The 54,839-nt window shown below is 63.5% G+C and carries 56 protein-coding genes (2 of these 56 running past the window's edge); 28 read left to right on the top strand and 28 right to left on the bottom strand.

Translation table 11 applies throughout. From position 1 onward, the window contains the following. From AC2VNO_RS13255 to AC2VNO_RS13265, 3 genes are all read left to right on the top strand, one after another. A protein-coding gene (locus tag AC2VNO_RS13255) for a DMT family transporter (RefSeq protein ID WP_486934558.1) crosses the window boundary here: on the top strand, window positions 1-46 show its end. It extends 914 nt beyond the left edge of the window; only the last 46 of its 960 coding nucleotides appear in the window; its start codon lies beyond the left edge, outside the window; it ends in the stop codon at window positions 44-46. Continuing rightward, the gene (locus AC2VNO_RS13260; RefSeq protein ID WP_486934559.1) at window positions 43-786 is read left to right on the top strand and encodes a carbon-nitrogen hydrolase family protein; all 744 of its coding nucleotides are present in this window, start codon (window positions 43-45) and stop codon (window positions 784-786) included. The genes AC2VNO_RS13255 and AC2VNO_RS13260 overlap by 4 nt, the downstream gene beginning before the upstream one ends. A gap of 70 nt (window positions 787-856) precedes the next feature. Continuing rightward, window positions 857-1,921 (top strand): calcium/sodium antiporter, encoded by a 1,065-nt coding sequence (locus AC2VNO_RS13265; protein WP_486934560.1) that lies wholly within the window; start codon window positions 857-859, stop codon window positions 1,919-1,921. 10 nt (window positions 1,922-1,931) lie between these two features. Here AC2VNO_RS13265 and AC2VNO_RS13270 read toward each other — a convergent pair whose 3' ends face one another. Continuing rightward, on the bottom strand, window positions 1,932-2,600 hold the full coding sequence (locus AC2VNO_RS13270) for a glutathione S-transferase family protein (protein ID WP_486934561.1): 669 nt from the start codon (window positions 2,598-2,600) through the stop codon (window positions 1,932-1,934). A 234-nt stretch (window positions 2,601-2,834) separates the two neighbouring features. On the opposite strand from AC2VNO_RS13270, the gene AC2VNO_RS13275 reads away from it, so the two are divergent. The 5 genes from AC2VNO_RS13275 (at window position 2,835) to AC2VNO_RS13295 (ending at window position 5,924) form a co-directional block, all read left to right on the top strand. Next, entirely contained in the window at window positions 2,835-3,041 is a 207-nt protein-coding gene (locus AC2VNO_RS13275) for a ParD-like family protein (RefSeq protein ID WP_486934562.1), read from the top strand. Then, complete coding sequence (gene map, locus AC2VNO_RS13280; RefSeq protein ID WP_486934563.1) at window positions 3,034-3,816, top strand: type I methionyl aminopeptidase; 783 nt, start codon at window positions 3,034-3,036, stop codon at window positions 3,814-3,816. The genes AC2VNO_RS13275 and map overlap by 8 nt, the downstream gene beginning before the upstream one ends. Window positions 3,817-3,828: 12 nt before the next feature. Continuing rightward, complete coding sequence (locus AC2VNO_RS13285) at window positions 3,829-4,791, top strand: arsenic resistance protein (RefSeq protein ID WP_486934564.1); 963 nt, start codon at window positions 3,829-3,831, stop codon at window positions 4,789-4,791. A 106-nt stretch (window positions 4,792-4,897) separates the two neighbouring features. After that, a complete protein-coding gene (locus tag AC2VNO_RS13290; RefSeq protein ID WP_486934565.1) occupies window positions 4,898-5,497 on the top strand; it encodes a cell wall hydrolase in 600 nt (199 codons plus the stop codon). Between the two features lie 229 nt (window positions 5,498-5,726). After that, window positions 5,727-5,924, top strand: coding sequence for a hypothetical protein (locus AC2VNO_RS13295; RefSeq protein ID WP_486934566.1), 198 nt, complete (start codon window positions 5,727-5,729; stop codon window positions 5,922-5,924). A gap of 18 nt (window positions 5,925-5,942) precedes the next feature. Here AC2VNO_RS13295 and AC2VNO_RS13300 read toward each other — a convergent pair whose 3' ends face one another. Then, window positions 5,943-6,821, bottom strand: coding sequence for a LysR substrate-binding domain-containing protein (locus tag AC2VNO_RS13300; protein ID WP_486934567.1), 879 nt, complete (start codon window positions 6,819-6,821; stop codon window positions 5,943-5,945). Window positions 6,822-6,979: 158 nt separating this feature from the next. Between AC2VNO_RS13300 and AC2VNO_RS13305 the strand changes: the two genes are divergently transcribed. Together AC2VNO_RS13305 and AC2VNO_RS13310 are read left to right on the top strand one after the other, a co-directional pair. Continuing rightward, on the top strand, window positions 6,980-7,312 hold the full coding sequence (locus AC2VNO_RS13305) for a hypothetical protein (RefSeq protein ID WP_486934568.1): 333 nt from the start codon (window positions 6,980-6,982) through the stop codon (window positions 7,310-7,312). 59 nt (window positions 7,313-7,371) lie between these two features. Beyond that, entirely contained in the window at window positions 7,372-8,091 is a 720-nt protein-coding gene (locus AC2VNO_RS13310) for an SDR family NAD(P)-dependent oxidoreductase (protein WP_486934569.1), read from the top strand. A gap of 22 nt (window positions 8,092-8,113) precedes the next feature. Here the strand turns inward: AC2VNO_RS13310 and AC2VNO_RS13315 are convergent, their stop codons facing one another. Next, the gene (locus tag AC2VNO_RS13315) at window positions 8,114-9,013 is read right to left on the bottom strand and encodes an arylamine N-acetyltransferase family protein (protein WP_486934570.1); all 900 of its coding nucleotides are present in this window, start codon (window positions 9,011-9,013) and stop codon (window positions 8,114-8,116) included. A gap of 194 nt (window positions 9,014-9,207) precedes the next feature. On the opposite strand from AC2VNO_RS13315, the gene AC2VNO_RS13320 reads away from it, so the two are divergent. Genes AC2VNO_RS13320 through AC2VNO_RS13340 form a run of 5 tightly spaced genes read left to right on the top strand, consistent with a single transcriptional unit; the run spans window position 9,208 to window position 11,969 of the window. Beyond that, a complete protein-coding gene (locus tag AC2VNO_RS13320) occupies window positions 9,208-9,567 on the top strand; it encodes an ArsR/SmtB family transcription factor (protein ID WP_486934571.1) in 360 nt (119 codons plus the stop codon). Further along, window positions 9,560-10,111 carry an SRPBCC family protein gene (locus AC2VNO_RS13325; RefSeq protein WP_486934572.1) on the top strand — a complete coding sequence of 184 codons (552 nt, stop codon included), beginning with the start codon at window positions 9,560-9,562 and terminating at the stop codon, window positions 10,109-10,111. Before AC2VNO_RS13320 ends, AC2VNO_RS13325 begins: the two co-directional genes overlap by 8 nt. Beyond that, a complete protein-coding gene (locus AC2VNO_RS13330; RefSeq protein WP_486934573.1) occupies window positions 10,084-10,512 on the top strand; it encodes a VOC family protein in 429 nt (142 codons plus the stop codon). Before AC2VNO_RS13325 ends, AC2VNO_RS13330 begins: the two co-directional genes overlap by 28 nt. Beyond that, window positions 10,509-11,216, top strand: coding sequence for a DUF899 domain-containing protein (locus tag AC2VNO_RS13335; RefSeq protein ID WP_486934574.1), 708 nt, complete (start codon window positions 10,509-10,511; stop codon window positions 11,214-11,216). Before AC2VNO_RS13330 ends, AC2VNO_RS13335 begins: the two co-directional genes overlap by 4 nt. A 51-nt stretch (window positions 11,217-11,267) precedes the next feature. Then, window positions 11,268-11,969 carry an aspartate/glutamate racemase family protein gene (locus AC2VNO_RS13340; protein ID WP_486934629.1) on the top strand — a complete coding sequence of 234 codons (702 nt, stop codon included), beginning with the start codon at window positions 11,268-11,270 and terminating at the stop codon, window positions 11,967-11,969. Between the two features lie 23 nt (window positions 11,970-11,992). Here the strand turns inward: AC2VNO_RS13340 and AC2VNO_RS13345 are convergent, their stop codons facing one another. Both AC2VNO_RS13345 and AC2VNO_RS13350 read right to left on the bottom strand, forming a co-directional pair. Continuing rightward, window positions 11,993-12,196, bottom strand: coding sequence for a putative motility protein (locus AC2VNO_RS13345; RefSeq protein WP_228578970.1), 204 nt, complete (start codon window positions 12,194-12,196; stop codon window positions 11,993-11,995). Window positions 12,197-12,326: 130 nt separating this feature from the next. Next, window positions 12,327-13,505: an MFS transporter gene (locus AC2VNO_RS13350; RefSeq protein WP_486934575.1), complete on the bottom strand. Its 1,179-nt coding sequence runs from the start codon at window positions 13,503-13,505 to the stop codon at window positions 12,327-12,329. Window positions 13,506-13,652: 147 nt separating this feature from the next. Here AC2VNO_RS13350 and AC2VNO_RS13355 point away from each other — a divergent pair, with 147 nt between their 5' ends. Then, window positions 13,653-14,681 (top strand): cupin domain-containing protein, encoded by a 1,029-nt coding sequence (locus AC2VNO_RS13355; protein WP_486934576.1) that lies wholly within the window; start codon window positions 13,653-13,655, stop codon window positions 14,679-14,681. 33 nt (window positions 14,682-14,714) lie between these two features. After that, complete coding sequence (locus tag AC2VNO_RS13360) at window positions 14,715-14,828, top strand: GrpB family protein (protein ID WP_486934630.1); 114 nt, start codon at window positions 14,715-14,717, stop codon at window positions 14,826-14,828. Here AC2VNO_RS13360 and AC2VNO_RS13365 read toward each other — a convergent pair. Together AC2VNO_RS13365 and AC2VNO_RS13370 are read right to left on the bottom strand one after the other, a co-directional pair. After that, window positions 14,822-15,259 carry an META domain-containing protein gene (locus tag AC2VNO_RS13365; RefSeq protein WP_486934577.1) on the bottom strand — a complete coding sequence of 146 codons (438 nt, stop codon included), beginning with the start codon at window positions 15,257-15,259 and terminating at the stop codon, window positions 14,822-14,824. The genes AC2VNO_RS13360 and AC2VNO_RS13365 overlap by 7 nt on opposite strands. 162 nt (window positions 15,260-15,421) lie before the next feature. Beyond that, on the bottom strand, window positions 15,422-15,742 hold the full coding sequence (locus tag AC2VNO_RS13370) for a DUF1330 domain-containing protein (RefSeq protein ID WP_486934578.1): 321 nt from the start codon (window positions 15,740-15,742) through the stop codon (window positions 15,422-15,424). A 110-nt stretch (window positions 15,743-15,852) separates the two neighbouring features. Here AC2VNO_RS13370 and AC2VNO_RS13375 point away from each other — a divergent pair, with 110 nt between their 5' ends. Next, window positions 15,853-16,668 (top strand): helix-turn-helix domain-containing protein, encoded by an 816-nt coding sequence (locus AC2VNO_RS13375; RefSeq protein ID WP_486934579.1) that lies wholly within the window; start codon window positions 15,853-15,855, stop codon window positions 16,666-16,668. A gap of 90 nt (window positions 16,669-16,758) precedes the next feature. Here the strand turns inward: AC2VNO_RS13375 and AC2VNO_RS13380 are convergent, their stop codons facing one another. Then, window positions 16,759-17,766, bottom strand: a complete 1,008-nt coding sequence (locus AC2VNO_RS13380; RefSeq protein ID WP_486934580.1) for a zinc-dependent alcohol dehydrogenase family protein — start codon at window positions 17,764-17,766, stop codon at window positions 16,759-16,761. 292 nt (window positions 17,767-18,058) lie between these two features. Here AC2VNO_RS13380 and AC2VNO_RS13385 point away from each other — a divergent pair, with 292 nt between their 5' ends. Continuing rightward, entirely contained in the window at window positions 18,059-20,494 is a 2,436-nt protein-coding gene (locus AC2VNO_RS13385; protein ID WP_486934581.1) for a membrane-bound PQQ-dependent dehydrogenase, glucose/quinate/shikimate family, read from the top strand. On the opposite strand, the gene AC2VNO_RS13390 is transcribed toward AC2VNO_RS13385, so the two are convergent. Further along, a complete protein-coding gene (locus AC2VNO_RS13390; protein WP_486934582.1) occupies window positions 20,476-21,369 on the bottom strand; it encodes a LysR family transcriptional regulator in 894 nt (297 codons plus the stop codon). The genes AC2VNO_RS13385 and AC2VNO_RS13390 overlap by 19 nt on opposite strands. Before the next feature lie 95 nt (window positions 21,370-21,464). On the opposite strand from AC2VNO_RS13390, the gene AC2VNO_RS13395 reads away from it, so the two are divergent. Beyond that, window positions 21,465-22,229 (top strand): NAD(P)H-dependent oxidoreductase, encoded by a 765-nt coding sequence (locus AC2VNO_RS13395; protein ID WP_486934583.1) that lies wholly within the window; start codon window positions 21,465-21,467, stop codon window positions 22,227-22,229. Between the two features lie 13 nt (window positions 22,230-22,242). Here the strand turns inward: AC2VNO_RS13395 and aroQ are convergent, their stop codons facing one another. Continuing rightward, complete coding sequence (gene aroQ, locus AC2VNO_RS13400) at window positions 22,243-22,851, bottom strand: gamma subclass chorismate mutase AroQ (RefSeq protein WP_486934584.1); 609 nt, start codon at window positions 22,849-22,851, stop codon at window positions 22,243-22,245. Window positions 22,852-23,058: 207 nt separating this feature from the next. On the opposite strand from aroQ, the gene AC2VNO_RS13405 reads away from it, so the two are divergent. Further along, window positions 23,059-24,552: a methyl-accepting chemotaxis protein gene (locus tag AC2VNO_RS13405; RefSeq protein ID WP_486934585.1), complete on the top strand. Its 1,494-nt coding sequence runs from the start codon at window positions 23,059-23,061 to the stop codon at window positions 24,550-24,552. Between the two features lie 42 nt (window positions 24,553-24,594). On the opposite strand, the gene AC2VNO_RS13410 is transcribed toward AC2VNO_RS13405, so the two are convergent. The 6 genes from AC2VNO_RS13410 to AC2VNO_RS13435 all read right to left on the bottom strand — a co-directional run bounded on the left by AC2VNO_RS13410 (window position 24,595) and on the right by AC2VNO_RS13435 (window position 34,961). Further along, a complete protein-coding gene (locus AC2VNO_RS13410) occupies window positions 24,595-26,358 on the bottom strand; it encodes a sensor domain-containing phosphodiesterase (protein ID WP_486934586.1) in 1,764 nt (587 codons plus the stop codon). Window positions 26,359-26,456: 98 nt separating this feature from the next. Continuing rightward, entirely contained in the window at window positions 26,457-27,317 is an 861-nt protein-coding gene (locus AC2VNO_RS13415) for a PA4780 family RIO1-like protein kinase (protein ID WP_486934587.1), read from the bottom strand. Window positions 27,318-27,367: 50 nt separating this feature from the next. Further along, window positions 27,368-28,768 (bottom strand): ATP-dependent RNA helicase DbpA, encoded by a 1,401-nt coding sequence (gene dbpA / locus AC2VNO_RS13420; protein ID WP_486934588.1) that lies wholly within the window; start codon window positions 28,766-28,768, stop codon window positions 27,368-27,370. 249 nt (window positions 28,769-29,017) lie between these two features. After that, the gene (locus AC2VNO_RS13425; protein ID WP_486934589.1) at window positions 29,018-30,466 is read right to left on the bottom strand and encodes an efflux transporter outer membrane subunit; all 1,449 of its coding nucleotides are present in this window, start codon (window positions 30,464-30,466) and stop codon (window positions 29,018-29,020) included. Between the two features lie 22 nt (window positions 30,467-30,488). After that, window positions 30,489-33,662, bottom strand: a complete 3,174-nt coding sequence (locus tag AC2VNO_RS13430) for an efflux RND transporter permease subunit (RefSeq protein ID WP_486934590.1) — start codon at window positions 33,660-33,662, stop codon at window positions 30,489-30,491. Between the two features lie 87 nt (window positions 33,663-33,749). Continuing rightward, on the bottom strand, window positions 33,750-34,961 hold the full coding sequence (locus AC2VNO_RS13435; protein WP_486934591.1) for an efflux RND transporter periplasmic adaptor subunit: 1,212 nt from the start codon (window positions 34,959-34,961) through the stop codon (window positions 33,750-33,752). Between the two features lie 282 nt (window positions 34,962-35,243). Between AC2VNO_RS13435 and AC2VNO_RS13440 the strand changes: the two genes are divergently transcribed. Further along, a complete protein-coding gene (locus AC2VNO_RS13440) occupies window positions 35,244-36,218 on the top strand; it encodes a LysR family transcriptional regulator (RefSeq protein ID WP_486934592.1) in 975 nt (324 codons plus the stop codon). A gap of 2 nt (window positions 36,219-36,220) precedes the next feature. On the opposite strand, the gene AC2VNO_RS13445 is transcribed toward AC2VNO_RS13440, so the two are convergent. Further along, window positions 36,221-36,631 carry a RidA family protein gene (locus AC2VNO_RS13445; RefSeq protein WP_486934593.1) on the bottom strand — a complete coding sequence of 137 codons (411 nt, stop codon included), beginning with the start codon at window positions 36,629-36,631 and terminating at the stop codon, window positions 36,221-36,223. A gap of 33 nt (window positions 36,632-36,664) precedes the next feature. After that, entirely contained in the window at window positions 36,665-38,557 is a 1,893-nt protein-coding gene (locus AC2VNO_RS13450; protein ID WP_486934594.1) for an ABC transporter ATP-binding protein, read from the bottom strand. A gap of 248 nt (window positions 38,558-38,805) precedes the next feature. Between AC2VNO_RS13450 and soxR the strand changes: the two genes are divergently transcribed. After that, window positions 38,806-39,312, top strand: coding sequence for a redox-sensitive transcriptional activator SoxR (gene soxR, locus AC2VNO_RS13455; protein WP_486934595.1), 507 nt, complete (start codon window positions 38,806-38,808; stop codon window positions 39,310-39,312). 76 nt (window positions 39,313-39,388) lie between these two features. Further along, window positions 39,389-40,018, top strand: coding sequence for a glutathione S-transferase family protein (locus AC2VNO_RS13460; RefSeq protein ID WP_486934596.1), 630 nt, complete (start codon window positions 39,389-39,391; stop codon window positions 40,016-40,018). 12 nt (window positions 40,019-40,030) lie between these two features. On the opposite strand, the gene AC2VNO_RS13465 is transcribed toward AC2VNO_RS13460, so the two are convergent. Next, the gene (locus AC2VNO_RS13465; RefSeq protein ID WP_486934597.1) at window positions 40,031-41,224 is read right to left on the bottom strand and encodes a M24 family metallopeptidase; all 1,194 of its coding nucleotides are present in this window, start codon (window positions 41,222-41,224) and stop codon (window positions 40,031-40,033) included. A gap of 149 nt (window positions 41,225-41,373) precedes the next feature. Between AC2VNO_RS13465 and AC2VNO_RS13470 the strand changes: the two genes are divergently transcribed. Next, on the top strand, window positions 41,374-42,096 hold the full coding sequence (locus AC2VNO_RS13470; protein WP_486934598.1) for a YebC/PmpR family DNA-binding transcriptional regulator: 723 nt from the start codon (window positions 41,374-41,376) through the stop codon (window positions 42,094-42,096). A 60-nt stretch (window positions 42,097-42,156) separates the two neighbouring features. Here the strand turns inward: AC2VNO_RS13470 and AC2VNO_RS13475 are convergent, their stop codons facing one another. The 7 genes from AC2VNO_RS13475 to AC2VNO_RS13505 all read right to left on the bottom strand — a co-directional run bounded on the left by AC2VNO_RS13475 (window position 42,157) and on the right by AC2VNO_RS13505 (window position 47,705). Continuing rightward, window positions 42,157-43,269: a DUF3618 domain-containing protein gene (locus AC2VNO_RS13475; protein ID WP_486934599.1), complete on the bottom strand. Its 1,113-nt coding sequence runs from the start codon at window positions 43,267-43,269 to the stop codon at window positions 42,157-42,159. Continuing rightward, window positions 43,266-43,703: a phage holin family protein gene (locus tag AC2VNO_RS13480; RefSeq protein WP_486934600.1), complete on the bottom strand. Its 438-nt coding sequence runs from the start codon at window positions 43,701-43,703 to the stop codon at window positions 43,266-43,268. Before AC2VNO_RS13480 ends, AC2VNO_RS13475 begins: the two co-directional genes overlap by 4 nt. A 74-nt stretch (window positions 43,704-43,777) precedes the next feature. Next, on the bottom strand, window positions 43,778-44,233 hold the full coding sequence (locus AC2VNO_RS13485) for a hypothetical protein (protein WP_486934601.1): 456 nt from the start codon (window positions 44,231-44,233) through the stop codon (window positions 43,778-43,780). A 232-nt stretch (window positions 44,234-44,465) separates the two neighbouring features. After that, window positions 44,466-45,302: an alpha/beta hydrolase gene (locus AC2VNO_RS13490; protein ID WP_486934631.1), complete on the bottom strand. Its 837-nt coding sequence runs from the start codon at window positions 45,300-45,302 to the stop codon at window positions 44,466-44,468. Between the two features lie 23 nt (window positions 45,303-45,325). Continuing rightward, window positions 45,326-46,078, bottom strand: a complete 753-nt coding sequence (locus AC2VNO_RS13495; protein WP_486934602.1) for a creatininase family protein — start codon at window positions 46,076-46,078, stop codon at window positions 45,326-45,328. Window positions 46,079-46,090: 12 nt separating this feature from the next. Further along, complete coding sequence (locus tag AC2VNO_RS13500; protein ID WP_486934603.1) at window positions 46,091-46,288, bottom strand: tautomerase family protein; 198 nt, start codon at window positions 46,286-46,288, stop codon at window positions 46,091-46,093. A gap of 100 nt (window positions 46,289-46,388) precedes the next feature. Beyond that, window positions 46,389-47,705, bottom strand: coding sequence for a putative bifunctional diguanylate cyclase/phosphodiesterase (locus tag AC2VNO_RS13505; RefSeq protein ID WP_486934604.1), 1,317 nt, complete (start codon window positions 47,703-47,705; stop codon window positions 46,389-46,391). A 397-nt stretch (window positions 47,706-48,102) separates the two neighbouring features. On the opposite strand from AC2VNO_RS13505, the gene AC2VNO_RS13510 reads away from it, so the two are divergent. Both AC2VNO_RS13510 and AC2VNO_RS13515 read left to right on the top strand, forming a co-directional pair. Continuing rightward, window positions 48,103-48,291 carry a DUF3008 family protein gene (locus tag AC2VNO_RS13510; RefSeq protein ID WP_228578937.1) on the top strand — a complete coding sequence of 63 codons (189 nt, stop codon included), beginning with the start codon at window positions 48,103-48,105 and terminating at the stop codon, window positions 48,289-48,291. Window positions 48,292-48,386: 95 nt separating this feature from the next. Beyond that, window positions 48,387-49,847 (top strand): dihydrolipoyl dehydrogenase, encoded by a 1,461-nt coding sequence (locus tag AC2VNO_RS13515; protein ID WP_486934605.1) that lies wholly within the window; start codon window positions 48,387-48,389, stop codon window positions 49,845-49,847. A 9-nt stretch (window positions 49,848-49,856) separates the two neighbouring features. On the opposite strand, the gene AC2VNO_RS13520 is transcribed toward AC2VNO_RS13515, so the two are convergent. Further along, window positions 49,857-51,044, bottom strand: a complete 1,188-nt coding sequence (locus tag AC2VNO_RS13520) for a GGDEF domain-containing protein (protein ID WP_486934606.1) — start codon at window positions 51,042-51,044, stop codon at window positions 49,857-49,859. 224 nt (window positions 51,045-51,268) lie between these two features. On the opposite strand from AC2VNO_RS13520, the gene AC2VNO_RS13525 reads away from it, so the two are divergent. Next, window positions 51,269-51,613 (top strand): hypothetical protein, encoded by a 345-nt coding sequence (locus tag AC2VNO_RS13525; protein ID WP_486934607.1) that lies wholly within the window; start codon window positions 51,269-51,271, stop codon window positions 51,611-51,613. A gap of 33 nt (window positions 51,614-51,646) precedes the next feature. Here AC2VNO_RS13525 and AC2VNO_RS13530 read toward each other — a convergent pair whose 3' ends face one another. Further along, window positions 51,647-54,839 carry the 3' portion of an AsmA family protein gene (locus tag AC2VNO_RS13530; protein WP_486934608.1) on the bottom strand. The gene runs 92 nt beyond the window's last position, so the window shows 3,193 of its 3,285 coding nt (coding positions 93-3,285); the start codon falls outside the window, past its right edge — the gene reads right to left on this strand; it ends in the stop codon at window positions 51,647-51,649.

Genomic DNA, 54,839 nt, shown 5'->3' on the forward strand with positions numbered 1-54,839 from the left:
AGCGTACGCTTATCTGAGAGCCAGGCGAGAGGGAGCGGGCCGATGAAGCTGTGCGCGGTGCAGTACGCCTCGATAACGGGCGATATCGAAGGGAACGTGGCACGCCATGTCGAGTTCGTCGAGCTGGCAGCTTCGCAGGATGCCGAACTGATCTTCTTCCCCGAGCTCTCGCTGACCGGCTACGAGCCGACGCTGGCCAAGGGACTGGCCACCCACGAGGAGGACCCGCGTCTGGACGTGTTCCAGCGCTTGAGCGATGCCCACGGTATCGTGATCGGTGTAGGCCTGCCGCTGGTTACCTCGCAAAAGCCGCGGATAGGCATGGTGACGTTCCAGCCCCACACGGGTCGCCACGCCTATGCCAAACAGCGGCTCCACGATGATGAACTGCCCTACTTCTCGTCCGGCGAGAAGCCGATGGTGATCGAAACCCGCGAGCACCGTATCGCGCTGGCGATCTGCTACGAATCGCTGCTGCCCGACCATGTCGCCATGGCGGCAAGCCTGGGAGCGGACGTCTACTTGGCCAGCGTGGCCAAATTCGCCCCGGGAATGGACGAAGCCTATGCCTACTACGCCACCTTCGCCCGCGAACACGCCATGACGATCCTGATGGCCAACTGCGTGGGGCCCTGCGATGGAGCGACTGGCGGTGGCCGCTCGGCAGCGTGGATCGACCGCGGCAAGCGTGTCGCCACCCTGGATGGCGAACAGGAAACCATGCTGATGCTCGACACGGCCACGCTCACCTCACGGGTGATGAGCCTGGCGGCGCCGGCGGCCTGAGTTTCCCTCATACCATTGCCAGCTTGCACGAACTACATCCCTCCCTACCCTAACGGCATGGAACTTCTGAATGGTGACGCTACTGCTGTTGGCCCTCGGTCTGGTGCTGCTGATTATGGGCGCAGAGGGCCTGGTGAAAGGTGCATCGCGCCTGGCGGCGCGATTGGGAATTCCGCCACTCGTGATCGGGCTCACGGTGGTGGCTTTCGGCACCAGCGCACCGGAGCTCGTGGTCAGTCTCAAGGCCGCTCTGGATGGCCAGACGGGCATCGCCATGGGCAACGTGGTGGGCAGCAACATCTTCAACGTATTGTTCATCTTGGGAGTCTCGGCACTGATCGTGCCGCTGGCGGTGGCCCAGCAGCTGATCCGTCTGGATATCCCCCTGATGATCGTGCTTTCCGTAGTAGTGCTGGTGCTGGCACTGGATGGCAGCGTCGGGCGACTCGACGGTGGGCTATTGGTCCTTGGCCTGGTGGTCTACACCGTCTTCTTGCTGTGGCAAGGTAAACGCCAGACGGCCAGCGACGAGTCGGCGGCCAACAGCGAGGCACTGGCCCGCCCCGGATGGCATGACGCGCTCTACGTCATCGGCGGGCTTGCCATGCTGGTGGCCGGCTCACGTCTGTTCGTCGACTCGGCCGTGGTCATGGCCGGCTGGTTCGGGGTCAGCGATCAAGTGATCGGGCTGACCCTGGTGGCGGCAGGCACCTCGCTGCCCGAGGTTGTGACTTCGATCATTGCTGCCCTGCGCGGCCAGCGGGAGATTGCCGTGGGTAACGTGGTAGGCAGCAACATCTTCAATTTGCTCGGCGTGCTGGGCCTCACCGCCCTGATCGCTCCCGCCGGCATCGCCGTAACCCAGGCCATGCTCAGCCTCGACCTGCCGGTGATGATAGCGGTGGCCGCCGCCTGCCTGCCGATCTGCTTCACCGCCAGCGCCATCAATCGCTGGGAAGGGGCCGTGCTGCTGGGTTACTACGTGGCCTATACCGCCTATCTGGTGCTGGCTGCCACCCACCACGACGCACTGGCCGGTTTCAGTGCCCTGATGCTCTATTTCGTGCTGCCGATCACCGCCCTGACCCTGGCTATGCTGGTCGTGCCCGAGCTGCGTCGAAGAGCGAATGAGTAGCGCCTGACGCTCAGCCCAGCATGTCCATGGCCGCCTTGTGGGAAACGCCCTGAGCCAAGGCCGCCTCGCGCTCGGCGGTTTTGGCACGCTGGAAAGCTTCGCGCTCCTGCAGGCGTTGCCAGTAGGCCGCCACGGCGGGCTTGAAACGCTCATCCAGGCCGATGTGGCTGGCCAGCAGTAGCGCATAGCCCACCGACACGTCGGCCGCGGTGAAACGCCCGGCACAAACGAACGGCTCGCGCTCCAGGCGCGGCTCCAGGGTGCGCAGACGGGAGAGGAACCAGCGCGAATAATCCTCAACCACTTGGGGCGATCGACGCTCCTCGGGCTCGAAGCGGCCATAGCGCAGCACCAGGGTCTGGGGAAACGTCAGCGTCGCTTCGCCGAAGTGCAGAAAGTTGAGATAGTCGCCGTAGGCAGGGTCGTTCGGCGCTACCTCAAGGCCCGCCTCGGGATGACGCCCGGCGAGATACTGACAGATGGCCGCCGATTCGGTCATCGCTACCATGTCGTCGAACAGCGCCGGAACCGTACCCAGCGGATTGATCTCGAGAAAGGCTTCGTCGCGTACCCGTGGCGGAAAATCGTGCATCACCAGTTCATAGGGCACCCCGATCTCCTCGAGCAACCAAAGGGGACGAAACGAGCGGGCACTGACACAGTGATGCAGGGTGATCATGGCTAGGCTCCTGAAGGTCGTGCTGAAAAGCGGCAAGCGCTATCTTGCCACGCGCCGTCATCACATCTCACGCTTCTAGCCCAGAGACAATACGAAAGCACTGTCGACATGACGTTTCCAGTCGTCACGATGCCAACATGTCCTGCAGGTCAATTTCACTGGTCTGAAGCTGCTGCTTGAATGCCACCACCCCTCAATATACGATTCATATATTAAACGTATATAGGTGACTCCATGGGAATCGTAAAGATCAGCGATGAGCTGCATGATGAGATCCGCAAGGCCAGCGGGCCCATGCTCCGCTCCATCAACGCTCAGGCCGAGTATTGGATAAAGATTGGCATGCTCGCCGAGACCCACCCCGAGATGACGTTCCAGGACATCATGCGGGAGCAGTTGAAAGCTGCCTCGGTGAATGTACAGCAGGTCATTCATGGATGAGGTAGTCATCAAGGAGCCCGAGGAGCTCGAACTGATGCGCCAGTCGGGGCGATTGCTCGCCTCGGTATTCACCTACCTCGATGCCCATATCGAGGCTGGCGTGTCGACCATGCAGATCAATGATTGGGCGGAGGAGCACATTACCCATACCCTGCAGGCCCGCCCCTCCAGCAAGGGGCAATACGGTTTCCCCTTCGTTCTCAATACCTCCTTGAATCACGTTGTCTGCCATGGCATGCCATCGCCAACGAAGCTTCTCAAGTCCGGCGATATCGTCAATGTCGACATCACCCTCGAGAAGAATGGCTTCATCGCCGACTCCAGCAAGATGTACATGATCGGTGCCGTTTCACTGGCCGCGAAGCGCCTGGTGGATGCCACGTACGAGGCCATGTGGCAGGGCATCAGAGCCGTGAAACCTGGTGCGACTCTCGGCGATGTCGGCTTTGCGATCCAGCAGCATGCCACTACCTATGGCTACTCAGTGGTCCAGGACTACTGCGGACACGGCATCGGCAGAGAGATGCACGAGGAACCCCAGGTACTGCATTACGGGCAGCCTGGGCAAGGCCTGGTGCTGCAAGAAGGCATGACCTTCACCATCGAGCCGATGATCAATCAAGGCAAGGCCAAGGTTAAAACGAAGCGCGACGGCTGGACCGTGGTGACCAGCGACAAGATGCTCTCGGCCCAGTGGGAACATACGATCGCAGTGACGGCGGATGGCTATGAGGTCTTGACTCTGCGTGAAGATGAACGTGTCCCCAGCCCCTGAGAGTTCTCTGCTTTGACACGTCAAGCGCTCGAGAAATACCAGGTGCTGGCCTATCTGGCAGCCATCGCCATAGGCCTGGCCCTGGGCACGGTGCTGCCTGGCCAGATTGGCGTGCTGGAAGCGCTGCTGTGGCCGCTAGTGGGAACGCTACTCTTCGTCACCTTCACCCAGGTACCGCTGACGCAGCTGGGAACTGCATGGCGCGATACGCGCTTCATGGCCGCCGCGGTGATGGGCAACTTCCTGCTGTTGCCGCTCATCGCCTGGGGGTTAGCCAGCCTGTTCGCCGCCGAGCCGGCGGTGCGCCTGGGCGTACTGCTGGTACTGCTGGTGCCGTGCACGGATTGGTTCATCACTTTCTCCCACCTGGGCGGGGGCAAGGCGCAGCATGCCGTCGCCTTCTCGCCGATCAGCCTGCTGCTTCAGCTCGTGCTGCTGCCCTTGTACCTGTGGCTGTTCATGGATCAGAGCGTTCTGACAGCCATCGTACAGCGTGAGCTATTACTGGCCTTTGCCGGGCTGATCGTACTGCCACTGCTGCTGGCCTTCACTACCGAGAAGTGGGCCCAGGGCAGCCCACGCCGTACCGCCGGCGTCGAGCGGCTGGGGTGGCTGCCGGTGCCGCTATTGGCCTTGGTGGTGTTCTCGATAGCCTGTACCCAGGTGGGTGTCGTCACCGCTTCGCTGCCAATCCTCGGCGGGTTGCTGCTGGCCTTTTCCGCTTTTCTGATCGCCGCTGCGCTGCTGGCTCGCCTACTCGCCCGCGCCTTCAAGCTACCCATTGCCCAGGGTCGCGTGCTCGCATTCAGCCTGGGCACACGCAACTCTTTCGTCGTGCTGCCCCTGGCTCTTGCCCTTCCTGCTTCCTATGAGCTGGCTGTGGTCGCCATCGTGTTCCAGTCATTGGTGGAACTCGTTGGTATGGCGTTTTTCCTGTGGTGGGTACCAAAGCGGTTGTTCCCTTCCGTAGCATGAAAACCATGCCGAGACCCCGACAGCCGGGGCTTTCGGGCGACTATACTCGTCACATTGCCTTTACAAGCTATAGAACCGAACCATAACGACATAAAAAGGTTCTTCGATGCCCATTCTTTCGCTCGCCGCTTGGCTTCTCCTGTCACTAACCCTCGCTTCAGCAGCCTTGGCCGAGACCGAGCTGCAAGTCGAGGTGGTGGTTCGCAAGGCCGCCGTGCTGGAGCAGGTCGCGGCCCCCGACGTGCAGGTGAACGGGCCAGTCGAACCGATCGGCGAACGTGAAGTGCAGTTGGTGGATCCGGCAGGCAGCGACCCGCTGGAGGAACCGCTCACCTGTCTGGCACGTACGATCTACTGGGAAGCCAAGGGAGTGCCCGGCCTCGACATGGAGTCGGTTGCCAATGTGGTGATCAACCGTGTCGCCAGCCAGCGCTACCCCAATACTGTCTGCGAGGTGGTGACCCAGGGATCGGAGCATGGCCCCTGCCAGTTCTCCTGGTGGTGCAATGGCCGCCCCAATGAGGTGGTAGAGGACGATGCTTACCAAGTGGCTAAAGAGGTGGCACGCCAGGCGTTGAATCAGGAACTATTCGACCATACCGAAGGTGCCCTCTACTTCCATGACCGTACCGTTCACCCCCACTGGGCAAACGTGTTCCTGCTCACGGCGGAGACTGATGCATTCTTGTTCTACCGGCCCAAATAGTCCACGGCAGAGTGAGCGTGGGGTGACAACAGACACGTTAGGCTAGTTGGCGATTTTTTGATCACAATGCGTGAAACGGCATGGTTCTAGCGCTTGCGAATTTGACTCGGCCCGCAGCGCAGTTCCACCATGCAATGACAACGAGTTCGAGAAAGCCCTGACAACTACAAAGAAAGCCCTGACAACTACAAACCGTCATACCCAGGGTAGTTAGTGGAGGTACGCGCCCATGTTCGTTTCCCTGATCCCCAGCACCGTTGCCGTTCCCAAAACCCAACAAGAAACCGATATCGAGACCCTGCTCGACGGCCTGATGAGCGATGAAGGGCTGAGCCGTAACCAGCGAGACGAGCTTCTGGATCTCTTGATCCTGGAGCGCGCGGAAATCAAACGCCAGCTCAACCGAATCCGTGCCGAGCGAGGCTGAACCGTCACGAGGGGCATGTCATAGCTCCCGGAACACCGCCATGACATGCCCTGCCAGCGCTTCACAGGCCTGATCGGCTCCTGGCCGCCTGACAAGCGCCAGCTGATATTCCCCTAACGGCGGCAACAGATTCGAAGCGATGCGCCGCAGCGGTGGGCGCACCAGGCTCAACGGAAAGGGCGCCACCGCCAGGTCGGCAAGCATGGCCGCCTCCTGGCCTGCACAGTGCTCGCATGAATAGGCGATACGGTAGCTAATGCCGGCACGGTCCAGCGCTTCCAGCGCCATGCCTCGCCAAGCGCAGCCGTGCTGTGCAAGCGCTACCGGCAGCGGCGATCGCTGGGCGGCAATTCCCCCCTCACGCCCCGCCCACACCAGCGGCTCGTGGTGTACGATCTCGCCGTGTATCTGCTGACCCGGATTTCCGGCGGTCATCAGTATCAAATCGAGTTCACCCGCTTCCAACCGGCCCAGCATGTCACGGCTGCTGCCCACCACTACATCGACCTGAACCGCTGGATGCGAGCGAGCGAACTGTGACAGCACACCGGGCAGGATGCGAGTGCCCACATCGTCGGTGGTGCCGAAGCCCAGCCGACCCGCCACGCTGGGCGCCAGGAACTGAGTGACTGCCTCCTCGTTGAGCTTGAGCAAGCGCCGCCCATAGCCCAACAGCAGCTCGCCTTCCGAGGTCAGGCGCACCTGTCTCGCCTCGCGGACGAACAGTGCATGGCCCAGCGTTTCTTCCAGCCGCTTGATCTGCATGCTGAGCGCTGAGGGTGTACGAAAAACCTGGCGCGCGGCGCGGGTGAAACTGCCGCACTCGGCAATGGCCACGAACGTACGCAGCACATCGGTATCGAGCAGTGGCATGGTCGTACTGGGCATCTGATTCATGGCGCACCTTTCAATTTATCTTAACCATGACTGTAGTCTTATTCGCTGGATTGATCCATTGGCGTGCCTGAAACTCACTGACACGAGGTCGCGACCCTCCTTTCATCCGAGAAGACGCGGCAGCCGCAACCATGCAGCTGCCGGCAAGGAGGTGCATCATGAGCCGGTACGAACCGATTTACAGGCCCAGCCAAAAGGAGGAGCAGCGGCCGACATCACCGCCCCAGCCGGACTTCTACATGCCGGCCATGCCTCCGCTGGGGCTGATTCATGCCATAGAGACCCTGCTGAACCGTTACCTGCAACGGCGGAGATTTCGTCAGCGTTACCTGCCCCTGCTGTCCCACGACGACCACATGCTCGACGACATGAATCATCGGCGCGACGACATTCTGTGGGCCTCGCACCTGCCGCTGAAAGCGGACGCCGAGCAGGCGCTGGAGCAACGCCGGGAGCAGCGCAAGGCAGCACGTGACGGGGCGACGTCTTGACCTCAGCCACGCTTGAGGTCGTAGGGTGCATGCAACGCCACCACAGCGAGGAAAAAAGCATGCGTATCATGGTCGTGGGAGCAAGTCAGGGGCTGGGACGGGCTTTCATCGAGGGGCTGGGCGAGAAAGGCGACCGTCTGATCGGCGTTTCGCGCCGCAGCCCTTCACCTCTGCCCGTGCGCACCGGTCTTGAGATCGACTGGATCGAAGCCGATCTGGCATCACCCGAACGAGCGGCCGCCAGTGTGGCCGAGGCCGTGGCGGAAAGTGGGCTGGACTTGCTGATCTATAATCTGGGGCTGTGGGAAACTCGAGCCTTCGAAGCGGACTATCGCTTCCTGAATGACAGCCCGGCGGAGATCCAGCGCATCGTCACGGTCAACGTCAGCGCTGCCATTCTGCTGATCCAGGCGCTGCTCCCTGCGCTGCTGCGCTCCTCCTCGCCACGCATCGTACTGACCGGCTCGACATCCGCCCTACCCGGCCACGGCCGGCCGGAGGTCGCCTTCGGCGCCACCAAGCACGCCCTGCGCGGCATCGCCGAGGCGCTGCGCGAGGGCTTTCGCGAACAGCGCCTGGCGGTGACCTGCCTGCAGCTAGGTTACCTCAACACCGAGGACGACCTGGCCGTGCCTGTCGAACGCGCGGCCCGGCGCGGTAATGGTGAACTCATTCCCATGCACGACGTGGTACAGCTGATGCGTACCCTGGTGACGCTGTCGCCCAGTGCCTATGTGAAAGAGGTGGTGATGCCGGCAATTGGCGATGCGCGCTTCTAGAGACTCATCTCTAGCCACTTCCTCAGGTTCCGAGCTGCTCGCCCTCGGAGGAGGTCTCGGCGAGCGCCCCGGCTCGCCGCAGCAGTGCGCGCTCCTGCTCCGGGGTCAGCGCCAGGCCGAAGCGCTCGCGCAGCACGAGGGGCAGCTCACCGGCCGCGATCCGCTGCAGCTCCGGCTCCCGGCCTGGGCGGAAGATCTTGAGCTCGAGATCGGTGAGCGCAAGCCGTACCTCTGCGCCGTTGTGCTGAGCCACGATTCGCCGCACGAATGGCGATGCGGGATGATGTGACGCTAGGTAGTTGTATTCGCCGGAATCGGCACGGTAGCAGGGTTCGTCACTGAACTGATAGATGTTGAACCACTCACCGTTGCGCTTGTGGCGCAGCAGCCACAATCCCAGCGGCGTGCGCTCCAGGCGATACTCCCAATGGCCATGGCTCACCTCACGGCCCGCCTCGAGCAGGATCGGCTCACGCGGCCCGACATTGCCGACGCCGACATCGACCAGCCAGTCATCGCCCGCCACCTTCACTACCAGCATCGTGTGGCCGAGAGGAGTGAGAATGTTCTCGTCGTCACCCATCAGCATTCTCGCGTTGCGCCCGGCGACCTCGAAGCCAAGCCGGTCCAGCACCGAGGCAAACAGGGTGTTCTGCTCATGGCAATAGCCGCCGCGCCAGCGCCGTACCAGCTTGTCCTGAAGGCTTTCCAGGTCGATGCGGATCTCGCCGCCGGTGACGATCTCGAGATTCTCGAACGGCACCGCGGCAAGGTGCGCCTTCTGGAGAGCCTTCAATGTCTCCAAGCTGGCCGTCACGGGCCCCCGGTAATCGATACGAGCCAGGTAGGCATCGAGATCGAGTGCCCGCGTTTCCCAGCGAGCCGATTCGTGAAGTGGTCGAGCGGTCGTGACAGCCTGCATGGCGTTCTCCTTTTTTCTCAAGGTAACTTCTATCAAGGGCAACCCTGTAGCGCAGGCTAAGACCTCAAGCTAACTTCAGGTAAAGCTTGGAATATTCAATCGCATTCATAGTCCTCGGCAATGGTGTAGCTGCTCACATCCAATATTCAACCGCATGGTTGACAATGCATGACTGCGAGCCTATATAAAACCCTATGGTTGAATATGACGAAACGCATCTGGACCGGGTCTTCCACGCCCTGGCCGATCCCACCCGCCGCCTGCTGCTCGAGCGCTTGGCAGCCGGTGAGCGCAAGGTCGGCGAGCTGGCCGAGCCGTTCCCCATCTCGCTGGCAGCAGTTTCCAAGCACGTGCGCGTGCTGGAGCAAGCCGGGCTGGTGGAGCGGCGCATTGAAGGGCGCGCCCACTACTGTCGGCTGCAACCGGGGCCGCTGGCGGTAGCGGAACAGTGGCTGAGCTTCTACGAAGGCTTCTGGAACCAGCGGCTGAACACACTGGAAGCAGCGCTGAAGGCTGACGCCGAATCGACGAAGGAGGAGAGGCGAGATGGATGACACCGGCTATGGCGCGAAGATCGCCGAAGAGAGCATCCGCTTCGAACGTCTGCTGCCTGGTCCCATCGAGCGGGTCTGGGCCTACCTCACCGAATCCGACAAGCGTGGCCAGTGGCTCGCCCCCGGCGCCATGGAACCGCGTGCAGGCAGCGCCTTCGCGCTGCACTTCCACAATAGCGAACTGACGCCCGACAACACGCCGCCCACGGAGCGCTTTCGCCAGTACGACGGCCGCTTCACGACGCAGCACCAGGTGCTGCGCTGCGAACCGCCCCACCTGATTGCCTGGACCTGGGGCGGGGGCAACGAAGCCCCGTCGGAGGTCACCTTCGAACTCAGCGAGGCCGGCGATCAGGTACGTCTGGTCGTGACGCATCGCCGCCTTGCCGATGACGGCACCATGGTCAACGTCGCCGGTGGCTGGCACACCCATCTCACCGTGCTGGAAGGCGTGCTGCAGGGCCATACCCCTGCCCCTTTCTGGCCTACCTTCGAACGCCTCGAGGAGGAGTACCGATGCCGCATCATGTCGCCCCGCAGCTGATGTTCGAAGGCAATGCCGAGCAGGCCATGCGCTTCTACGTCGCGCTGTTCGACGATTCCGACATCGTCCGGCTCGAGCGCTACGGCCCCGAGGAAACTGGCAGGGAGGGCAGCGTCAAGCAGGCCGAATTCACCCTGGCCGGCCGACACTACACCTGCATCGATAGCCACATAACGCACCCCTTCAGCTTTACGCCTTCGATATCGCTATTCGTCGAGTGCGAAAGCCGCGATGAGTTCGAACGGCTTCTCGAGCAGCTGTCGGAACAGGGCCAGATGCTGATGCCAGCGGACGACTACGGTTTCAGCACGCGTTTCGCCTGGCTCAACGACCGCTTCGGCGTCTCCTGGCAACTCAATCTGGGAGCCGCCCAACCTGACCTGAAAGGAGAGGTACGATGATGGCCTCGACCACCCTGCCCCCCGTGGTTTCTGAAGAGCAGTGGCGTGCCGCCCTGGAAGAACAGATCGTCCGAGAGAAGGCGCACACGCGTGAGCGCGACAGGCTCAGTGCCGCCCGCCGCCGTCTGCCGATGGTCGAAGTGCGTGCCGATTACGCCTTCGACGGGCCAGGCGGGACGGCCAGCCTGCTCGACCTGTTCGAGGGGCGCCGGCAGTTGATCGTCTACCATTTCATGTTCGGCCCCGAGTGGGAGGCCGGCTGCGACGGCTGCTCCTGGGTGGTGGATGCAATGACCCACCCCGCCCACCTGCATGCCCGCGACACCAACCTGGTGCTGGTATCCCGGGCACCATTGGAAAAACTCCAGCGCTACCAGACGCGCATGGGCTGGCAGCACCCCACGTGGTATTCATCTCTAGGAAGCGATTTCAACAGGGACATGGGCGTGACGAGCTGCAACTGCCACGCTCCCGACACCGACCGTGGCGAACGCCATGGCATCAGCGTATTCCTGCGTGACGGCGAACGGGTCTTTCGCACCTACTTCAACGGCAAGCGCGGCGTGGAGTACCTGGGCAGCCTGTGGACCTACCTGGACCTGACGCCCTACGGCCGCCAGGAGAACTGGGAAGACTCGCCGCCGGGATGGCCGCAAACGCCACCCTACGTATGGAACCGCCGTCACGACGAGTACGAGACATAGCGGCACGGCAAGCGAGACTGGAATAACGACAACCAGAGGGAACGCATGACCATGAAGACCATCGGCCTGCTCGGCGGCATGAGCTGGGAATCCACCGTGAGCTACTACCGTGCACTCAACGAAGGAGTGAAGGCTGTCCTCGGCGGGCTGCACTCGGCCAAGCTATGCCTGTACAGCGTCGATTTCGCCGAGATCGAGCGGCTGCAGCACGCCGGCGACTGGGATGCCACCGCCGAGATCCTGTGCCGAGCCGCCTGCAGCGTGGAAGCCGGCGGTGCGGATTTCCTGCTGATCGGCACCAACACCATGCACAAGGTCGCCCCGCAGATTGCCGAGGCGGTCTCGATTCCGCTGCTGCACATTGCCGATGCCACGGCGCAGCGCCTGGTCGATGACGGCATCCGCCGCGTCGGCCTGCTCGGCACCCGCTTCACCATGGAGCAGGACTTCTACAAGGGGCGTATTGCCGAAGGCTTCGGCATCGAGGTGCTGGTACCCGACGAAGCTCAGTGCGACCTCGTGCACGAGGTGATCTATACCGAGCTATGCCTTGGCCAGGTGAAAGAGACCTCGCGGGAGCGCTATCTGGAAATCATCGAATCGCTACACGAACGGGGCGCTGAGGCGGTGATCCTCGGCTGTACCGAAATCGCCCTGCTGGTGCAGCAGAGCCATACCGCAGTGCCGCTCTACGACACCACGGCCATTCACGCCGAAGAGGCGGTGAGGTGGGCTCTGGAGAGGCAGGCTTGAGCTGGCAAGCCTGCGAATGAAGCTCAAGCGTAGGTATTGATCAGCGTGCCAAGCATGCCGTCGCTTGCCAGCTGCGGCTGCAGAGAAGCCGAAGCCATGAGGGCAGCGACCTGATCCTTCTGCATGTCCAGGGCTTCCCTGTAGATTTCGAGCTGCACCTGCTGCGCGGCTTGAGCCTGCTGCATGACCAGGGCCTGGCCCACGATGGTGTTGACGGCGGAATCCATGTCGCTTGCTCCATTGTTGGTTCTTCTGTACTCCCACGCTAACAGCGTATGAGAGAAATGGCAAAAAACGCAGCCCACCGAAGCGGGCCGCGTTTTTTGAACGAATCCTGATTTAGGCAAGGCCTATGCATCAGGCGGTGACCAGCGGCCTCGTTCTCACGCCCGCCAGGATCATCAGCGCTGCCAGCAACAGCAGGGCAGCGCTGGCGGCGAATACGTTGAGCGCACCGCCCAGATCGAAGATGAGGCCGCCCACGGCAGCGCCTGTGGCGATCGCCAGGTTGATGGCCGCCACCAGCAAACCGCTGGCGCTTTCGGCCTCATCAGGAACCGTGCGGGTGAGCCAGGTCGACCACGCCACCGGAATGGCGCCGAAGGCCAGCCCCCACAGCGCCACCAGCGCTGCATCGGTGGCCGGCGTACTTTCCAGCAGTACCAGTGAGATGCCCAGCGTTCCCATCAACAGCGGCATCAAGATCATGGTCAGGCGCAGGCTGCGCTCGACCATCCAGCCGCCCAGATAATTACCGAGGAAATTGGCCACACCGAAGCCCAACAGAATGGTGGCCACGCCGTTGACGCCAACCCCGGTCACGGTTTCGAGGAACGGCCGAATATAGGTGAAGAAGGCGAAATGGCCGGTGAATACCAGTGCCGCAGCCAACATGCCCAGACCGACTCGCGGCCGCATCAGCACATCGAACAGAGTACGCAGGCGGGTCAGGCCGGTCGGCGCCATGCGCGGCAGGGTCATGAACTGTACCGCCAGCGCCAACACCCCGAGTAGCGCTGCCATGCGGAACACGTCGCGCCAACCTACGAGATCGCCGAAGTAGCTCCCCAGCGGTGCCGCGGCGATAGTGGCCGCGGAAACCCCGCTGAACATGATCGACAGCCCCCGCGGCACGAGGTCACCGGGCACCAGACGCATCATGGTAGCGATCGACATGGTCCAGAACCCACCCAGGGCCACCCCAAGCAGCACACGGCCGAAGAGCAGGATGGTCAGGTTGGGCGCGAAGGCCACGATCAAGTTCGACGCCACCAGCAGCATGGAAAAACTCAGCAAGACATGGCGCCGGTCGAAGCGCCGGGTGGCGGTGGAGATCAGCAGGCTGGTCAACAGCGCCACCGCGGCGGTGACCGTCACCGCCTGGCCCGCCATACCCTCGGTGATCCCAAGATCTTCTGCCATGGGCGTGAGCAGGCTGGCAGGCAGGAATTCCGCCGTGACCAGCCCGAAAACGCCCAGGGCCATCGAAACGACTGCCCCCCAAGCGGGCCTGGCCCGCTGTGACAACTCGTTCATGCTCGTTCTCCTTTTAGAGAAGCGTTCGTCAGGAACGAGAAGACTAGAGCGGCCGATCCGGACGTTCTATATTAAAGACTCCCTAATTCTTGATCATTCGTCCGAATCATCTGAAGACGCGCAAGAACGAACAGCGAGGTATGCGAGATGCCCAAGCCGGAACTGCCCAGCGACCTGATAAGCGAACTGCTACTCGGCATGCGTCTGCGTGGCCTCGCCTACCGCCGCATTCAGCTCTCGCCCCCTCTAGGAGTCGAGTTCGGCACGCGGACCGGGTGGGCACAGTTCCACTTCGTGGCGCGAGGCCCCGTTTACCTACGCAGTCCAAGCGGTAGCATCCACACCCTCTCGACGGGCGATGCCCTGCTGCTGCCACGCGGCGGCGCCCATGCTCTGCTCTCCACACCCGACCAGCCGGCCCAGGACATCACCGCCTTCGAAAGCGCCAGGCTGTGCGAGGCGGTCAGCGCGATCCGCGCCTGTCCGCAAAACTGCACCCAGGAAGGTGCACTGACCTTCAGCGGCTGCATGGAGTTCGATCTGGGCAGCATGCACGCACTGGTTTCGCTAATGCCCGAAGTCATGTACGTCGGCACCCTGCTCGAGCGCCAGCCTGAAATCCTGCCCATGCTCGAAGCCATGGAGCGCGAGGCGAGGAGTGAACGAGCGGGCTACGCCGCCATCCTGGCGCGGCTCGCCGATGTCATGGCCGCCTTCATCGTGCGCGGCTGGGTGGAGTGCGGCTGCGGCGATGCCACCGGCTGGATCGAGGCGCTGCGCGACCCACGCCTGGGCCGCGTCATTGCCGCTCTGCACCGCGAGCCGGGGCGCAACTGGACGGTGGCCGAACTCGCCGCCGAGATGGGCAGCTCGCGCTCGGTGTTCGCCGAACGCTTCCTGGCGGTAACGGGCATGACGCCACACCGCTACGTGACCGAGCTGCGCATGCGCCTGGCGGTCCAATGGATCGGCCGGGAACGACAGCCGATCGAAACCGTGGCCTACCGCCTGGGCTACGGCAGTGCGGCCGCCTTCAGCCGCGCCTTCAAGCGCATCCACGGCCATCCACCCGGGGCACTGCGCCAGCAGCATGAGCTCGATACGGCTAGCGTCACGCATACCTCTGCCACAGGAAGTGTTCATGAACGAAACCCAGTCGCTGCAGCAGGCCATTGACGAGCCGGTGCAGTTGGAGGAGTACGACCCCGCCTGGCCGAGCGCTACGCCGCCCTCAAGCGCGAGCTGGCGTCCCGGCACCATGAGGATCGAGAAGCCTATACCCGGGCCAAGGGTGAATTCGTGCGTTTAGTCATCGCTCAATAGAGATGCACCGCCTCGAACTGAGCCACGGCTGCACCTGACGCATCGCGCAGGGTCAGCGCCTGGCCTTGGATCTGCCAGGTGGCTGTCGCCTCCAGTGCAGCCAGGAAGGCCTGCTCGGTCTCGCCGCCTTGCAGGCAGGCCATGCGTGTGGTGATCAAGGGGCCGAAGTGAAGGGCGTCGTTGTCCAACTGGTAGCTACCTGCCAGGCGGTTGCATCCGGTAGAGCCCGCCACGCGGTTCTCCTCTGTGTGCAGCACGAAATGCGCCTCGCGCTGGTCGTCCACCGCCTCGGGCGTCGCAGCGCCGACCTGGGTCAGCTTCCAGTAGGTGTTCACCAGCGGCTCGTCGTGCGTCATCGCTCCCTCCATGGCGGTACAGCCCATCAGCACGATGGCCAGCGATCCCAACAAGATGGCAAAGCGCTTTTTCATTCTCGTTCCCTCGACAAGCAGTCTCGATGCCCACCGCGAACGCAGCGGGCTCCATGTGCCGTAATGTCGGAGAAGCCGCAGCGAATAGCCAGCCTGAATTACGCAGATACGGGGGATTTCGCGCCCTCGGCCACAAGGCCAGGCTGACACCGTCTGGAGTATCTAACCAAGAATGTCGATGCCTCGATGCCCTTCCTCGACGCCCTCGACCAGGATCACGTCGCCCATGGCGTTGGCGGTACGCAGAGGCAGGATGCGACGGTAGGCCTCGGAGCGATACCAGGCCCGGGCCTGCTCCAGGCTGGGGAAGCCGAGCATGATCGTATCGCCCTGCCAGCTGCCCTCCAGCACCTCGGTGGGGCCGCCGTGGATCAGGTAGCGGCCGCCGTAGGGCGCAAGGGTGGCATCGATCTTCTCCAGGTACTCGACGATTTCAGGGCCCATGGTGACGTCCTGCAGGCGGGCGATGGCGTAGGCGGTCATGGCGTTGCTCCGGTGGTAGGTTTGCCTCGACAGCTTCGCCCCGCTGGCGCAGCCTGGCGATTACCTGCGAGGTAATAGCCACGCATATCGCTTGGCGCTAATCTGGCTGCATGACCACGAACTCCCCTACCCCAGGGCAGCTGTTGAAGGAGTGGCGCCTGCGGCGGCGGCTGAGCCAGCTCACGCTCGCCGCCGAGGCCGACATCTCCCAGCGCCACCTCAGCTTCGTCGAGTCCGGACGCGCTACGCCGAGCCGGGAGATGCTGCTGCGCCTGGCGGAGCAGTTGGTCGTTCCCCTGCGCGAGCGCAACCGGCTGCTGCTCGCCGCCGGTTTTGCCCCCGCCTTCGGCGAGCGCGGCATCGATGCACCTGAACTCGAGACGGTCCGCGGGGTGATCGAGCGCCTATTGGCGAGCCACGCCCCCTACCCGGCGCTAGCCGTCGATCGTCACTGGCATTTGCTGATGGCCAACCGCCCGCTCGAAGCCCTGCTAGACGGCGTCGACGCCGAGCTGCTGAAGCCGCCGATCAACGTGCTGCGGCTCACGCTGCATCCCCGCGGGCTCGCGCCGCGCATCGGCAACTTCCGCGAATGGCGCGCCCATATACTCGAGCGCCTGGCACGCCAGGCCGAGACGACCGCCAACCCGGTGCTGGCCTCGCTCGGCGAGGAGCTGAAGGGGTATCCGATACCGGCCGGCGCCCGCCCCCATCTGGCCAGCGCCTCATCGCGCCACGGTGGCATCGTCGTGCCGCTGGAGCTGGCCCTGCCGGATGGCCGCATGCTGTCGCTGCTGAGTACCACCACGGTATTCGGCACCCCGCTCGACGTCACCCTGGAAGAGCTCGCCATCGAGTCGTTCTTTCCGGCGGACGCAGCCACTCAGAAAGCGCTGCAGCAGTTGGCGACCGCCTCAGCTGGTTAGGCTTTGTCTGAAAAGTCGGCGAGCGAAGGTCAGACAGGGAGCTGATTTTTAACGCCGTATGACCAAGCGCAGACAGTTTTCAGGCATAGCCTAGAACGACAGGCAGATCTTGCCGAAATGACGTCCCGACTCCTCGTGACGGAAGGCGTCGGCGATCTCCTCGAGCCCGAAGCTGCTGTCGATGATCGGGCGCACGCCGCTGGCCTCGATGCCGCGCACCATCTCCTGCTGGTGGATGCGGCTGCCGACGATAAGCCCTTGCAGGCGTGCCTGCTTGGCCATCAGCTTGGCGGTAGGCACCTCGCCACCGCGCCCGGTGAGGATGCCGATCAGGGCGATGTGGCCGCCGATGCGCACGGCGTTGATGGATTGCGGCAGGGTGCCAGGCCCGCCCACTTCGATCACGTGGTCGACGCCCTGGCCGTCGGTCAGCGCCTGGACCTTCTTGCCCCACTCCGGCTCGGCCTTGTAGTTGAGGGTGTGGTCGGCGCCGAGCTTCTTGAGCGTCTCGATCTTCTCGTCGGAGGAGGAAGTGGAGATCACCCGCGCGCCCATGGCCTTGGCGAACTGCAGGGCGAAGATGGAAACGCCGCCGGTGCCCAGGGTGAGCACCGTATCGCCGGCCTTGAGGTTGCCGTCCACCACCAGCGCGCGCCAGGCAGTGAGCCCCGCCGTGGTCAGGGTGGCGGCCTCTTCGTGGCTGTAGCCCTTGGGTGCATGGGTGAACCAGGTGACCGGGCGAACCACCTGCTCGCGGGCGTAGCCGTCGATGCCGTCGCCGGGCGTGGTCTTGAAGTCGGCGACCCGCGCCGGCCCGTCGAGCCAGTAGGGGAAGAAGGTGGAGACCACCGCATCGCCAACCACGAACTCCTCGACGCCCTCGCCCACCGCCTCGACCACGCCCGCCCCGTCGGACATGGGGATGCGACCGTCCTCGGTAGGGATCATCCCGGCGACCACGGCATAGTCGTGGAAGTTGAGCGAGCTGGCATGGGTGCGCACGCGGATCTCGCCCGGCCCCGGCTCGCCCGGCGCATCGCGCTCTACGACTTGCAGCTGGTCCAGCCCGCCGGGGCTCTTCAAGGTAACGACTTTCATCTCGGCACTCCTTTCATCTGCATTCGAATGCCATGAGACTAGTCCATTACTTAGCTTGCAAACCAGGCGTCACGATTCAATCGCCATCGGTCACGAAGACCAGAGAACCGTCCTGCAGGCAGTAAGTGGTGCCGAGCTGGCGCTCGAACAGGTGGAGCCCGGCCACCGTTTCGACTGGTGGCTGGGACTGGAGCATCGTCGTGCACTCATGGCGGTCATCCTCGATGTGGCCTAGCTTTAAGCGAGCCCCCCAATCGGGCCGACCTACTCGCCCCTGACCACAGGTATTGCCATGGATGCGCATTCCTCACGAGGTGTGGCCGGCTGGGCCGTCACCGTTCTAGCCTATGTTCTGCTGCTGCTCGGCCTAGCCATGTCGCTGGGTGGTGCTTACCTGCTCTACCTCGGCGGCACGATCTATTTTCTCCTGGCCGGTATAGCCACGCTGATTGCTGCCGTCATGCTCTTGCTCGGTTTGCCAGCGGGGGTGTGGGTCTATGCCGCTACCGTGGCAGGCACCTTTCTCTGGTCGCTGTGGGAAATTGCCATCAAGGGGTGGATGCCGGTCTGGCATATCGATTTGTTGGCACGTACCGGGCTGATGGCCGGCCTGCTGGCTGTCGCCCTGTTGCTGCTGCCCGTGTTGTACCGTCGCGGCTATTACCAGCCTCCCCTGCCCTACGCCGGCCCGCTGCTCGGCGTGCTGATCATCGTCGGCTACGCCGGGGCGGTGCTGTGGCTCATCTTCGACTCCGGCCCCGATGCTCCCACCACGCTGGCCGCCGAGGAGAACCGTCAACAAAGTGCCCCGGATGACACGGACTGGGTTGCCTACGGCGGCACCAACCTGGCCCAGCGCTTCTCGCCGGCCGACCAGATCACGCCGCACAACGCCGATCAGTTGGAGGTGGCCTGGGAGTTCAATACCGGCGATGAGCCGCCCAGCGATGCAGCGCCCTATGCCTTCCAGAACACCCCGCTGAAGATCGGCAATAGCCTTTACGTCTGCACCCAGAGCAATCAAGTCTTTGCCTTGGACCCCGGCACCGGCGAGCAGCAGTGGCACTTCGACCCGGAAGTGGCGGTGGAGGCTCAGGAGCATGTCTTCTCGACCACCTGCCGCGCAGTGGCCTACTTCGAGGCCCCCGAGCCGGTGGAAGAGTGCCCTCGTCGCCTGCTGCTGGGCACGCTGGACGGTCGCCTGATGGCACTGGACGCCGAGGACGGATCGATCTGCCGCAGCTTCGGCGACGACGGCACGGTGGATCTCAACGACCGCATGGACCCGCAGGCGCTGGGGCTGCTCTCCAACACCTCAGGGCCGACCGTAGTGAACGGTATCGTCGTGGTGGGCCATCAGGTCACCGACAACCAGCGCCGCGATGCGCCTTCCGGCGCCGTACGCGCCTATGACGCCGTCACCGGCGAATGGCAGTGGACCTGGGACTCGGTATGGACCACCCCGGACCAGCAGCCACCGGAAGACGAGGTCTATCCCCGCGGCACACCCAACGTGTGGACGGCGATCTCTGCGGACGAAGCGCTGGGACTGGTCTATCTACCCACCGGCAACCCAACCAACGACCAGTACGGCGGCGACCGCCGCCCCGAGGAGGATGAGTTCACCTCCACGCTGGTAGCGGTGGAGGCCGACAGCGGCGAAGTGCGCTGGAAGTTCACCACGGTGCTGCACGACCTGTGGGACTACGACCTCGGCGCCCAGCCCGCGCTGATCGACTTTCCCACCGACGACGGACCGCGCCCCGCCGTGGTTCAGGCGACCAAGTACGGCCAGGTATTCGTCTTCGACCGGGAGACCGGTGAGCCCCTGCTGCCCATCGAGGAGCGCCCGGCGCCCCAGGGCGCCATCGAGGGCGACTGGACGGCCGAGGTGCAGCGCTTCTCGCCGGGCATGCCCAACTTCGGCTCGATACCCGGCCAGGAGGTCGAGCACTTCAGCGGCGCCCACACCTGGGGTGCCACCCCTGTCGATCATCTCTACTGCCGTATTCAGTACGAGCGCATGCGCTACGAGGGCATGTTCACTCCGCCGACCCTCGACCATCCGGGAGGCATGCTGCAGTTCCCGGGAATTCTCGGCGGCATCAACTGGGGCAGCGCCGCCTTCGATCTCGAAAGTGGCCTGATGATCGTCAACAACAACCGCATGCCGTCACGCGTGGTGCTCTACCCGCGCGAGGAAGCCGACGAAATGGACAACATCGCCCCCATCGGCGAAGAGGATGCCAGCTATATCGACCAGGAAGCCCAGCCCATGCTCGGCGCCCCGGTAGCGGCACAGCGCGGCGCCTGGCTCTCGCCGCTGGACATGCCCTGCGCTGCGCCGCCCTGGGGCTTTCTCAGCGCTACCGATATCGCCACCGGCGAACTGGTCTGGTCACGCCCGATCGGCACCAGCTTCGATCAGGGCCCCTGGGGCATTCCCGCACGGCTGAAAATGACCGTGGGCGCGCCCACCAGCGGCGGGCCGATCACCACCGCTGGCGGTATGACCTTCATCGGCGCCACGATGGACGACTATATTCGCGGCTTCGACAACACCAGCGGCAATATGCTGTGGGAGGCGCGCCTGCCGGCAGGCGGCCAGGCGACACCGATGACCTACATGCACGAGGGGCGTCAGTACGTGGTGATCGCCGCCGGCGGCGCCCATCAGGCCGAAACCAGCCTGGGCGACAGCGTCATGGCCTATGCGCTGCCCGAGTGAGGATACCGCGCTGCCTGGCCCGCCAGGCTGGGTTCACAGGACGTCAACGCCTCGGCAAGGAAGGCCATGAAGGCACGAATGCGCGCCACCCGACGCAGGTCGGGGTGGGTCAGCAGCCACAGGTCGGTGGCGAGTTCGGGGATCGGTTCGCCGAGTCGCACGAGCGCCGGCTCGACGTCGGCCAGGTAGCAGGGCAGCACGGCACGGCCCAACCCATCGCGGGTGGCGGCCAGCATGCCGAGCATGGTGTCGACGCGGTAACGGCAGCGCTCGTTCGCTCCGTTCGTGGTCATCCAGGCGTCGAGCGCGGCATAGCCCAGGTGACGGTCGGGGCCGACCCAGGCCTCAGGAGCGTCGGAACGGGCATATACGGCCTGAGCGATGGAGCCGACTCGCCGCCCCACCAGATGTTCGGGTGGCGTGGGTGTGGGCCGCACCGCCACGTCGGCGTCGCGCTGGGATAGGTTGAACAGCTGGTTGGAAACCGCCACCTCGAGCACGATATCGGAATGCGCGCGCTGGAAAGCGGCAAAGATCGGCGACAGCAAGCCCACGAGCAGCGTATCGGTGGTGGTCACGCGCAGGGTGCCGGAGAGACGTAGGTCACGCCCTGCCAAACGCCGCTCGGCGGCCACCACCTCAGCTTCGACCCGCCCGGCCACGGCGGCCAGCTCCTCACCTGCCGCGGTCGGCGCATAGCCCGAGCGCGAGCGTTCGAACAACGCCACGCCCAGGCGGCTTTCGATGGCGTTCAGCCGCCGAAATACCGTTGCATGACTGGCGCCAAGCCGCCGACCAGCGCCGGCAAGCGAGCCGGCCTTGGCAATGGCCTGGACCACGCGCAGATCGTCCCAGTGCAAAACCTGTTCATTCATGCAAGCTTCATTGTCATCTTTGGGGAATTTCAGTTCGTCAGAGCACAGCATAGCCTTTAGGCATGTTTTCGTAGCCAACGCACCGGAGCCCTGGAATGTATAGATCCGAAAGGCATGCCCTGATCGTGTTCTGCCACCCCGAGCCGCGCTCCTTCAACGGCGCCTTGAAGGATGTTGCCGTCATGACCCTAAAGCAGCAGGGCTACAGCGTCGAAGTCTCGGATCTCTATGCCGAAGGCTTCGATCCGCTGGAGGGGCCGGCTCACTACGCCGAGCGGGCCGAATCCGATATCTTCTTTCCTCTCACCGAGCAGCGCCACGCCTACGAGGACAGCGCCCTGCCAGCCGACGTGCAGCGCGAGGTGGAGCGGCTGAAACGTGCCGACCTGGTGGTCCTGCAGTTCCCGCTTTGGTGGCATGCCCAGCCGGCCATGCTCAAGGGCTGGTTCGATCGGGTGTTCGTCTACGGTGGGCTGTACTCCGGCCGGATGCGCTACGACCGCGGGCGTTTTCCCGAGAAGAGGGCGATGCTCTCGGTGACCACCGGCGCGCCGGCCCCGACCTTCACCCGCCACGGCAGAAGCGGCCATATCGTGGCCCTACTGTGGCCGATTCACTACTCGCTCTACTACCTCGGCGTCAGCGTGTTGCCACCTCAGGTCACCTATGGAGTGCAGGGCGGTGGGCTGAGCTATCAGAATGAGGCTGCCTTCCGTGAACGACTGGAAGCCGAGAAGGCAGCCTGGGCAAGGCGGCTGGAAGGCCTCGACGAAGAGGCGCCCATACCCTTCGCCGGCTGGAACGACTGGGACGACCAGGGCGTGCTCAGGGCGGAACACCCCACGGCATGGACGCTTTGAGCCATCCCCTGCGTCAGGGCGCGAAGCGCTCCCTGAGCGGCTCGATGGCCACGTCGCGCGGCTCGCCGTCGAAGTCGTCCTGGATCAGCTCCGCTGCGCGCCGTTCGAGGTAGCGCCCTGCTCCCTCTACTTCGGCAATACGCTGCATGTCGGCCAGCGACTCGATGAGCTGCGACGTCAGGCGGTCGAGCACCGGACGTACCTCCTCGGCGAGATCGGGCGGGTCGGCAAAAGGTGAGCGCCCCTCCTGAAGCCATTCATGGTGCAGACGCCGCTGGATCTGCTTGCTGGCTTCGAACTGCTTGTCGAAAAAGCGTCGCGCGAAGTCGACATCGACCCCGGCAGCTTCGGCATCCTCTCCCACCTGGTCGAGAATCTCCGCCTCACGCTCCGGCGCCTCGATGGGAGCACCACTGTTCCATTTGGCTTGCGCCACCACCGGTGCCACGTCGAGCCGTTCGTCGATCAATACCAGCATACGGTCGATGGCCGCCTTGTCCTCGTCGGGGGGCTCCTGCGGCTGAGTCTGACAACCTGCAAGCAGCAACGCCAGCAGCAGCATGACGACCAGCGACCGACCCTGGCCAGATATCGATGAGTATCTCTTCGGTTTGCAGCTCATCAGGATACGACTCGTTCCGTTGGGTTCCGAGCCAGTGTGGCAGGTAAATCGCCTCTCTTCCTGTATCAAGATGTTTACCTGCTGAGCCATTAAAGTTGACTGAGCCCCGGCCGATATCAGTAGGGACAATCTTTGTACAGACGTTATACATAAGAAAAACAAGATACAAAGTTTGCTAACGACTAGCTTCCCGTTCCTGGAGTTCCCATGTCCCAACCCGCCATCAGTATCTCGCGTCATCATCAGCGAACCGATCAGATCATGTGGTTTCCCGCATCCGCCTTCCTGCTGCTGTGCCTGGGCGTCGGGTTGGCCACGGGTACGCTGTGGGTCGCTCTCGTTTTCGGCGTCACTGCCTTTCCCCTTGCCGCCCTGGTGCAGTGGAAATGGCCCGGCCATATCGTCAACGGCTTCACCAAGGCGGCGCTGTTCATGGGCCTCTCGATGGTCTTGATCGAACAGAGCGGCGGCATGATCGAGGCGCACTTCAGTATCTTCATCATGCTGGCCGTGCTTATCCTTTACAGCGACTGGCGCGTGATCGCCTTCGGTGGACTGGTCATCGCCGTGCACCACGTGCTTTTCACCTGGCTGCAGCACCTTGGCCATGTGCAGCTTTACCAGAGCCTGGGCAGCCATGGCGAGGCGGCGGGCCTCTTCGAATGCCTGTTGATGCACGCCGGTGCCGTGGTGGCCCAGGTCGTAGTGCTGGGCTATCTGGCCCGAGAGTTGCGCAGTATGTTGGACGACAGTCTCAGCGTGTGTGAATTCGCCGAGCGCGCAGGTAGCGGCCGGCTCGATACGGTGTTCACTCGAGCCCAGCTCGGCCGCCCCGCCATCGCCGCGATGGCACGTATGCAGCAGAAGCTCGCCGATACCCTGCACAAGGCGAGCGCGGCGGCCACCCAGGTGGACGTGCTGAGCGAAGGCCTGTTCAGCGCTCATGACGACGTGCGCAGTCAGGCCAGCCACAACAGTGCCCAGGTGGAGCGGGTCTCGTCGGCGGCCACCGAAATGGCCGCAACTACCCGCGAGAGCGTCGATCAGGCCACCCAGGTCAGGCAACTGGCCGGCGAGGCCGAAGGCGCCGCACGCCAAGGCAGCGAGAAGGCCACGGCGCTGCATGCCGCCATGCAGGTACTCGAGTCCCATGCCCGCAGCATTGCCGGCCTGCTGGGTGAAATCGACGACATCACCTTCCAGACCAACCTGCTGGCACTCAACGCCTCGGTGGAAGCCGCAAGGGCCGGCGAACACGGTCGCGGCTTTGCCGTGGTGGCCAGTGAAGTGCGCACGCTGGCTAGCCGCACCAGCGAGACCGCCGGGCGTATACGTGAACGGGTACGCCAGACCGACGAGAGCGTACGCCATGGCGTAGCGCAGACTCAGGAGGTGGACGGCACCATGCAGCAGATGCTGAATGCGTTCCGCGACGTGGCCTCACGCCTGGCCGATATCGACAGCGCCACCTCGCAGCAACATCAAGGCATCGAAGATCTCGAGGCCAGCGTCAGCGAGATGCAATCGTCACTGCATCATTCGGCACACTCCTTGGGTGAAGCGCACCGTCTGGCCGAACAGCTCACTGCCGTGGCCGGCTCGCTGAATGCAGCCATCGGCGAGTTCCAGCTTCAGGGTGCGGCCGATAGACTGCCCGGCATGCGGCAACAAGCGTCCCTGCCGGCACCGATGCCGGCCTGAGCGAAGCGCCCGGCAGTTCGCCTGCCGGGCGCTTCGCCACGATCAACGATTGCTCGACGCCAACCAGCGCTCGAAGTCGCCCCCCTCCAGGGGACGAGACATCAGGTAGCCTTGCGCCTCGTGGCAGCCCAGCGACTCCAGATAGTCGTAGGTCTGCTGTGTCTCCACCCCCTCGGCCACCACGCGGTAGCCCAGGTTGTGCGCCATGCTCAGCATCGATTCCACCAAGGTTCGGCTGCGCGGTATGGCGTCGACCCCCTTGATGAAGGAGCGGTCGATCTTGACGATGTGGGCGGGGAGGTCCTGCAGATAGGCCAGGCTGCTGTAGCCGGTACCGAAGTCGTCGATGGCGATACGAATGCCTGCCTCGATCAGCCTGTTGAGCTGCTGCCAGGCTGCGCGGCCTTGACCGAACAGGGCAGTTTCCGTCAGCTCGAGCTCGATGGCCGAGATGGGTAGGTCAGCTTGCTCCATCAGTGCCAGGAGTCGCTCGGCAAAATCGTCTTCATCCAAATTACAGGCTGAGACGTTGAGCGACACGCCAATGGCCAGGCCCTGTCGGTGCCAGGCTTGCGCCTGGGCGATGGCCGTTTTCACTACCCAGGCCGTCAGCGGCCGTGCCAGCGGGGTGTTCTCGATCAGGGGGATGAACTCGACCGGCGAAACCTCACCGAGCTGCGGGTGGCGCCAACGCAGCAGAGCCTCTGCCCCACGGCAGCTATTCGTGCTCAGCTCGATGCGCGGCTGATACACCAGGCGCAGTTGGTCGGCGGCGTTAAGTGCGGTGCGGAAGTCGGAGAGCAGTTGGAAACGGCGCCGATGACTCGCATCCAGCGCCTGGGAATAGATCCCTGCCCCCACCTCGGTCTGACGCGCGTCCTGACAGGCGCTGTGGGCGGTACGCAGCACGTCCGCGGCCAGATCCTTGCCCAGTCGCAGCGGGGTAGCCCCCACGGCAGGATGGGCAAGAACCGGCGCCTCACTAATCAACGGCAGTGCGAGCAGCGCCTCGCGCAGCGCCAGCGCTCCTTCGAGAAGTGCGCCGTCACTGCAGCCGTCCACCAGATGAACGAACTGACAGGGACCCACGCAATAGAGACGCCGCTCCTCTCCCAGGGCTTGTTGCAGACAGCGCCCCGCCATGCGAGCCAGCTCGTCGACATAGGTGGGGCCCATGACCCGGTTCAGCGTGCTCACCTGAGAGATGTCGAACACCTCGGTAAAGAGTGCGCAATGCTGATGACCGGGCGCATCCCGTGCCATGTCATCGAGGTCCTCGGCGAACTGGCTGCGATTCGGCAGACCGGTGAGCGGGTCGATCCGACCGAAGGCGTGCTGCAGTTCGATCTGCGCCATGACCATGGCGGCCATGTCCTGCAGCAGCGCAACCTCCTCGGCGGTCATCTCGCGCGGCCGGGTATCCAGCACGCACATGGCACCCAGGGTATAGCCATCCTGCGTCTGCAGAGGCGCGCCGGCATAGAAACGGATGCCCGACTCGGCCAGCTCGCTGTCGCGGTAGAAATCGGAATTCAGCAAGTCTTCCACGACCAGCACCTGGGAGGTGTCCGCCACCTCGCCGCAGCAGGCCTTGAAGCGCGGGATCTCCCAGTGATCGACCCCGACACGCGACTTGAACCACTGGCGATCGGCATCGGTCAGCGATACCGCCGCGACGGGCATGCCGAAGAATTTGCTGGCCATGCGCGTAATACGATCGAAGCTCTCGCTGGGCGGCGTATCCAGCAGGTTGAGCTGGCGCAGCGCGTACAACCGCGCCTGCTCATAGTCGTTGGCGTTGTTCATGAGGTTCCCTTGCCGTTCTGCGACGGCACTTAACCATGGGTCACTCCACAAGCCTAATCAAGCTTCGCTATGAGAACCATAACGAGGAGGCGAGCGATTTATCGCTCCTCTTCATCTTGCTCTTGCTCGCTTCGGACCCGCTCGGCCTCTTCCTCCCGAGCGTCTTCGATGACGGCCAGCAGATCTTCGACATCGACCAGGCTGGTGTCATGCTCGAAGCAACCCGTCAGCTGGCTCTCGGGATGCAGCTCCCCAGCTTCGTAGAGCGCCCAGATCTCCTTACCGTAGTCGGTGTTCAACAGGTCGGGGGCAAAGCGGCCGAAATAGCGGCGCATGTTGTCCACGTCGCGTTCGAACATCATCTCGGCGCTGTTGTTGCCTGCGGCGTCCACTGCCTGGGGCAGGTCGATGATCACCGGACCGTCGGCGGCCAGCAGCACGTTGAACTCGGACAGGTCGCCGTGTACCAGGCCCGCACACAGCATCTTGACCACGTCGCGAATGATCTTGGCGTAGTAGTCTCGGGCCTGCTCGGCGCTGAGGCTCACGTCGTCCAGACGTGGCGCCGTCAGGCCTTCGGCATCGCTGATCATCTCCATCAGCAGCACACCGTCGATGAAGCCGAAGGGCTGGGGCACCCGCACATCCGCCGCCGCCAACCGGTAGAGGGCATCGACCTCGGCGTTGAGCCAGGCCTGCTCCTGCTCCTTCTGGCCGTAGCGGGTCTTCTTGGCCATGGCCCGCGAGCGACGACTGTTGCGCTCGCGGCGTCCCTCCTGGTACTGCACCGCCTGCTTGAAGCTGCGCTGCTTCGCTTCCTTGAAGACCTTGGCGCAGCGGCGTTCCCCATGGGAACGCACTACATAGACCTGAGCTTCCTTGCCGCTCATCAGTTGGCTCTCGACTTCATCAATCAAGCCGTCGTCGATCAGCGGCTGCAATCGCTTGGGTACCTTCACCTTTCCCCCTCTTCTGTCTCAGCAACCCTCCGCGGCCCGTCCGCCAGCTATCAGTGGCTGACACGCCGGGCGCGAAACGAGCGCCCCTTTAGCTTACCCGTACCAAGCTGGGCGAGCGCCGCCTTGGCGACCTCGCGCTGCACGGCCACATAGGCGCTGCGCTCCAGCACCTTGATCTTGCCCACCTGGGCGCCCTCGATGCCACCCTCGCCGGTAAGCGCCCCGAGGATATCGCCGGGGCGCACTTTCTGCTTCTTGCCGCCGTCTAGCTGCAGCGTGGCCATTTCCGGCAGGAAGGGCTCCCGCGCCAGCACGCTGTGCGGCGGCAGCGGCGCTTCCTCGAGCGGCTCGCCGAGGAACTCGACCAGCCGTTCGAGGCGATAGGCCTCCCGCTCGGTGATCAGGGTGCAGGCTATGCCGGAACTGCCGGCACGACCGGTACGCCCGACGCGATGCACATGCACTTCGAGATCACGGGCTATCTGGTAGTTGAATACCGCATCCAGCGCTTCGATATCCAGCCCGCGTGCCGCCACGTCGGTGGCCACCAGAATGGAGACGCTGTGGTTGGCAAACAGTACCAGAATGCGGTCGCGGTCACGCTGCTCCAGGTCGCCATGCAGCGCCAGAGCGCTGAAGCCCGCTTCGTCGAGGGCGTCGGCAACCTCCTGGGTCTCGCGCCGGGTGTTGCAGAACACCACGCTGGAACGTGGCCGATGCTGCAGCAGCAGACCGCGCAGCGCCGAAAAACGCTCCGCTTCGTCCGCCACACGGTAGACCCGCTGGCGTATGGAGCTCTCGTCATGAGTCTCGGCCACCGCCACTTCGGCCGGGTCACGCATCAGCCCTTCGGCGATGCAACGGATCTCGTCGCTGAAGGTAGCGCTGAACAGCAGGGTCTGACGGCTTTTCGGCGCCTTGGCAACGATCGCCTCCATGGTGGCCTGGAAGCCCATGTCGAGCATACGGTCGGCTTCGTCCAGCACCAGGGTTTCGAGATTGGTGAGATCGAGCGAGCCCTTGCGCAAGTGCTCCTCCACCCGACCGGGGGTCCCCACCACCACATGCGCCCCATGGGCCAGCGAGGAGAGCTGGGGGCCGAACGGGGCTCCGCCGCACAGGGTCAGCACCTTGACGTTGGGCAGGCTGCGCGCCAGTCGTCGAATCTCGCCGGCCACCTGATCGGCCAGCTCGCGGGTGGGACAGAGCACCAGCGCCTGAACCTGAAAACGCGAAACGACGAGATGCGACAACACCCCCAGGCCGAAGGCTGCGGTCTTGCCTGAGCCGGTCTTGGCCTGGGCGATCACGTCACGGCTCGCCAGCATCGGCGGCAGGCTCTTGGCCTGAATTGGCGTCATGGCGTAATAGCCGAGCGAATCGAGATTGACCAGCAGCTCTGGTGACAGCGGCAGCGAGGCAAAGGCCTCGTCGTTGGGAGATTCGGACACTGAATGGACCTGCAAATAATTGAGCGGTGCCTAAACGGCAAGCAAGCGAGGGTGAATGCGAAGGCACGAGCCAAGGCTGGGCTTCGTCTGAAAGGAAGGTGAGCAGCATAGCAGAAAAAGGCGGCGGCATCGCCCTATCGGCTGAGCCGGGTCAGCAAGTGCTTACCGGAGGGGCGATGCCACAGAGTGGGCCGGTTGGCAGGCAGGGCCACCCTGCCTGCGCGTCGTGGCGCTGCGGACGGTGTCCGGCTAGGTGGACGCCAAGCCAGGTTCCCCCCTCGCCTGCCGCGGCGCGTCCATGCGCTCCTCCCAGCCACCGGCCAGCGCCCGATAGAGCCCCACCAGGGCGGTGGCGGCGCGCACGTTGCTCCGGGCCAGGCCATCCTCGGCCTCCAGCCGCGAACGCTCGGCATCGATCACTTCGAGGAAGTCGACCACGCCGACCTCGAAGCGTACCCGCGCCTGGCGAGCTGCCTCGGTGCTGGCCGCGGCAGCCGCCTCCAGGTGCTCTCGCTCGCGCAGCGACTGGGCATAGCGGGCGAGCGCCGTCTCGGCCTCTTCCAGTGCCAGCAGCACGGTCTGCTCGTAGCGCGCCAGGTTGGCCTCCGCGTCGGCATCGGCGGCTGCCATACGCGCCCTGACTCGGCCGCTGTCGAGAAACGACCAATCGACGCCCAGCGCCACCAGCCGCGTTTCGCTGTCGCGGCCGAAAAGATCGCCGGTGCTGGCGCCCTGGGTGCCGAGCAACCCGCTCAGTGTGAAACGCGGGTAGAGATCGGCGGTGGCCACGCCAATGCTGGCCGTGGCGGCATGCAGGCGCCGCTCCGCCGCGGCGATATCCGGGCGGCGACGCAGCAGTTCGCCGGGCAGTCCCACCGCCACCCGCTCGTGCAGCGCCGGCAGCGGCGCCGATGCTTCCAGCCGGGCGATCAATGCACCGGGCTCGCGACCGGTCAGCACTGCCAGGCGATGGGTGACGGCGGCTATCTCGCCTTCGAGCGCCGGGATACGCGAGAGCGTGCTCTCCAGCTGCGCCCGGGCGCGCACGCTGTCGAACTCGGTACCGCGCCCCGCCTCCAGCCGCGCGTCGACCAGCGCCAGCGACTCGCGCTGGTTGTCGGCATTGGCCCGGGCCACGCGCAGCTGCTCCTGCAAGCCGCGCAGGCGCACGTATTGGTCGACCAGCTCGCCGACCACCACCACCTGCATCGCGCGCACATCGGCGGCCGAGGCCTCCGCTTCGGCCTGCTGGGCCTCCACGGCGCGCCGCACGCGGCCGAAGAAATCGAGCTCCCACAGCGCGGCGACGCCGGCGTCATAGCTCTCGAAGTCACGCTGGGAGCGCGTCGCCTGCGGCATCTGGTCGGCGCTGGCGCGCTGATGGGCAGCGCCAGCCTGGGCGGTGACGCTGGGGGCCAGGTCGCGACGCGACTGGCGCAGCAGTGCCAGGCTGCGGTCGTGGCGCGCCAGGGCGATGCGCAGGTCGTGGTTGGCGTCGAAGGCCTCCTCGACCAGCTCGCTCAGCAGCGCATCGTCGAAGCTGCGCCAGAAGTCGCGCTCGATAGCTTCAGGAGTGACGAGTTCCGAATCGGCACGTGCCAGGGCGGCAGGCTCGGCCAGTACCGGTGCACGGTAGTCGGGCCCCACCGCACAGGCGGCCAGCACCAGGGCGAGCGGCAACGGCATCAGATTACGCATGGCTCTCTTACGTTTGGCCAGATCAGGCATGATAGGCACTCTCCATAGGCTGTGCGTCGCCGGGTTCGCCCTGCCCGCGCGAGACCAGCTTGCGCAGGGCGACGTAGAACACCGGGGTCAGGAACAGGCCGAACAGGGTCACGCCGAGCATGCCGGCGAACACCGCCGTGCCCAGGGCCTGGCGCACCTCGGCGCCGGCACCGCCGGCCAGCATCAACGGCACCACCGCCGCGGTGAAGGTGATCGAGGTCATGATGATCGGACGCAGGCGCAGGCGGCAGGCTTCCAGGGCCGCCTCGACGATGCCGCGCCCCTGCATCTCCAGCTCGCGGGCGAATTCGACGATCAGGATGGCGTTCTTGCATGCCAGGCCGATCAATACCACCAGCCCCACCTGAACGAAGATGTTGTTGTCGCCGCCGGTGAGCTTCACCCCGATCAGCGCCGAGAGCATGCACATCGGTACGATCAGGATCACCGCCAGCGGTAGCGTCCAGCTCTCATAGAGCGCGGCCAGCGCCAGGAACACCAGCAGGATGGCCAGCGGAAAGACGATCAGTGCCGCCCCACCCTGGTTGACCTGCTGGTAGCTCAGGTCGGTCCACTCGAAGGCCATGCCCGCCGGCAGCACTGACGAGGCCAACTGTTCGACCACCTGGATGGCCTGGCTCGACGACAGCACCTGAGGGTTGGCCTCGCCCATCAGGTCCGCCGCCGGATAGCCGTTGTAGCGAATCACCGGGTCGGGGCCGAAGGTACGGTCGACGCGAATCATGCTGCCGATGGGTACCATCTCGCCATGCACGTTGCGGGTACGCAGACGCTCGATGTTCTCCACGTCCATGCGGTAGTCGCCGTCGGCCTGGGCCATGACCTGCCAGGTACGGCCGAAGCGGTTGAAGTCGTTGACGTAAACGGAGCCGAGATAGACCTGCAGGGTTTCGAACAGGTCGGTCAGCACCACCCCCTGGGTCTTGGCCTTGACCCGGTCGACGTACAGGTCGAGCTGCGGCACGTTGGACTGATAAGAGGTGATGGGGTAGCCCATGCCCGGCGCCTGCATCAGCGCACCGCTGAACCCGTCCACCGCCTGCTGCAGCTCACCGTAGCCGAGGCCCGCACGGTCCTGAATGAACAGCGAGAAACCCGAACCCGAGCCGATGCCGAGGATGGCCGGCGGGGTGAAGGCGAAGCTGAACGCCTCCTGCATGGTACCGAGCTTGCCGTTGAGCTCGGCGACGATATCGTCCGCACTGCGCGAGCGAACCTCGAACGGGTCGAGTCCGAAGAACACCGTGCCGGTATTGGGCGTGTTGGTGAACTGCAGCGGGTTGAGCCCGGGGAAGGCCACCGCCGAGGTCACGCCCTCGGTTTCCAGCGCCAGCTCGGTCATGCGCCGGATCACCGCCTCGGTGCGGTCTAGGGAGGCGCCTTCGGGCAGCTTGGCCCCGCCGATCAGGTACATCTTGTCCTGGGTGGGAATGAAACCGCCCGGCACCATCTGGAACATCACGCCGGTACCCGCAAGTAGCAGCGCATAGACGGCAAATACCGCACCTCGCCGGCGCAGGCTGCGCGCCACACCACCCTGATAGCCCTTGGAGCTGGCATTGAAGAAGCGGTTGAAGGGGCGGAACAGCCAGCCGAACAGGAAATCGATCAGTCGCGACAGGCGATCCTTGGGCGCATCGTGGGGCTTGAGCAACAGCGCGGCCAGCGCCGGCGACAACGTCAGCGAGTTGATCGCCGAGATCACCGTGGAGATGGCGATGGTCACCGCGAACTGGCGATAAAACTGGCCGGTGACACCCTCGAGGAAAGCCATCGGCACGAACACCGCGCACAGCACCACCGAGATGGCGATGATCGGCCCGCTCACCTCGCGCATGGCCTGGTGGGCCGCCGCCAGCGGGGCCAGCCCCTCCTCGATGTTGCGCTCGACGTTCTCCACCACCACGATGGCATCGTCGACCACGATGCCGATGGCCAGCACCAGGCCGAACAGGGTCAACGTATTGATCGAGAAGCCGAGCAGGTGGAGCACGGCGAAGGTGCCGACGATCGATACCGGCACCGCCAGCAGCGGGATCACCGAGGCGCGCCAGGTCTGCAGGAACAGCGTGACCACCAGCACCACCAGCAGCACCGCCTCGAGCAGGGTCTTGATCACCGACTTGATCGAATCGCGTACGAAGACCGTGGGATCGTAGACGATGGTGTACTCCACCCCCTCAGGAAAACGTTGCGAGAGCTCTTCCATCTTGTCGCGTACCGCATCGGAGAGCGCAATGGCATTGGAGCCGGGCGCCTGGAAGATACCGATGGCCACCGCCTGCTGATTGTCGAGCAGGGCGCGCAGCGAATACTCGGCGGCGCCGAGCTCGATGCGTGCCACATCGGAGAGGTAGGTGACCTGGCCGCCACTGCCGGCCCTGACCACGATGTCGCCGAACTCCTCTTCGGTGGTCAGGCGCCCCTGGGCGTTGATGGAGATGAGGAAATCCGATGAGGCGGGTGTCGGCGGCGCACCGAGCTGGCCGGCCGATACCTGCACGTTCTGCTCGCGTATCGCGGCGACGATGTCGCCGGCAGTAAGCCCGCGGGCGGCGGCGCGATCAGGGTCGATCCATACCCGCATGGCGTAGTCGCCGGCGCCGAACAGCATCGCCTGACCCACCCCCTCGAGCCGTGCCAGCTCGTCGCGTACGTGTAGCGCCGCGTAGTTGCGCAGGTAGGTGCTGTCGTAGCGGCCGTCGGGCGAGATCAGCTGCGGCACCATGGTCAGGTCGGGCGACTGCTTGTCGGTGGTCACACCCTGGCGGCGCACCGCCTCGGGCAGTCGCGCCAGCGCCTGGCTGACCCGGTTCTGCACCTGCACCTGAGCCTCGTCGGGGTCGGTGCCGGGACGGAAGGTCAGCGTCATGGCCAATACGCCATCGGAGCCGGCCACCGACTTCATGTACATCAGATTCTCGACCCCGGTGATCGCCTCTTCCAGCGGCGTGGCCACCGTGTCGGCGATCTCGCTGGGGTTGGCGCCGGGATAGATGGCGCGTACCTGCACGGTAGGTGGTACCACATCGGGATATTCACTGACCGGCAGCAGCGGGATGGAGATGGCACCGGCAATGAAGATCAGGATCGACAGCACCGCGGCAAAGATCGGTCGGTCGACGAAGAACTTGGCGAAATTCATGACAAGACTCCCTCCCGGGGCAGGCGCAGACGCCCGCCCCGTGGATCTCGTTCAGGGGATTATGGTTATTGCTGGAGTCGTGAAGGCTCAGCGCATGGCAGCGTATTCACCGGCAGCTGCGCCTTGTCCGCGCATGTCCACGCTCTCCGCCGCCACCGGCATGCCGGGGAAGAAGATCCGCTGGGCACCGCTCACCACCACCTGGTCCGTCGGCTCGAGTCCGGCCGTCACCAGCCGCAGACCCTCGATCATGCGCCCGAGCTGCACGTCACGACGCATCGCCCGTCCCTCGCCGTCGACCACATAGACATATTTGCGGTCCTGATCGGTCAGCACCGCCTTGTCGTCGATCAGCAGGGTATTCTCGGCGCTGCCGGCCAGCAGCTGCACGCGCGCGTACATGCCGGGGGCAAAGCGGCGTTCGCTGTTGTCGAGCACGGCGCGGGTCAGGATGGTGCCGGTCTCGGCATCGAGCTGGTTGTCGACGAAGTCGACCTCGCCGCGGTAAGGGTAGTCCTCGTCATCGGTCAAGCCCACCCGCACCGGTATGCCGCCATCGCGAAAGCTCGCCTGGCTGCCATTGCGCGCCATGGCGTCGTAATGCAGGTAGGCCCGCTCGTCGCTATGGAAGTGCACATGGACCCGGTCCAGAGAGACGATGCGGGTCAACGGCGTGGCCTCGGAAACGAGGTTGCCCTGTGTCACCATCGCCCTGCCCGCACGTCCGGCGATGGGCGCCCGCACTTCGGTAAACGCCATGTTCAGCCGGGCCGACTCGGCGCTGGCCTGGGCGGCGAGGATATCGGCTTCGGCGGTGGCCGCGGCAGAGCGCCGCTGGTCCAGCTCCTCACGCGAGATCGAGCGGCTCTGGGCCAACGCCTCGGCCCGAGCGGCTTCGCTGCGTGCCAGTTCGGCACGGGCGCGGGCTCGCTGCAGCTCGGCCTCGGCCCGCTCGAGCTCCGCCCGGTAGGGTCGCGGGTCGATGGAAAACAGCACGGCACCCTGTTCCACTTCCTGCCCCTCGGTGTAGTTGACGCTCTCGATATAGCCGGAAACCCGTGGGCGCAGGTCGACCGTCTCCACCGCCTCGATACGGCCGGTGAAGGCATCCCATAGCTCGACGTCCTCGACCAGCACCTGGGCCACGCTGACCTGTGGCGGCGGTGGACCCTGTTCAGCGCCAGCCTGAGTATCGGCCTGGCTCTCGCACCCCGTCAGAACGATGAGCCCGGCAATCATGGCGATAACCATGAGCGTTTGCCGACGCCCGCGACTCTCGAACATCTTGTGGACGTTCATACTATTCCCTCTCCCTTTAACCAACACGAAGTTAGCCATCCGTTATACGTCGGCTATTTATCCTTAACGTTATTAATGTCGTTTGGCGACGTGATTAATCGACGACCAACTTCGCAAAACGCCACTTTATAGAGTTACCGGGCACTTGATTAGTCGGGTCGACAGGGAAATACTGTCCCATTGGCGGGACAGTCTCCGTGCAACCGTTCTTGCCCTCTCGCAGTATTTTTCAGGAAACAGTGTTCTCCCTCGACGCTGAGTGCACGGCACAGGACAATAATCATGCTGCAAGATCTCAACGATGCCCTGATCTTCGCCAAAGTCGTGGAACAGGGCAGTTTCAGCGCCGCCGCCAAGCAACTTCGTCTTGGCAAGACGACGGTCAGTCGCAAGGTACAGGACCTGGAGCGACGCCTGGGCGCGCGGCTGCTCAACCGCACTACCCGCCATCTGAGCCTCACCGAAGCCGGCTCCATTTATTTCGACTACTGCAATCGCATCGCCCATGACCTGGGCGAGGCGGAAAAGGCGGTTCATCATCTCGAGGAGAGCCCACGCGGCTGGCTCAGGGTCACCGCTCCATTCACCCTGTGCACCGAGTTCACCTCGATGTTGGTGCGGGACTTTCGTCAGCTGCACCCCCAGGTACGCATCGAGCTGGTGCTCTCCAACGAGCGCCTGGATCTGGTCGCCAATCAGATCGACGTCGCACTACGGGTCGGCCCTCTGCCCGACTCCAGCCTGGTGGCACGCCCCCTGGCCCGCTTTCATTCATACGTTTATGCCAGCGATGCCTACCTGGCTCGGCATGGAGAGCCCCGCGAGCCGGCGGAGCTTGCCTCTCACCCGGTGCTGGCCAAGGCCACGGAGCAGCGCGGCCAGCGCTATCTCTGGCAGCTGCACCACAATGAGAGCCAGCAAACCGTAGAGGTGGAAGTCGACCCCGTTGCCATCGCCAACGATCCTTTCGCCCTGCGCGGCATGCTCGAGGACGGCCAGGGCATCATGCTCGCCAATGAATTCATCACCTGCATGTGCCCCGACTCCCAGCGCCCTCGGCGTATCCTCGAAGGTTGGGAAGGCCCCGTGGTCGATTTGCATGCCGTCTTTCCCGGCGGCAGCCTGGTCTCGCCCAAGGTGCGCACCTTCGTCGATTTCGTGGTCGAACGCATGCGTCTCGCGATGGAGCCTGCAGGCGACCTCTGGCAGCCAGCGGCCGATACCCCGCGAGTCGAGCCAGAGCGGGCGCTGGCCTAGGCTCAGTCCGGCAGTACCGCCTCGGCCTCGATCTCGACCAACCACTCAGGCTCGGACAGACCGCTGACGATCACCCACGAAGACGCGGGAGGGGAGTGGGGAAAGCGCGAACGCAGCGCTTGCACCACCCCTTCCTGATCGTAGCGGGCGGGTTCGGCGATATAGATCCGCAGCATCACCACGTGTGACAGGTCTCCGCCCAACGTGGCGAGTATGGCTTCTATATTGTCCAGAGCGGCGAAGGTCTGGCCCTCCAGATCCGGTCCTACCAGGCACTCGTGGGCATCGACGCCCACCTGCCCCGAGAGATGCACCCGGTATCCACCCTTCACCATCACGGCCTGACTGAAGCCGTACTGCAATGTATTCGGCAACCCACGCGGATTGATGATTTCCCGCTCGACACCTTTCATGACCTCCCCTCCTTGCCTCTGGTTGTGCTCACATCAAGATTCCACGCCAAGCGATCTATCCCGTCGCTGTTCCCGCCGCTCTTCCTCCGTATCGAGCCCCAGGAAGCCACCCGACTGTCGACGCCACAGCGAAGCGTAGAGGCCATCGCGGGCGAGCAGCTCACTGTGGGTACCGCTCTCGACGATATGCCCCTCGTCGATCACTATCAGTCGATCGAGCATGGCAATGGTCGACAGGCGGTGAGCGATGGCGATGACCGTCTTGCCCACCATCAGCGTGTCGAGCTGCTCCTGTATGGCCGCTTCGACCTCGGAGTCGAGCGCCGATGTCGCCTCATCGAGCACCAGGATCGGCGCATTCTTGAGCAGCACCCGGGCGATGGCGATGCGTTGACGCTGGCCGCCGGAAAGCTTGACGCCACGCTCGCCGACATGGGCATCGAGGCCGCGTCGGCCCTTGTGGTCGACCAGATCGAAAATGAATTCGGCATGGGCCCGTTGCACGGCTTCCAGTACCTGCTCATCGGTTGCGTCAGGGCTACCGTAGCGGATGTTGTCGCGCACCGAGCGGTGTAGCAGCGAGGTGTCCTGTGTGACCATGCCGATCTTGCGGCGAAGCGACTCCTGGGTGACCTCGGCGATGTCCTGATCGTCGATCAGGATGCGTCCTCCCTCCAGGTCGTAGAAGCGCAATAGCAGGTTGGCCAGGGTCGACTTGCCGGCGCCGGAACGACCGATCAGTCCGATCTTCTCACCCGGCGCCACGGTCAGGCTCATGCCGTCGAATACACGGCTGTCGTCGCCGTCGGGGCGTGAGTAACCGAAGCGCAGAGCATCGAAACGGATCTCGCCGTGGGGGACGTGCAGCATGGCCGCGCCGGGCAGGTCCTTGATCGTAGGCTCCCGGGCGATGGTATTGATGCCGTCCTGTACCGTGCCGATGTTCTCGAACAGCCCCGCCACTTCCCACAGGATCCAGTCCGACATGAAGCGAATGCGCATCACCAAGGCAATCGCCACGGCGATGGCGCCAAGCGAGATGGCCTGGAAGTACCAGGCGCCAATGGCAATGGCGGCTACGCTGGCCAGAAGGAAGGAGTTGATCACCGTCAGGCACACCGAGAGCAGCGTGGCCAGGCGCATCTGGCGGTGAACCGTGACCATGAACTGCTCCATGGCGTCGCGAGCATAGGCCTGCTCGCGGCGAGTATCGGCAAACAGTTTGATGGTCTGGATATTGCTGTAGCTGTCGACGATGCGGCCGGTCATGCGCGCACGGGCATCGGCCTGATCCATGGAGACGCGCCGCAGCCGTGGCACGAAGACCCACATGATGCCGACGTAGCCCGCCATCCATGCCACCAGCGGAAGCATCAGCCATGGCTCGGCGCTGCCCATCAGCAGCATGGCGCCGACGAAGTAGACCAGCACGTAGACCAACAGGCCGACCAGCTTGGTCACCGTCTCGCGGATCGCCAGGGCCGTCTGCATCACCTTCTGTGACACCCGGCCGGCGAACTCATCCTGATAGAAGGCCAGGCTCTGGCTCAGCATGTGGCGGTGCGCCAGCCAGCGACCGAGCATCGGGTAGTTACCGAAAATTCCCTGGTGGGAGAGCAGCGACTGCAGCAGCACCAGCAGGGGCAGCCCCACGACGACAAGCGCCGCCATGCCCGCCAGGCGCCAGCCATATTCGGCGAAAAAGCCTTCGCGTTCGGCATTGGCAAGCCAGTCCACCAGCTCCCCCATGTAGCCGAAGAAGACTACCTCGGCGGCCGAAACCAGCGCCGTGACCAGCGACATGGCCACCAGCAGCGGCAGTACCGGACGCGAGAAGTGAAGGATGAACGCGAACAATCCCTTGGGTGGCGTACCGGTCTGCCCCGCAGGGTAGGGGTTCACCAGCGCCTCGAAGTAGCGAAACATGACATCTCCATCGTCAAGAAAACTTAAGAACGGTCTGTTTAAAACTTCGTTAAGCTCTATGAATCAGCTGACAGGGAACAGGCTAAAACCTAAACTTAAATTGAGGTCAAGAGCGTCGTGCGTCCAAAAATGAACTGGAAACGATACGAGCATTTCCTGCGGGTGCACAATCAATCTTCATGATGCCGTGCATCAGCGCTTTTAATATATCGAGTTGAGTTTAATAAGACCTGACGAGGCACTGCTGCATGAATGGTCCCATCACCGGCGACACATTGAAGGCGCCGCCACGAAATCCAGCCACCAAACGGAAGGTGCCGGCAACCGATCTCAGCGTCGGAGACGTCGCCAGGCGCAGCGGACTGGCGATTTCCGCCATCCATTTCTACGAGGCCAAGGGGCTGATAAGAAGTCGCCGCAACGCCGGCAATCAGCGCCGCTTCACCCGAGATGTGCTACGCCGCGTGGCGATCATCAAGGTCGCCCAGCGCACCGGCATCACCCTGGCCGAAATAAGGACCGCGTTCGATACCCTGCCGGAATACCACGCCCCGACCGCCGCCGACTGGCAGCGGCTCTCGGCAAGCTGGCGCCAGGCGTTGGACGAGCGGATCGACCGGCTCACTCACCTGCGCGACCAGCTCGACCACTGCATCGGTTGCGGTTGCCTCTCGATGGGGGAGTGCCCGCTGCGCAACCCTGATGACACGCTGGCCACGGAGGGAGCGGGAGCACGTTTGCTCGACCCCGATTGAATCATCGTTTAACAGTGCAGTTACGTTAAGGACGGGACCTGCTATCGTGTGCTATGCACGCCTGGAGGGATCCGCCATGACCGATTCGCTAGTTCTTTACACGAACCCCGCTTCGCGCGGCCGTATCGCCCGCTGGATGCTCGAGGAGATCGGCGCGCCCTACCAAACGGAAATCGTCGAATTCGGTCCTGACATGAAGTCGCCGGAGTTTCTTGCCGTCAACCCGATGGGCAAGGTACCTGCCATTCGCCATGGCAACTCGGTCGTGACGGAATGTGCCGCCATCTGCGCCTACCTGGCCGATGCGTTCCCCGCCGCCGGGCTGGCGCCGCCATTGGCCCAACGCGGCGCCTACTATCGCTGGCTGTTCTTTGCCGCCGGTCCGCTCGAAGCGGCCATGACGGACCGCGACCTGGGCATGGAGCCCAACGTCGAGCAACAGGGCCGGGTCGGTTACGGCAGCATCGAAGCCGTATTGGACACCTTGGAAATTGCCATCAGCGGTCAAGCGTACATTGCCGGCCCCCGGTTCACCGCAGCGGATGTCTATCTCGGCGCTCACATCGGCTGGGGCTTGAAATACGGCGGCCTGGGGCCCTGCCCCGCCTTCGCCGACTACTGGGCCCGTGTCAGCAGCCGCCCTGCGTATCGTCGTGCCAGCGAGCTGGACGGCGAGCCCGTGACGCCAAGCCTTCCCCAGGAGTGATGGCACGGCCGCTCAGAGCGCCAGGCTCTCGTGCAGCTGCCAGTCGTTGTCCGTCAGCGGCTCGCCACCTTCCGGCGTTACCCTCACGGTATCGCTGATGCCGATTCCCCACTGCCCTGGAAAGCGAAGACATAGCGGCAAATGGAAGACCATATCTGCCTCGAAAAGGCGCTGCTGGCCGCGGGCGATGTACCCGCTGCCCTCGACCCAGCTGGGCGGGAACTGAGCGCCCACGGCATAACCGAAGACCCCCGAGAAGAACACCCGCTCGGCATGCGGCTCGAGAACCGCTTGCGCTGCCCGCGCCGCGTCATCGAAGGTGCTCCCGGGCCGCATCTGCGCGATCAGCGTCTCGTAGAGGTCACGACAGACATCTCTCATCACCAGCATTTCACGGCTTGCCCTGCCCGCCACGACCGTCTTCATCATCGGTGCGGTATAGCGGCGGTAGGCTGCCCCGAATTCGAGAAATACGGGATCGTCGGGAGCGATACGATGACGCTGATGATTGAGGTGAATGACACTGATACGCCGCCCAACGGTGACGATGGGCTGCATGCTCATGAACTCACTGCCTGCGGCCAGCATGGCACGCGCGCCTTCGGCGGCCACATCGCTGTCAGCCATACCGGCGGCAACGATCCGCGACGCCGCCTTGAGCCCCAGCGAGGTGATCCGGGCACTCTCGCGCAAACAGCCGAGTTCCGCCTCGCTCTTGACGATTCTGACGCTGTCGAGCAGCTCGCCTCCGTCGTCACGAAAGCGCTCGACGCCCAGGCGCGCCTGGAGCTCCCGTATGATGCCGTGACGAAGCCCTGGACCGTATAGATCCAGTCCGATGGCACGAAACGGGGCCAGGGTTTCGGTCAGTGGCTCGATCACCTCGCCAATGCCCTCCCAGCGATAACCCAGGAGTTCATCGACACGGGCAGTGACCACCGCCGGACCGGTTTCGATGGAGGGCACCTGCAGTACCAGCCGCTCGGACGAGCAGACAAGACAGACATGTACCGACACTTCGAACGTGTTGTAGCCGGTCAGGTAGTAGATATCGGCCGGGTCGGTCAGCAGCAGGGCGTCGAGATCCGCCTGGCCCATGGCAGCCCGCACCCGCGCCAGGCGAGTATCGAATTCAGCGTCGGGGAAGGCCAGTTCGCTGGTGGCGAGCTGTGCCGACAAGGCATGGCGGTATTGATGCTGATCCATGGCGATGCCTCCGCCGATGAGACGTGTCAGCTGTCAGTGTAGACATGATCCGTATCACGACAGCACCTGTCGGGTTGAAATAGGGCTGTTCCCTGCCGGGACGGTTTCGTAGAATCCAGCCTCGTATCCGATTCGACAGGACAACGTTTATGGGCAGGGCCTTTCAGAACCGCAAGGAATCCATGGCCAAGACGGCCGCCGCCAAGACCAAGGTGTACAGCAAGTACGGGCGTGAGATCTACGTCTGCGCCAAGCAGGGCGGCACCGACCCCAACGGCAATCTGACGCTGCGCGGCCTGATGGAGCGCGCCAAGAAGGACCAGGTACCCGGCCACGTCATCGAGAAGGCGCTGGACAAGGCCAGCGGTGTCGGCGGTGAGGATTACTCTCCGGCCCGCTATGAGGGTTTCGGTCCGGGCAATTGCATGGTTATCGTCGACTGCCTCACCGACAACCCCAACCGCACCTTCGGTGACGTACGCGGCTGCTTCAACAAGGCCAAGAGCAAGCTCGGTACCCCGGGCAGCGTCAGCCACATGTTCGATCATTGCGCCATCCTCGCTTTTGCCGGTAGCGACGAGGAAGCCGCGCTGGAAGCACTGATGGAAGCCGATGTCGATGTCACCGACATCGAGAACGAAGAGGGCCGCATTACCGTCTTCGCACCGCATACCGAATATGCCAAGGCCAAACAGGCGCTGCTGGATGCCTTCAGTGGGATCGAGTTCGAAGTCGACGAAATTCAGTTCGTCCCCCAGACCGTGACACAGCTCGAGGGTGACGATGTGGCGATGTTCGAAAAGCTGATCGATACGCTGAACGACCTGGACGACGTGCAGAACGTCTATCACAACGCCGAAATCGCCGAGTGAGAAAACGCTGCGCCGGCCCGGTGGGCGCGGCGCAGCGATTCATCCTGCATGGGCTTCGGTTCAACTGCCCTTGCTGGGTGTTGTACCACTGCCCGACGGGGTGGAAGGCGTCGATGGCGAGGAAGGCGTAGATGGCGAGGAAGGCGTAGATGGCGTCGATGGCGTAGCGCTGGAACCGCCCTTCTTCGCCGCCTCGCTCTGGTCGCTCTTCATACCGCTCTCGGTACCGACCTTCGACGACCCCGCCTTGGCGAAACGCTCCTCGCTCGTGTCGTTCTCACCGTAGTGAGGGGCATTCGAGGGCTGGGCCGAGCGGGCCTCCTCTTTCATCCGCTCTGCGCTCTGGTGAATCTTCTCCTCGGCACGTTCGAGCTGCTCATGCCCGGCCTCTTCGGCGCGGTCGAGGGCACGGTCGCGAAGGTCGCCAAGATACTCGTTTTCCAACCGAGTCGGGGCGAACAGGCTGCCCAGCACGGCCCCTACGGCAACGCCCAGTGCACCCGCCACCAGGGGGTGGTCCTTGACGAAGTGACTCGTTTGGCTGCCGGCCTCATGCATCCGCTGCGATGCGGCGTGCATCGCGGCATGCCTCTGCTCACCGAAATGAGAAGCGCGATCGCGAACCTGATCGCCCATGTGCTGAACGCGCTCCTTGACCTGACCGCCCACGCGCTCGGCTCGCTCACGCATCTCTTCGGCCATGTGCTGCGCCTTGCTGGTCATCCCGCCACCGTGGCTCGCATCTGAGTCGTGTCTGGTGGTCGCTCCCAAGGCTGCCGGATCATGCCCCAGCGTGGTGGTTCCCGCTCCACTGAGACTGTCGTGCCTACCGTCACGACCGCTATCGGGTATGGTGGAGCCTGGATAGCCGCCGGCATGACGGGGCTGAGTTTCGTGGGAGCGATCGTGCTGCGAGTTGCGCTGAGCCAGAACCAGCCAGCCTAGCCCGATACCGGTCACCAGAACGGGCAGCGGATTTTCCTTGATCGTCCTGCCCAGGCTTGTGGCAATCCTTTCACCGCCGCCTTGACGCAAATAGTCGTAAGTCATGTTCATAAGCCTCTCGGGAGAAAGTCTCTCTTCGATTTGGTGAAGAGTATCGTCCAGACGCGCACGCGCCTGGTGGATCTCGTTCTCGATCTCGTCGGAACGTCGCCTTCCGTCCTGGCTCATCTCATCTCCTCCTTGATCACCTCTTCATGCTGCTGGGCCAGAGACTTGTCCCGCCGCAGGCTCGCCATGGTGCGGGTCGGCATCAGGTTTTCCTGCTTCAGCTTATTGCGCCCCGCCTGAAGCATTATCAGCCCCACCAGGACGACGACTCCGCCGACGATGAGTGCGGAGAGCCACGGCGTGGTCTCGGGAGGAAGAACGACATTGAGGCCAGAGACCGCGGCAGCAAGCAGCACAAGAAAACCGCACATGAGAACAGCGCCGGCAATGGCTATCGAGGCAATGGCCCCTAGCGCCTGGCCGGTCTTCTCGCTCATTTCCACCTTGGCCAGCTCGGATTCCTTGCGTACCAAGGCGGTCACTTCCCGCGCAAGGCTCGTGAAGAGAGATCCAATCGAGGAATCTTGGGTTCGGCTTCTGTTTTCCGCTTCCATGAGAGTTCGCCTCCTTGGCTACTGGCAAAAGCGCTGCTCAGCGCAAGCGCCTCCATTTCACTGACGTCGAGACGTCAGTGGTGCTGACCATCCACTTCATGGGAGCTGCGCAGAAAGCGCGAGAGCATGAAGCCAGCAGCAATCGCTCCGCCAAGGAAGAGAGCCGGATGCTGACGGCTGTACCGGCGGGTGCTCTCCAACAAGGTTTCCAGGTCCCGTTCACGCAACGTGCGAGAGAAGGCATCGGATCGCCGAGCCAATTCATTGACGCACCCGGAAAAATAGGGCTGTTGCTGGCGTTCGAACTCATCGGCTGTCTTGTGCAGCACCGCTGCGACCTTCTCGGCCTGATCGGCCGCTGCGGCCTTCTGACGATCTAACAGGCTTTCGGCCTGCTGTTTGGCTGCATCGCGCAGCTCATCGCGAGCTTCTTCTGCGTGGTGACGCAGGTCGTCGCGATCGATGCCGGGCCGGCCGCTGCCATTGTCAGGATCGGAATCTGAGCTCGTGCGGCTAGGGGTATCGTTCATTCGCCACCTCCATGTATTGCCTGTTTCACTTCCCCATAAGGGGATTCCATGTCGCCGGTACTCGTACAGAGAATTGTCTGGCCACACTCGCAAAATAGTCGGCGTAGGTAGGCTGTCAATGCCGCTTCGAGCCGGGAGCCTCAAACGTCACGCTAGTGCAGCAGGCGGGCACGAAACATTACCCAGCCACTTAGAAAACCTACATAGCCAGGGCAATTCCGCGATTTCAGTTTCACTCGGACGGGGGTCTTTCCAACCCCGCCAGGCGGGTCAGGAATTGGTCGATTGCCGCTGAATATCCAGGCTCGCTCTCGACGAAACCGGTGTTGTGCCCGCCCATGATGGGAAGCATCTGCTTGGGCTCATTGGCTGCCTCGAATACCGCTTCACCCTCGGTATAGGGAATGATCTCGTCGTCGCGGCTATGAATCACCAGTAGCGGCGCCTCGATCCGGGTGACGTAGCGTTCGGTCGGGTAGTCCAGCGTTGCCAGCCAACGCACCGGCAGGAGGGGGTAAAGCTGTTGGCCGAGTGCCGGCACCGAACGAAACGGCGACTCCAGCAGCACCGCTGCCGGCTGGTTCTGCGCGTCCAGTGAAGCCGCCAGCTCCGCCGCTACGGCCGCCCCCAGCGAGCGGCCGAACAGTACGATCTCATCGGCAGAGGCACCGGCCTGCTCGGTCAGCCAACGCCATCCCGCCCTGGCATCCAGCGCCGTACCCGCTTCGGATGGACGCCCTTCACTGCGTCCATAGCCGCGATAATCCAGTATCAACACCGAAAGCCCCAGGCGGTGGAACTGTTGAATCGAGTCGAGCCGATGGGAGATGTTGCCGGCGTTGCCATGCAGGAACAGCAGGCTGCCACGAGGTCGGTCAGCGGGAATCCACCAGGCATCCAGATTGACCCCATCCTCGGTGATCAGGTCGACCTGCTGCCAGCCCAGGCCGCGCTCGGCTGGGGTGGCAACGTGTTCACGCCCGACATGGGGCAAAAAGAGCAAGCGCTCCTGAAAGAACCAGGCCAGGAGCACCACGAGCCCATAGATGCCGACCAGGGAGGAGACCACGCGCAGCAAAGACCGTCCCCCCCTCATTGACGACCGGTGAAGGCCCGATAAGCTTCCCACACGTCATCCACGCTGGCTTCGAAGAAGCGCCGGCCGTGCTCGATGCTGGCGAGACTAGGGTCGGAGCCCATGCGGCCATCGGGAAAACGGCGACGGAACTCTTCGGCGTCGCACTGGGCGCTGCCTTGCGGCGCAAGACGCGGCGACATTTCGACCTGCTTTACCGCGTCCGGTCGGGCAAACCACGAGAGCGCCACTTCCGAGGCAGTGGCATGCGTGCCTTCGGCATCCCCGTATAGCGACTCGGCCAGCTTGCGCACGCGAGGACCGGCGAACCAGTTGTTGTTGGTGAGGTTCAACTCGCCACGGCGTGCATCGCCATCGAGCAGGCTGCGTTCGGCATACACCTCAGCGAAGGCGGCACTCAGGGTGGCGATATTGCCGCCGTGGCCATTCAGAAAGAAGACGTGGGTAAAGCCGTGACGCGATAGCGAGAGCAAGGTGTCGCGCAGTACGGCAATCAAGGTACTGGGGCGCAGGCTGATCGTGCCGGGAAACGCCAGGTGATGCTGGGCCATACCCAGACTCTGGGTCGGCGCCACCAGCACCCCATGTCGCTCACCGACTTCCCAGGCAACGGTTTCGGGACAGATGGCATCGGTGCCCACCAGGCCATTGGGGCCGTGCTGCTCGGTGGAGCCGATCGGCACGATGATATCGGTTCTTTGCGTCAGGTAGGTCTCGACCTCCTGCCAGGTAAGATGCTGAAGTCGCATGCTGTCTCCCCCTCAGCCCTGCCCCGGACTGCGATCGCAGCCCATCTCGCCCGCCTTGGCCCAGTTCTCTCCATCCACTTCGCTGAAGAAGACCTGCACGCTCTGCTCGGGAGTGCCGTACACCTCGACAAAAGCCTGGGTGATACGGCGCGCCAGTTCGCGCTTCTGGCTCAGCTCGCGTGGGAACTGCTGGATGGTGACGATGGGCATGGCGGCTCCTTTGAAAGGACGTGGTCTGATTGTCGAGACTTCATGGTCGGTCGAAACCGGCTTGCCCGCAACCACACCCTGGGCTCTCTGCCTCCCAACGTCAGGGCAACGGCGGTAGAGGTTCGCTGTATTCCATGCGCGACCACAGGCTGCCCTGCAGCAGATCGCAGCCTAGCTCACGCAGGAAATCGACCTGCTGGCGTGAACTCACACCGTTCGCCGCGACGCGTATCCCCAGCTCGTGCGCCATGCCGATGACCGAGCGAATGATGGCCTGATGGCGAGGATTGTCGAGACAGTCGTGGATGAACAAGTCGTCGAGCTTGAGTATATCGAGAGGAAACAGGCCCAGGTGGCCGAGGATGGAGTGGCCGCTGCCGAAACCGTCGATGGCAAGTCGCACTCCCATGGCGTGAAGGCGTGCGAGCATGTGGCTGGCATGGTGGGGGTCACGCATCAGTCCGCTCTCGGTCAATTCGATCTCGAGCAGGTCCGGCGGCAGGCAACTCGCATCAAGGGCCTGTTCGACGCGGTCGATCAGCATATCGCCCGCCACGCCTTCGGCCGGCACGCCTATCACTACCCTGAGTCCCGAGCCGGCGTCATACCAGGAGCGGGCATGGCGGCAGGCGTTGATCAAGACCCAGTGGCAGATGTCGATCAACAACCCATTGTCGCGGGCAGCCGGGATCCACTTGGACGGCTCGAGAATGCCGAAACGCGGCGAATGCCAGCGCGGTTGGGCCGATATCGCCACGACCTGTCCGCTGCGCGCGCAGATCAGAGGGCGATATTGCAGCGCCATCTCCCCCTGTGGCAATGCCTTGTGCAAGTCGCAGCGCAGCTGCAGGCGATCGGTACCGGCCTTGAGTTGATCCGGTGAAAAAACGCAGTACTGTCCGGCGCCCCTCGCCTGGGCCTTGCGCCGGGCCAAGTTGGCATTGCGCATGAGTTCACTGACCGTCTCGCCGTGATCGGGGTAGAGGGCAACGCCAAGGCAACAGCTGGCAAGGAGCGCTTGACCGGAGAGCTTCAGCGGCCGACGGGCATGGGCCATCAGGTTTTCCACGATGGGGATGACGTCATTCAGATTTTCAACGTCGGGGAGTATCACCATCAGTTCGTCGCTGTCCATCCGACTCACATGGCCGCGATTGCCAGTGGCCTCGACGATGCGCCGGGCCAGCTGCCTCAGGCAGGCATCCCCCATGGCACGGCCAAGAGAATGGTTGATCTCCTTCAATCGATCGATATCGACATGCAGCACGCCCACCCTTTTTTGCCGGACGGAGGCTTCTGTCAGCAGCGTGCTCAAGTGAATCTCAGCCTGACGTCGAGTCACCAGGCCGGTGACGTCGTCATGGCAAACCTGACTGATCACCCCGTTGGGGCGACCATGTAAGACGAGCTGGCGCATACGTCTCCCTTCCCTGCGGATGCAACGGAGCTACCCGTTGGATTTCAATCCGTTAAGTCGTTACAGGTGTCCCTTGCCATCGTCTGTATTAACGCCAGCTCGTAATTGTTATTTTTGCCGTAGCTTTCGAATACCACGGCATGCCCTACCAGTCAAAATAGATTTGCAACTCCAGTCTCTCCTATTTTAGCGATTTACGAATTCAACTAGTCACTCGATTAAAAATTCGTTGTGTTTGAATACGAGCCGCATGAATAAGTAACGGATTGAAACGGCGCGATCGGATAAAGCCGGCTAATTTATCTGATAGGTCATTACCTACAACTCATTGATATCTCGTTGTGAAACACGGTGTTTGGGAACGCTACGATCATTTCGTCCAAAGAAGGAGGCACCCATGCCAGCAAAATCACAGGCCCAGCAAATGGCGGCCGGAGCCGCATTAGCCGCCAAGCGTGGCGAGAAGAAGGTTAGCGAGCTCGAAGGCGCATCGAAGCAGATGTATGAATCCATGGACGAAAAAGAGCTGGAAAAAATGGCTTCGGCGAGCCAGAAGGACAAACCTGCGCATAATCGCAAGTCTTGAACGCTCTCCCTCAAGGTGGCCTTGGCCGACGGCTAGCGTCTAGGCTTGAGTGAAGCCTAGACGCTAGCCGATTCTTGATGCCAAAGGGGGACGCCATGCAGGTACGCGATGTCGACGTGGCCGTGATCGGGGCCGGCACGGCTGGTCTGAGCGCCTGGCAAAGCGCAAGGCAGTATTCGGATGAGGTAGTGCTCATAGCAGGCGGAGAGCAGGGAACGACCTGCGCTCGCGTGGGATGCATGCCCTCCAAGCTGCTCATCGCGGCCGCAGAGGCAGCCCATCAGGTAAACACATCGAAGCGTTTCGGCATTGAGGTCGGCAACATCAGGGTCGATGGGCGAGCCGTGATGGCTCGGGTGAAACGTGAGCGCGACGCCTTCGTCGAGGGCGTCATTGACTCCATGCAGCAGATAGAACCCGGCAACCTGGTGTCGGGCTGGGCCCACTTCGTGGACTCCCATACCCTCTGCGTCGGCGATCAATACCTGCGGGCAGGCACCATCATCATCGCCACCGGCTCGCAGCCTCACGCCCCCGACATCTTTCACCCGGCCGGCGATCGCCTGATCGATAGCGACACCGTATTCGAGTGGGAGACGTTGCCGAGTTCGCTTGCCGTGTTCGGCGCCGGCATCATCGGCCTGGAACTCGGCCAGGCGCTGAGTCGACTTGGGGTACGTTTGCGCCTGTTCGGCAAGAGCGGTTCACTCGGCCCCTTTCAGGACCCGGCGCTGCGTGACTATGCCGAGCGTACCTTCAACGAGGAGTTCTATCTCGATCCATCTGCCGAAGTCGACACCATCCGGCGCGCCGGGGATCAAGTGGAAATTGCCTTCCTTGAACGGGAGAACGGGGAGCGCTTGACCGAGCGCTTCGATTATCTGCTGGCGGCTACCGGGCGACGCCCCTGTCTCGAAGGGCTCCAGCTGGAAAACGCCGGACTGGCGCTGGGTGACAATGGCGTTCCCCTCTACAACCGCTTCACCATGCAATGCCGCCGCGCAGATGGCGAGGCCAGCCATGTCTACATTGCCGGTGACGCCAGCCAGGAGTTGCCCCTGCTGCACGAAGCCAACCAGCAGGGGCGGATTGCCGGGAACAATGCCGGGCGCTACCCCGAGCGCCGCGCCGGGCGTCGCAGCACGCCCTTGTCCATCGCCTTCAGCGACCCGCAGATGGCCACGGTCGGACTGAGTCTCGAAGAGGCGGTCGAGCGCTTCGGATGCGACGGTGTCGCCGAGGGCGAAGCAACTTTCGAGGATCAGGGGCGCGCCGTGGTGATGGGCCAGAATCGCGGGCTGATGAGGCTTTATGCCGAACACGGCTCCGGTCAGTTTCTCGGCGCCGAGCTGTTCGGACCACGGGTAGAGCATCTCGCCCACCTGCTGGCCTGGGCGCTGGAGCAAAAGATGGGGGTCGAGCGCATGCTGCAGATGCCCTTCTACCATCCGGTGCTGGAGGAGGGGTTGCGCAGCGCACTGCGCGATCTCAATCGAGCGCTGCTGCTGGGGCCGCCGATGGGTGAAAGATGCCTGGAGTACGGCCCCGGCGGTTAGGGCTACGGCTCACGGCGTGGCATGAAACCAGCGCGCCCGTCCCGCCTCCTTGGCCCGATACAGCGCCTGATCAGCCCGGCTGTAGATCCGGTTGGCAGAGGTGTCGTACCCCTTTGTCACCAGGTAAAGCCCGGCGGAAACCGACAGGGTCGCGTTTGGCCCAGCCGGCGCCGGCTCACCCATGGCTTCGACGGCTGCGAGGAGTTGGTCGGCCATATCCGCGGCCTGCTCCGGCGACTCGGTCTGGAAGACGACGCCGAACTCCTCGCCACCAAGACGAAATACCACATCCTCGCCGCGGGAAAAAACTCGCTTGGCCGTAGCCGCCAGCCGCTTCAGCAATTCATCGCCTTGGGGATGACCGAAGTGGTCGTTATAGGCCTTGAAGCGGTCGATATCGAACAGCAAAAAGGCCAACTGGCGGACGTCGTTGTCCCGGCGTGCAAGCTCACGCTCGATCACCTCGACGAAGGTGCGTCGGTTGTAGAGCCCCGTCAACGGGTCGTGACTCGCCAACTCATTGAGCTGCACGCTGACGGCCCGCAGCATGGAAATCGCCTGTTTACGATGATGCACATAGAGCGCCATGACCGCTGCCTGGAACACCATCACCACGGTGATGGTCACGGCCCCGTCGAGCAGCACGGCGCTGTCGCGCAGCTCCGGTCCGAGCCCAGAGGAAAGCAAAATGTTGAGCCCTGCCGTCATCATCAAGGTGCCGGCCAGCCCGCGGCGTATGTCGTCTAGGAGCAAGAAGGCCAGTGCGGGGTAGATCAGCGGCAACGTCATGGTCAACGGGTTGTCGGCTCGCACGAAGGAGAGGCCCAACAGGCATAAAAAGAGAAAGGCATGGGTGATATGCACCGCCACTGAGACGGGAACGCCGCGGCGCAAACCCAGGATGACACCGAAGGCGATCAGCAGCCCTGTCGTATCGATGAGCAAACGGCCCCACGAAAACTCCACCAGGCCGGCAAGCATCAGCACCAGAAACAGCGACCAGACGACAATGGCCGTGCCCTGCACCAGGTTGAGCAGGGTAATGCGCAGGTAGTCGGGACTGCTTTCCGAGGTACGGCCACCCGACGTCATCAGGCTGCGCCAGCCACGTTGAAAGGCGCCCTTCATTCCCGGTGGCGCATCGCCTCGTGTGGTGATGTCGTGCTTCTCCACCAGAACCTGCTCTGGCCTGTTCATTCACACCTCGTCCACCGCGTTGACTATCCGACCGGAGCCACCGCGCCGCGTCGCGCCAGTGCTAGCGTATCGTAAAGAAGCGTTAACAGGACACTGAAATACTGCTTCGGCATAGTCCCGTCATGACGCAAGGCATGATTCCATCCTGCTCATCGCCACAGCATGTCATATCGACAATGCCGGGTTATGCTGATGGAACGCGTAATCGTGACGCAGGAGTTTCCATGACCGACATTGCCTCACGCCTGGATGCGGTGAAACGAGACATCGAACGCTTGGCCGCGCTGGCCGCCCCCGCCCAGGCCGAAGAGGCGCAGGGCATGGTGAGCGCTTTGCAAGCGAAGCTGGACGACATCATGAGAGAGGCCAACGCCTTGCCTGCGGAGCACGCACTCAGCGACCTGCCCCATGCGCCTCGTCACGAAGAACTTCGCTGTCCGATTTGCTCGCTGCGCTCCTTTATCTATCGAAGAGGTACGCTGCGCCGGTCGAGCGAGACGGATTCCGGCTTCGAGGCCCTCTTCCACTGCCGCAGCTGCGGCCACGAGGCCTGGCACGAAACGCATTAAGGTGCCACGGGCAGGTGTGCCTGGTGAGGGCGGTTATTCCTGGAATTCGGCAAGCGCCTGTTCGCAGCCCATCCCGACTCGTTCGCCACCGCCTGGATCTATCCATGGCAGGATCGCCAGCGGCGGTGCCACGATGGCTCCCAGCAGCGACAGCGCGCCGCGGGCAAGCAGCTCCTGTGTGATGACGTTCACCTCCGGATCGCGCAGTGGCCCCTTTAGCTCCACGGGAGAATTTCCGGTGAACAGCGTGGGATCGATATTGTGCCCCTGGAAGGCCATATCCATCCGCTCCGTTGCGAGATTGATGGCGCCAGCACCCTCGAAGTGGGCAATCTCGGTGGCCATGAAGAACTCATTCAGATCGACCAGACCGTTTTCGGCGACGAAACGCACGTAGATACACTCCAGTTGTACCTGATCCTTCCCGCCGAGGGCTGCCACCAGTGCGTTGGCAACATTGAGCGGCAGCAGCTCAGCGGCGATGATATCGAGCCAACCTTGTGACATGGCCAGTTTCAGCTCGCCATTTAGCCCGGCCATGGCCTCATGCATCGAGCGGCCGCGGTAGCGGAAATCGCCGTGACCACCGATCACGCCCAAGGTGTCGCGAGCCACCTCAGGCAGGCCTGCCTCGTCCAACAGAGCACTGAGGTTTACCTGACTCAGCGCCAGTTGCAGACTACCTTCGATGGCGGCCTGCCGTGCATCCAGCACCCAGGAGGCACGGACCTGCCCGCCGCCAAGCCCCAGCCGCAGCGGTTCGACCGTCATCACGCCCTGCTCCAGCTCCAGGGCCAACGACAGGTTCTCGAACGGCACGTGTTCCGCCTGAACGTCGACCGCCTCGTAGTCGAGCACGATATCCGTATTGCGCAGCGCCTCGAGATCCCATTCTCGATCCGGGAAGAGCATTTCCGCGCGCTCCTCCTCGGCCGCCCACTGCTCCTGCTCGGCAGATGCCGTTTCATCCGGCCCCGTTTCCGGCGAGATACCCAGCATCGGCAGCAGGTCGTCCGCCTCCAGTCGCTGGGAAACCAGCGTGGCCCACAGCTGGGGCTGTTCGCCGAAGCGCAGGCGTACGTCGCCAGCCACATCGCTGTCGCCGAAGCCGCCTTCCAGGCCGTCGATGTTGAGCAGGTCGTTCTGATAACGCACGTAGCCCGACACCCGGTAAGGCGGCAGCTCCGGCAGGTTGATACCGGTCAGATCGGTCAGCTGCGCCGGATTGGGCCCTTCCAACTGAGCGCTGCCCTCCAGCGATGCAAGGGCGAAAGGTTGCACCGCGCTGCCGTCGATCCGCAGCCGAGTGTCGCCGCTGGCCACCTCACCGGAGACTGGATAGGCGATATCCGGATTGGTGAGGTCGAGCAAAGGCCCAATCAATAGGTCGAAGGCAAAGGGTTCTTCCTCGTAACGCCCCTCGCCGACGAGGTGCACCCGGTGCCCCTCGACGCCTTCCGTGCGCGTATCGGCCGTTAAGGCGAGCGATAGCCCCCACTGCGGGGCCTGATAGTCGAGGGCGGTATCTTCGAGCAGCAACCCACCGTCGACGATCCGGGTGTTGAGCGTGCCATCGAGCGTCCCCACCTCCCCGACCCCGAACGGAGCCAAGGCTGCCGTCAGGTCGATACGGTCCGCCTGTGCACTCAGATGACCTGCCACGCGCTGCTCGTCAGCCTCCAGCCAACCCTGAACATGGAGGGAGCGGGGTTGCTCCTGATCGATCTGCTGATGCGCCCGCACCTGATCGATGGTGAGCCGCCCGTCTTGCAAGCTGGCCTCGGCGACCAGGTCGTGAAGAGTCTGACCGGCGTAATGAAGCTGCCCGAGGGCCAGGTCGAGCTCCGCTTCGAAATCCGCGAGCCCCGCAAGGAACTGGGCCAACCCCTGGTCCCACTCGCCAGCGTCCCCCGCTTGCTCCTCCTGCGGGGCCGTTTCCTCCGGGTGCTGCTCGAACAGCCCCCAGCGGTCCAGATCGAGAGCGTCGGCTTTCAGCTCGGCTACCAGCCATGGCACCTCGCGTCCCAGATCGACCCCCAACCGGCCCTCCAGGCGGCTGTCGCCAATGTTTGCTTCGAGATCATGGATACCGCCGCGAAGCCCTTCCACATCGAGTTGCAGCAGGCCCTGAAAATCGAGGGGGTCTTCCTGCAAGCGGCCTTCACCCCGTACCGCCAGGCGTTGCCCCTCACCACCGTCATCGGGTCTCTCGAAGACGGCTTCGATGGCGATTCCCTGGGCCGTGTCCCGATAGTGGAAGTGCCCCTGCTCGACGGCAGCCGCCTGGCCTTCCTCATCCGCATCCACCCGGCCCTGCAGCGCCAATTGGCGCTCGTTGCCATCGCCTAGAGGCTCTCTCGCCTGCAGGTGCTCGATCGAGAGCTGGCCATCCCAGAGCGACGCCTTGAGCGCGACATCGTGCAGGCTGCGCTCGGCGAACTGCAGCTGGCCGATGGCCACATCGACCTCCGCTTCGAAGGAGCGCAACACGTCCATTCGCTGAGCCAGCGTGCGCTGCTGCTCGGCCAACTCGCGCTCCGGTGGCTGGGGGTCCGCGCCGAACATGCCGCTCCAGCGATCCAGATCGAGCGTATCGGCCTGTAGGTCGACCAGCAGACGTGGCACGTCACGCCCCAGGTCGAGCACCACGGCGCCACGCAGACGACTCTCACCGATACGACCCTGAAACGTTTCGAGGGCGCCACGACGCTCTTCGATCTCAAGGTGCAGCAGGCCCTGAAAAGCGACAGGGTCGCCCTGAACGCTGCCCTCTCCCCGCAGATCCACGCTCATCTCATCGAAACTCTCTCCCGGCGTATCGAAGGCCAGCTCGAGTTCGATGTCCTCGCCCTCGTCGCGAAAGATCAAGCGACCCCGGTCGATGTTGAAGGCTTCAGGCCAGAGCGGGATCTCCTGCTCCTCGGTTGGCTCCCTTTCCATGAGATCGTCGATATTGGTGGTGCCGTCTTCACGTCTCAGCAACAGGATATCGGGCCTGTCGACGGCGAGCCTCTCCAGCTCGATCCGTCCCCGCAGCAAGGGGCCTACCGCGAGGGTGACCGACAGCTCATCGAGGCTTGCCATGGGATCCTCGGCCCAAGACGCGTTGGCAACCTGCAACTCGCTGAGCCGCAACGTCAGCGGCTGCCCCCAATCGACAGTGTGGTCGCCGATCGTCACTTCACGTCCCAGATGTTCGCTGGCCTGGTCTTCCAGCCAGCCACGG

It is taken from the genome of Halomonas sp. TH-94, from assembly GCF_057473365.1.

What these genes read in the sequence shown, in the direction of transcription:
- AC2VNO_RS13365 (WP_486934577.1), bottom strand. Translation starts at nt 15,259, where the DNA reads ATGAAAAAGCGCTTTGCCATCTTGTTGGGATCGCTGGCCATCGTGCTG.
- AC2VNO_RS13295 (WP_486934566.1), top strand. Translation starts at nt 5,727, where the DNA reads ATGTTCGTTTCCCTGATCCCCAGCACCGTTGCCGTTCCCAAAACCCAA.
- AC2VNO_RS13475 (WP_486934599.1), bottom strand. Translation starts at nt 43,269, where the DNA reads ATGAGCCAGGACGGAAGGCGACGTTCCGACGAGATCGAGAACGAGATC.
- soxR (WP_486934595.1), top strand. Translation starts at nt 38,806, where the DNA reads ATGAATGGTCCCATCACCGGCGACACATTGAAGGCGCCGCCACGAAAT.
- AC2VNO_RS13515 (WP_486934605.1), top strand. Translation starts at nt 48,387, where the DNA reads ATGCAGGTACGCGATGTCGACGTGGCCGTGATCGGGGCCGGCACGGCT.
- AC2VNO_RS13260 (WP_486934559.1), top strand. Translation starts at nt 43, where the DNA reads ATGAAGCTGTGCGCGGTGCAGTACGCCTCGATAACGGGCGATATCGAA.
- AC2VNO_RS13470 (WP_486934598.1), top strand. Translation starts at nt 41,374, where the DNA reads ATGGGCAGGGCCTTTCAGAACCGCAAGGAATCCATGGCCAAGACGGCC.
- AC2VNO_RS13505 (WP_486934604.1), bottom strand. Translation starts at nt 47,705, where the DNA reads ATGCGCCAGCTCGTCTTACATGGTCGCCCCAACGGGGTGATCAGTCAG.
- AC2VNO_RS13390 (WP_486934582.1), bottom strand. Translation starts at nt 21,369, where the DNA reads ATGAATGAACAGGTTTTGCACTGGGACGATCTGCGCGTGGTCCAGGCC.
- AC2VNO_RS13370 (WP_486934578.1), bottom strand. Translation starts at nt 15,742, where the DNA reads ATGACCGCCTACGCCATCGCCCGCCTGCAGGACGTCACCATGGGCCCT.
- AC2VNO_RS13315 (WP_486934570.1), bottom strand. Translation starts at nt 9,013, where the DNA reads ATGCAGGCTGTCACGACCGCTCGACCACTTCACGAATCGGCTCGCTGG.
- AC2VNO_RS13500 (WP_486934603.1), bottom strand. Translation starts at nt 46,288, where the DNA reads ATGCCCATCGTCACCATCCAGCAGTTCCCACGCGAGCTGAGCCAGAAG.
- AC2VNO_RS13525 (WP_486934607.1), top strand. Translation starts at nt 51,269, where the DNA reads ATGACCGACATTGCCTCACGCCTGGATGCGGTGAAACGAGACATCGAA.
- AC2VNO_RS13310 (WP_486934569.1), top strand. Translation starts at nt 7,372, where the DNA reads ATGCGTATCATGGTCGTGGGAGCAAGTCAGGGGCTGGGACGGGCTTTC.
- AC2VNO_RS13385 (WP_486934581.1), top strand. Translation starts at nt 18,059, where the DNA reads ATGGATGCGCATTCCTCACGAGGTGTGGCCGGCTGGGCCGTCACCGTT.
- AC2VNO_RS13335 (WP_486934574.1), top strand. Translation starts at nt 10,509, where the DNA reads ATGATGGCCTCGACCACCCTGCCCCCCGTGGTTTCTGAAGAGCAGTGG.
- AC2VNO_RS13270 (WP_486934561.1), bottom strand. Translation starts at nt 2,600, where the DNA reads ATGATCACCCTGCATCACTGTGTCAGTGCCCGCTCGTTTCGTCCCCTT.
- AC2VNO_RS13275 (WP_486934562.1), top strand. Translation starts at nt 2,835, where the DNA reads ATGGGAATCGTAAAGATCAGCGATGAGCTGCATGATGAGATCCGCAAG.
- AC2VNO_RS13465 (WP_486934597.1), bottom strand. Translation starts at nt 41,224, where the DNA reads ATGGATCAGCATCAATACCGCCATGCCTTGTCGGCACAGCTCGCCACC.
- AC2VNO_RS13495 (WP_486934602.1), bottom strand. Translation starts at nt 46,078, where the DNA reads ATGCGACTTCAGCATCTTACCTGGCAGGAGGTCGAGACCTACCTGACG.
- AC2VNO_RS13375 (WP_486934579.1), top strand. Translation starts at nt 15,853, where the DNA reads ATGACCACGAACTCCCCTACCCCAGGGCAGCTGTTGAAGGAGTGGCGC.
- AC2VNO_RS13305 (WP_486934568.1), top strand. Translation starts at nt 6,980, where the DNA reads ATGAGCCGGTACGAACCGATTTACAGGCCCAGCCAAAAGGAGGAGCAG.
- AC2VNO_RS13435 (WP_486934591.1), bottom strand. Translation starts at nt 34,961, where the DNA reads ATGAACGTCCACAAGATGTTCGAGAGTCGCGGGCGTCGGCAAACGCTC.
- AC2VNO_RS13480 (WP_486934600.1), bottom strand. Translation starts at nt 43,703, where the DNA reads ATGGAAGCGGAAAACAGAAGCCGAACCCAAGATTCCTCGATTGGATCT.
- AC2VNO_RS13485 (WP_486934601.1), bottom strand. Translation starts at nt 44,233, where the DNA reads ATGAACGATACCCCTAGCCGCACGAGCTCAGATTCCGATCCTGACAAT.
- map (WP_486934563.1), top strand. Translation starts at nt 3,034, where the DNA reads ATGGATGAGGTAGTCATCAAGGAGCCCGAGGAGCTCGAACTGATGCGC.
- AC2VNO_RS13300 (WP_486934567.1), bottom strand. Translation starts at nt 6,821, where the DNA reads ATGAATCAGATGCCCAGTACGACCATGCCACTGCTCGATACCGATGTG.
- AC2VNO_RS13445 (WP_486934593.1), bottom strand. Translation starts at nt 36,631, where the DNA reads ATGAAAGGTGTCGAGCGGGAAATCATCAATCCGCGTGGGTTGCCGAAT.
- AC2VNO_RS13355 (WP_486934576.1), top strand. Translation starts at nt 13,653, where the DNA reads ATGCCCAAGCCGGAACTGCCCAGCGACCTGATAAGCGAACTGCTACTC.
- AC2VNO_RS13395 (WP_486934583.1), top strand. Translation starts at nt 21,465, where the DNA reads ATGTATAGATCCGAAAGGCATGCCCTGATCGTGTTCTGCCACCCCGAG.
- AC2VNO_RS13330 (WP_486934573.1), top strand. Translation starts at nt 10,084, where the DNA reads ATGCCGCATCATGTCGCCCCGCAGCTGATGTTCGAAGGCAATGCCGAG.
- AC2VNO_RS13450 (WP_486934594.1), bottom strand. Translation starts at nt 38,557, where the DNA reads ATGTTTCGCTACTTCGAGGCGCTGGTGAACCCCTACCCTGCGGGGCAG.
- aroQ (WP_486934584.1), bottom strand. Translation starts at nt 22,851, where the DNA reads ATGAGCTGCAAACCGAAGAGATACTCATCGATATCTGGCCAGGGTCGG.
- AC2VNO_RS13320 (WP_486934571.1), top strand. Translation starts at nt 9,208, where the DNA reads ATGGTTGAATATGACGAAACGCATCTGGACCGGGTCTTCCACGCCCTG.
- AC2VNO_RS13345 (WP_228578970.1), bottom strand. Translation starts at nt 12,196, where the DNA reads ATGGATTCCGCCGTCAACACCATCGTGGGCCAGGCCCTGGTCATGCAG.
- AC2VNO_RS13425 (WP_486934589.1), bottom strand. Translation starts at nt 30,466, where the DNA reads ATGCGTAATCTGATGCCGTTGCCGCTCGCCCTGGTGCTGGCCGCCTGT.
- AC2VNO_RS13380 (WP_486934580.1), bottom strand. Translation starts at nt 17,766, where the DNA reads ATGAAAGTCGTTACCTTGAAGAGCCCCGGCGGGCTGGACCAGCTGCAA.
- AC2VNO_RS13405 (WP_486934585.1), top strand. Translation starts at nt 23,059, where the DNA reads ATGTCCCAACCCGCCATCAGTATCTCGCGTCATCATCAGCGAACCGAT.
- AC2VNO_RS13460 (WP_486934596.1), top strand. Translation starts at nt 39,389, where the DNA reads ATGACCGATTCGCTAGTTCTTTACACGAACCCCGCTTCGCGCGGCCGT.
- AC2VNO_RS13430 (WP_486934590.1), bottom strand. Translation starts at nt 33,662, where the DNA reads ATGAATTTCGCCAAGTTCTTCGTCGACCGACCGATCTTTGCCGCGGTG.
- AC2VNO_RS13340 (WP_486934629.1), top strand. Translation starts at nt 11,268, where the DNA reads ATGAAGACCATCGGCCTGCTCGGCGGCATGAGCTGGGAATCCACCGTG.
- AC2VNO_RS13265 (WP_486934560.1), top strand. Translation starts at nt 857, where the DNA reads ATGGTGACGCTACTGCTGTTGGCCCTCGGTCTGGTGCTGCTGATTATG.
- AC2VNO_RS13350 (WP_486934575.1), bottom strand. Translation starts at nt 13,505, where the DNA reads ATGAACGAGTTGTCACAGCGGGCCAGGCCCGCTTGGGGGGCAGTCGTT.
- AC2VNO_RS13510 (WP_228578937.1), top strand. Translation starts at nt 48,103, where the DNA reads ATGCCAGCAAAATCACAGGCCCAGCAAATGGCGGCCGGAGCCGCATTA.
- AC2VNO_RS13520 (WP_486934606.1), bottom strand. Translation starts at nt 51,044, where the DNA reads ATGAACAGGCCAGAGCAGGTTCTGGTGGAGAAGCACGACATCACCACA.
- AC2VNO_RS13410 (WP_486934586.1), bottom strand. Translation starts at nt 26,358, where the DNA reads ATGAACAACGCCAACGACTATGAGCAGGCGCGGTTGTACGCGCTGCGC.
- AC2VNO_RS13325 (WP_486934572.1), top strand. Translation starts at nt 9,560, where the DNA reads ATGGATGACACCGGCTATGGCGCGAAGATCGCCGAAGAGAGCATCCGC.
- AC2VNO_RS13440 (WP_486934592.1), top strand. Translation starts at nt 35,244, where the DNA reads ATGCTGCAAGATCTCAACGATGCCCTGATCTTCGCCAAAGTCGTGGAA.
- AC2VNO_RS13290 (WP_486934565.1), top strand. Translation starts at nt 4,898, where the DNA reads ATGCCCATTCTTTCGCTCGCCGCTTGGCTTCTCCTGTCACTAACCCTC.